The sequence below is a fragment of the Arcobacter siniprincipis (SeqCode) genome (assembly GCF_048571125.1).
GTDB classification, from domain to species: Bacteria; Campylobacterota; Campylobacteria; order Campylobacterales; family Arcobacteraceae; genus Arcobacter; species Arcobacter siniprincipis.
The window spans coordinates 2244337-2302007 of the sequence record NZ_CP182343.1; the positions used below are offsets into that span (position 1 = coordinate 2244337).

Sequence of the window (57671 nt, forward strand, 5' to 3'; positions counted from 1 at the left end):
ATGAAAGAATTATTTTCCAGTTTCCTTGGTATTGGTATAGTTCACCTGCAATGATAAAAGCATACCAAGATGAAGTATTAACTTATGGTTTTGCATATGGAAACCAAGGAGATAAACTTTTTGGAAAAAAATTTAAAATCGTAACTACAATTGGAGGTCCAGATTATTCATATCAAGAAGGTTCATGGAATAAAAAATCTATAAATGAACTTTTATCTCCTTTTCAAGTAATGGCAAGTCTCACGGGAATGACTTATACAAAAGCGTTTAAAGTACATGGTGTTGCTGCCATGGATGATGAGGAATTAGCTAGCAAAGTAAAAGAATACAAAGAAGAGTTACTCAATGAGTCTTGGGACAATGGATTAACTAAATACATAAGAAAAATAAATCAAGAAACAATAAAGGCAAAATAATGAAAGAATATATGGTTGAATTCACAATAATAGCAGATCCTAAATCAAAAGATTTTCAAGATTTACTCCCCGCAGAACAGCAAAGAACGAAGGAACTTTTAAATAGTGGAGAAATAAGACATATGTGGTTAAAAGAAGATAAAAGTGGCGGATATTTTGTAGCATTTACAAATAATGAAAAAGAAGTACAAGAGATCAATGATTCTTTACCTTTGAAAAAGTATCTTGCATTTAAAACTTATGCACTTAATATGAACTAACAAAAAACAAGAAAATAGGATTTTATAATAATTAGAATCCTATTTACATATCAAATCACTATTGTCCAGTTAATTAAAATTTTTCACCTTTTAACTTACATTATTAGTAATGTGTTTAGAACTACTCTATTAAAAAATCCTGCAAATTTGTTTTACCATAATTTATTTGTGCATTTGAATCTTTTATCTTTTTTGCAACTATTCCCATAAGTGTTTTAACACCTTTTGTTTTTTCAGGATCAGTAAGTGGGAAAAGTCTTACTGTTACTGCTTCACCTTTACTTGATAGTTGTATAAAAAAGTTTTGAGTTTTGCCATCTTCTATTGAAATACTCTCTATTAGTGCTGAGTTTTCTTTGTAATCTATATACTTATTTGTTATTTTAAGTATTCCTTTTTCAAGCTGTTGCATCATTGGCTCAATTGCATCGTAGCACTCTTTTACACTTTTTGCCTTTTCCAATACTATATGTGGCATATATATCTCCATAATTTAAATTTTATTATCATATATAAAATAACTAATCATTAGTACCTTATTTATGGCAATTAATAAACTTGATAAAAACAATACTATAATATACTATATCAAAAGAGAAAGGTTTTATGAATGAAAAACTATATAAAAAACAAAACTGCTCTTATCACAGGAGCCACATCTGGTATAGGTAAACAATTAGCCCTTGATTTATCAAAGATGAATTTAAATCTTATTTTAATTGGACGTGATTTAAAAAAACTTCAAAAACTTCAAAATAAGATTCTAGAAAAAAGTCAAAAAAAAGTTCTAATTGAAAGCATAGATATTACAAAAAAAGATGCTGTCAATAAAAAATTAAATAAAATTCTTGGAGAGATAAGTGTAGATATTCTTATTAATAGTGCAGGTTTAGCTCTAGGAACTGAAAAAATTGATGAGGGAGATATTGAGAATTGGGAGACAATGATTGATACAAATATCAAAGGATTACTTTATGTTAGTAAAGTAATTATTCCTCAAATGAGACAATTAGAAACAGCACATATACTTAATATAGGCTCTCAAGCTGGGAAATTAACCTATCCAGGTGGAAATGTCTATTGTGCTACAAAATCTGCTGTTAGAACGCTAAGTGAAGCTATGAATATAGATTTATTAGGAACAAATATTAAAGTGACAAATATTGCACCAGGAGCTACAAAAACTAATTTTTCAAATGTGCGTTTTAAAGGAAATAAAGAAAAAGCAGACTTAGTATATAAAGGTTATGAACCATTAAGTGCAAAAGATATTTCAAATACTATCATTCATGTACTCAATACACCTAAAAATGTGAATATTCAATACCTAGATATAACCCCTATTTCGCAAAGAAATTCATATTTAGTACATAGGGGAAATTAATAAAATGTAATTAATTCCTTTACTTACTTTCTTTAGGTTTATATTTTTTTAGTAAATAATTTTTGTATTCTTCAAAGCATTCTTTATTAGAATAAAAACCTATTGCAAGTTTATCTCCATATCCTTGACTTTTTCTAGTTGATTGAGTAATTCCATATACTTGTATTGTAGTTATTTTTTCTTTATTATCTATCTTTTCTACCTTTTTTTCTGTACATTCTCCAAAATAAACATTTGTTTTATATAGTTGTTTAGTACTACATCTATTACTATAATATGTTTTAATATCATCTAGCTTTGAATATATATAATACTTATCTCCTCTTGAGATATCTAGTCTAACAGTAATCTCTTTACATATTTCATTATCAAATTTGTATCTATCATTGTAATATGAAATATAATTAACAAACTGAAGATTTGATATTGGCTTAGTTTCTTTTCTCGTGTGATAAGTAACATTTCTTATTTTAAATCCATTAATATCTATAAGTTTATTTTCTTTATCATAATTTGGAACTTGTAGCGCAATTTCATTATTTCCACATCCAGTTAAAAGAGTAATAATTAATAAACTAATAAAAAGTAAAATAGTATTTTTCATTGTTATCTTCCTTCTAATAATCTTCACAATAATATAGTTTTCGTAAAATAATATCTTAATAGTAATAAAATACCAATTTTATATTAAAATTATTTTAATAAATGATATTTTAAGCAACTAAAAGAAGAAAGCTCTTATTAATGAAGGAGTTGCAGTTTAATAATGAATAGTAAAATAACATCTTAACTTATACTCTTTGTCTAAGCACTAATTTGATAAAATACAGCCCTAATAATAGTTTCACAATCAAAACAAAGTTTATTTAAAAGGTTTATTAATAATGAGTGAGCACAAAGATTTTTTACGAGTCAAAGTTGAAGAAGACTTAAAGTCAGGCAAATACAAAGAAGTAGTTACAAGATTTCCTCCGGAGCCAAATGGATTTCCACATATAGGACATGCTAAATCTATCTGTATAAATTTTGGTATTGCACGAGACTTTGGTGGACACTGCAACCTTAGAATGGATGATACAGATCCTACTAAAGAAGATACAAAATATGTTGAGGCTCTTAAAGATGCTGTAAAATGGCTTGGTTTTGAGTGGGGAGAAACAGAGTATTATACTTCTGATTATTTTTCTAAACTTTATGATTATGCTATTGAACTCATTAAAATGGGTAAAGCATATGTTGATAGTCTAGATGAAGAAGAGATAAGAGAATACAGAGGAACTGTTACACAAGCAGGGAAACGAAGTAAATATGCAAATCGTTCTATTGAAGAGAACTTAGACCTTTTTGAGAGAATGAAAAAGGGTGAGTTTAAAGATGGTGAACATATTTTAAGAGCTAAGATTGATATGTCGGCTTCTAACATGAAAATGAGAGACCCTCTTTTATACAGAATCAGACATGCTCACCATTATAGAGCAGGAGATGAGTGGTATGTTTATCCTATGTATGATTTTGCTCATTGTCTGTCAGATTATACAGAAGGTGTTACTCACTCTATTTGTACACTAGAATTTGAAAATAACCGTGAACTTTATGATTGGGTACTTGATACTCTTAAATTAACCCCACCAAGACCTTACCAACACGAGTTTGCAAGACTTGGTATCAACTATACAGTTATGAGTAAAAGAAAGCTTCTAGAGCTAGTAGAAGGTAAATATGTAAGTGGTTGGGATGACCCTCGTATGCCTACAATTGCTGGATACAAAAGAAGAGGATATACACCTGAGTCTATTTTAAACTTTTGTGACCAAATAGGAATTGCAAAAGCAAACTCTATGGTAGATGTATCTCAACTTGAATTTTGTATCAGAGATGATTTAAATACAAAAGTACCAAGAGTGATGTGTGTACTTGACCCAATAAAAGTTACCATTGAAAACTATGAAGGAAGTGAAAGCATTGAGGCTTCATACTATCCACATGATGTTCCAAAAGAGGGTTCAAGAAAAATACCTTTTTCAAAAGAACTTTATATCGAACGAGAAGATTTTTCTGAAAATCCACAAAAAGACTACAATCGTCTTACACTAGAACAACCAGTAAGATTAAGACATGCTTATATCATCACTTGTAAAGAAGTAATTAAAGATGCAAATGGAAATATTACAGAAATAAAAGCTGAGTATAATGCTGATTCTAAAAGTGGTTCAGATACAAGTGGTATCAAGGTTAAAAGTGCTATTCAATGGGTTGATGCAAAAGAGGCAAAAAAAATCGAAGTAAGACTTTATGACAGATTATACTCTTGCGAAGCTCCTGATGGATTAGAAGATTTAAACCCTGATTCTTTACATGTTATTAAAAATGCACTTATTGAGCCAGCTGTTATAACTGATAAAGCTGATGTTAGATTCCAATTCGAAAGACAAGGGTATTTTTATGCTGACCCAATTGATTACACAGATGAAAATCCAGTGTTTAATAAAATAGTAGGACTAAAAGACTCTTGGGCTAAAAAAACAAAAGTAGTTGAAGAGACAGTAAAAGCTGCGCCTAAACAAGAAATAAAAAATGCACAAGTGCATGGTGAAGCCCAAGCGTTAAATGAAAAAGAAAAAGCACTATTTGATAAATATACAACTGAACTTAAATTAAATAGTGAAGTTGCAAATATCTTAGCAAGAGATGAAAAGCTTTCATCATTTTATGAAGAGGCATTATCAGAGCTGAATAGCCCTGTTGCAATAGCAAATATAGTAGCAAATGATATAGCAAAAGAGCTAAAAGAAAAAGAAATAAATGAGTTGAAATTTACAGCAGTTCAAATAGCACAACTTATTAAAATGGTAGATGAAGAAACTATTTCAAGTAAAATTGCAAAACAAGTATTTGAAGAGATGTGTAAATCTGGGAATAATCCAACAAAAATAGTTGAAGCAAAAGGACTAGTACAAATAAGTGACCCATCAGTAATCTTACCAATTATCGATGAAATTATCTCAAAAAATCCAGACAATGTAGAGAAATTCAAAGCAGGTAATACAAAACTGTTAGGCTTCTTTGTAGGACAAGTTCTTAAAAATACTGGGGGAAAAGCAAATCCACAAGTTGTAAATGAACTTGTAGCACAGAAGTTGAAATAATATAAATACCTCATCATTTTTATATGAAGCTAATTAGAAGTAACTATTAAGTTACTTCTTTTACCAAAAAACCTCACACTCAAAATTGTTAAGAACATGTCAAGAACTATACCCTTTTTAACTTTGCAGAAATATACTAAAATTAAATTATAAGAAAATTATTAAAAAGGAACTATCATGGAATTCTTAAGAAACTTAATAATAGTAAATGTTGTAGTATTTTTAGGATTAGGATTTTTATCTAGTGCATTAGCTAGTTAAAATCTAAATTTTAAATATTATTTTAAATATATTATATGAGTCTTTATGGGTATACTTTAAATCAAATCCATGAAGCTCTAATATTTTATTTACAATATTTAGGCCCAAACCATGACCTTCTTCTTGGTTTGGCTCTCTTGTGAAAGGTTGGATGTAATATATTAAATCATTTGAAAGTTCATTTGCGATATTTTTTACATAAATTCCATCATCACAACTTTCTATTACTATGGGAAACTCTTTAGCATATTTCAGAGCATTGCTAATCAAGTTTTTAAGGGCAATAGTTAGATAATAAAAATCTGCTTCAATATTAAAATCATTTTTAATATTGACTGTTACATTTGACTCATTTTCAATAGAGAGTTTAGATAAAGATTCTAGTATTAAAGAACTCACTTTAAATTTACTTCTTTTTAAAACTGCAAAGTTTAGTTTTTCCCTCTGTAAAAGTTTACTTGTAAGCTTTTCAATATCATAAAAGATTGTATTTATATCTTTTAGTATTTGATTATCTTCTTTATTTTTGATTTTTCGAAGCATGAACTTTCCCTTCGTAATTGGGGTTTTTAATTCATGACTAATATTTCGTAAAAGCTCTTCTCTTGAATATATAATATTTGCTTGTTTTTCTAAATATGAGTTTAAATTTTCGGTTATCACACTAAGCTCATTATTGCGTCCAATGTCTACTTTTATAATTTTTTCATCATTTTTAAATAAATGTAAAACACCTTGATTTAATTTATCAAGCTTATCTTTTATCTCATTTATAATCTTTGAAGAGATGATAGAACTAAGTAAAAACAAGACAATAAATAAAATAACTAATTCAAGTTTTATAGTATCTAAAAAGTCATCTCTTTTATTTTGAGTTTGATTTAATTTTTCTTGTAAATATTTTATCTCTTCTTCAAGTAGTTTTTGACTATGCATATTTACTTGTTCAAACTTTTTATTAAAGGCAATAAAATCAGTATTTTTATTAAGCACTAAAGTATATAATTCTTCACTTATTGATTTTTGCATAGTCTCAAAATATGAAAAAATCAAAACTAAACTTCTTTCTTCTTCTTTTGATTCAGAATTATTTATGATTTTAGTTTTTTGAGTACTCAAATTTTCAAAGAGTACATTTGCTTTATTGATTCGATCCTTTACTATTTGTATCTTGTCAAAGTCCGTTATAATATCAAGCACTATCCATGAATAAGAGTTACTAAACTCTTTTAGCTTTTCCATTCTTATTAATTGATCATACCTATGTTTTTGTTGAGAATTGATGCTATTTAGATTATAAATTGTATAAAAAAACACTCCAATAATAAAAGCAACAAGCAATAAGATTAAGCAAAATGATATAAATAGTCGTTTTCTAATTGTCATAAAAAAACTTATACCCAATACCCCAAATAGATTTTATATATTTAGGTTCCTTGGAATTATCATCAATCTTAAATCTAATATTACTAATATGAGTATCTATTGTTCTGTTTTTTGTATCATCATTAAGTGAAGTCTCTTTTACTATATCTTCTCTTGATATGATTTTATTTAAATTATTTACAAATAATAAAAAAATCTCTTTTTCAACTTTAGTAAACTCTATTTCAACATCACTTAAAAAAACGCTTGAGCTATTTAAATCAATACTTAAGTCATGTATTTTAAGAAAATCTGCTTTATTGTATCTTTTTAAGATGGCTTCAACTCTAAGAATCAGTTCCCTAGGCTCATATGGTTTTGAAAGATAATCATCTGTCCCAAGTTCAAATCCATAGATTTTGTTACCTATATCATCCCTTGCTGTTGATATAAGAATAGGAATATTTTTTATCTCTTTTAATTTTTTAAACAAATCAAAACCATCCATAAGAGGAAGACCTAAATCAAGTATAGCGATAGTAAAATCATCTGGTTTTTTTTTAAATGACTCCAAGGCATCTATTGGATTTGAAAAGGCACTGCATAAATAATTATATTCTTCCAAATACTCATTTATCAAGTTTTGTAAAACTAAGTCATCTTCAACTAGTAATACTTTTTTCATATCTCACCTTTTCAATTATCATATCTTATTTGCAATATATTTTAACAAAAAAATCTAAATAATCCTCCTGTAGTTAATTCATTTTAGTCAAGTAGTTATTATATTATCAATTTGCAAAGTTACAAAGTGTATAGTTCTTGACAATTTCTTAACAATTTTAATAATAAATGTTATTACAAATACCATAATAAAGCATATAGCTACTTTTAGATAAGATTTCAAAAAAGGATTTAAAATGGAAATAGGATTATTTATAGGCTTTCTTGGCTTCTTTCTTACAGCTATTATTTTAGTGATTATTTTTCTTTATTTGTATGCAGTTGTTACACCTTATGATGATTATAAACTTATTTTTGAGGACAATAATCTAGCAGCAGCACTTGGTTTTGGTGGAGCTATTATTGGGGTTTCTATTCCTTTATATAGTGCCTTAGTTAACTCTATATCGTATATAGATTTTGCTATTTGGGGAACAGTTGCTATTTTGATTCAATTAATTTTTGCATTTATTGTAACAAGACTTGGGGGAAAATACTCTTTTAAAACAAAGATTTCTGATGGAATCATATCTGTGGGGATTTTAATGGCATTTTTATCAATCTCAATTGGACTTTTAAATGCAGGATCAATGAGTTACTAAAACTCATTGATTAACTACTCACCAAAAAGAATATTCTCTTTTTGGTGAATCATTCTTGAAGTAAAAAAGCTAACAATCAAGATGGTCAAAATTGGTATAAAGAAAAAGTACAACAATAAAACATCTGGTCTAAAATCCCAATAAGACTCAAAAAGTATGTTACTTATAATATATGAACCAATACTTCCTAAAACGATTCCCAAAGAACTTGCGCAAAATGAGATTACCCCAAATTCTATTAAAAAAGAGTTTCTGATGGTTTTATTTTTTACTCCAATCATTTTTAGTCTTAATATATTGTTTTTTTGTAAATTCATTTGATACTGAATAATAATAAAACTCATAAGAAGCCCAATAATTATGGAATAAAGACTCATATTATCAGTTATTTCTGTGACATTTTTTACAAGGTTTGAAAAAGTCTCAAATAAACTTTTTACATCAATAACAGTCAAACTCGGGAAAAGCTCAGTCAGCTTTATCAGCATAGCAGTTGCATCATAATTCCCTGAAGAAATAGTTGCTAGTATAGTTTTAGGAGCATCATCTAAAGCACCATCTTGCAAAATCAAAAAGAAGTTTGGTACAAATTCAGTCCACTTTACGGTTCTTATATTTACTACAACTGCTTTTAATTCAAGACCTAAGATATCAAAAACAAGACGGTCACCTAATTTTATTGCTCTTCTATTTGCATATCTTTTTTCAACACTTACCTCTATTGGTTTAGAAAAATCTTTTGAGTTGTATACTCCACTAAAGTCTCGCCCTTCAACAATTTGTTCACTTTTTTTGAGCCCACTTCTATATGAAAGATTTACTGCCCTATTTTTAAGTTCATTTTTCTCTTTTTTTAGTTCTTCGCTTCCACTTTTTTTAGAATGATTTGTAAAATCCACATCATTTACTTTTATTATTCTCCCTCGAATCATGGGTGAAATATTTTCTAATCGTGCTCCCATATTCTCAACTTGAGTTTTTATATCTTTTATTTGCTCCTCTTTTGCATCAATTACAAAAAACCTTGGTCTTTCATCAGCACTTTGGGTCAAAGCACTTGATAAAGATGAGCCAATCTGAGGAATAAGACTAAAAAAAGTCGTACACAAAAGTATTGCTGTAAACAAAGTCAGAGATGTCTTCTTTTGTCTAACAATATTTTTTAAAGCCAAGGATAAAGATAGATTTTCCAAATGCCCTGAAAAATCAAATTTTCTTAAAACTAAAGAGCCAATTGCAAAAAATAAGATGATAAGGATTAACATTGCTAAAGCAAAAAGAATACCTACATTTTTAGCAGGCGTTACAAAATGAGATATTATTAATAAAACTGTAATAAAAGGAATAAAACTAATAATTATCTTAGAAAATGATTGCTTTGTTCTTTGAAGGAAAGGCAAAATCAATGGTAATCCTATACTTAAACTCAAAAGTATTAATACAAGTGATGATTTTAAGAAAAAGTAATAGTCCAATGAAAAATCAAAATTGAAATCCACAAGTTTTTTGATAATAGGACCTATAAACTGTGCAGACAGACTCATAAGTGAAAAAACAATAACAGTAGATATTGTAATCAATACAAAGAGGTGCAAAATATATGTAATACCTAAACTTTTTTTACTAAGTCCCAAGTCGCTTAAAATAGTAATGTCTTTTTGATGCTTTCTTAAAAAACCAGAATATAGATAAATAAGTCCAACTAAACCCAAAAAGAAAGAAACAAGTGAAACCAAAGACAAGAAATCTGTAACGAATGTCAAAACACGAAGTAATCTGTCTTTTCCATCATTGGGAGAAAGAACTCTCAAGTTTTGATCGACACTTTTTTCTAACTGATTTTCGATTTTTTCTAATTTATCATTGTCTAAATTTTCTTTAAAAACATAGTTTAATTTGTATCTAGCAGTAGAGCCAAACTGTAAGAGTTTGGTTTTTTTTAGTCCCTCTTCACTTATATAAATCTTAGGCATAAAACCACTAAAGCTTACTGTTTTTAAGGAGTCTTCTTCAATGACTTTTTTTATAATAAAACTTTCTTGACCGATTTTTAAACTATCACCTTGTTTTAAACCAAGTAAATCTAAAACCTCCTGATAAACCCAAACTTCATTTGATTTTGGTTGGGCTTGTACTTTTGGATAAGTAGATTTATCTTTAAAAACCAATCCCCCATAATAAGGATAACCTTCATTTACCTTGACTATTTCCATTAGCCTAGCTCTTTTTTTAGAAGCTATCATACTAACAGTTGAAATACCTTCATTAAAATCTTTTATTGCAGGAAGTTTGTTTTTGATGTCTTGTTTTTCTTGGTCACTTATAGGAAACCTTGAAGATACAACAAGGTCAGAACCTAATAAAACCTTTGCTTTTGTATCTAGCGAGTGTTCTATACTTCCTTTAAAAAACTGTAAATATGAAAGTGAGGCAATAGCTAAACAAAAGTTTAATATAAATATCAAGCTAAAAGACTTTGAACGAGCCAAAGCCTTAAAAACAAGTTCTAATACTAACATTGAGTTAAACTTCCAGAAACTAACTCATAAGTCTTTTCACAACGAGCAGCAACATCTTTTGAGTGAGTCACTAAAATCAAAGTCATGTTGTTCTTTTTTATTAGTTCAAAAAGTATATCCATAACTGCATTGCCAGTCTCATCATCTAAATTTCCACTTGGTTCATCTGCTAAAATTATCTTGGGATTATGAATAAGTGCCCTTGCAATAGCAACCCGCTGTTTTTCACCACCACTTAGTTGTGAAGGAAGATGATCTAGTCTATGAGAAAGCCCTACACTTTTTAATAGTTCTATTGCTTTTTCTTTTGGCTTTGCAATATTACAAACTTTTGCAGGAAGCATCACATTTTCAAGGGCATTTAAATAAGAGACTAAATGAAAGTTTTGGAAAATAAACCCTATATTTGTAGCTCTAAAATCATTTAATTCACTCTCTTGTAAATCTTTATAAGAAGTAGAGTTTAAAGAAATATCACCAGAATTTGGTTTGATAATCCCTGAGATAAGAGAAAGTAGTGTTGATTTACCACTTCCAGATTTTCCCATAATAGCTACTCTTTCTTTCTCTTCCAAGTGAAAGTTTAGATTTTCAAATATCTCAATATTTTGTGAGCCTTGGAGATATGATTTTTTTAGTGTTTTTAATTCTAACATTAGAGGTCTTCCTTTATAAATTCAAAAACTTTTTTTGCAATATATTTATGACCCTCAACATTTGGATGAATGCCATCTCTTTGATTAAACTCTTTTTTTCCAGCAATCCCCTCTAATAAAAAAGGCATACTTCTTAACTTGTATTTATCTTTTATTTGTTGATACATTTTTTCAAAACGCTTTGTATATTCAGGTCCATAATTAGGAGGCATAAGCATGCCTGCTAATAAAACTTTTGCATTTGATTTTTGTGCATAGTTGATTATCTCTTCAAGATTTTTTTGACTTTGTTTCAGGTCTAAACCTCGAAGTCCATCATTTGCACCAAGAGCTAACAATATAAGAAATGGCTTCTTTTTCATATACCATTTAAGGCGAGAGAGACCATCACTTGTAGTTGAGCCACTAACTCCACCATTTATAACTGTAATATCTTTTTTGAGTTTAGAGTGAATCATATTTTCAACAAGACTAGGAAATGCATCTTCTTTATTGACACCAAGTCCTTCTGTTAAAGAATCTCCTAAAAAAAGAATCGTATCATCTTTAGCATTGACAATTTGAAGAGTGATTAAAAATAAGATTAAAATAGTTTTTTTCATAAGCAATACTATCTAAAATCAAAAACTTTTTTATTAAAAGCAAGAAGGTTTAATAAAAATTAACATAATTTTAAGACTTAGATTAATAACAATAAAAAATCTATAAATAAAACCTTACAAGTTGTAATATTTTTAAATATAATCATTTTTTACAGATACAATAACATAAGAAAAGAGACAAAAGGACAAAAAAATGGATGGCAAAATGATAGTAACTTATAAAATACTTTGCAAAAATGACTTCAACTTAGAACTCACCTTAGAAAAACTATTTTCAAATGAAAAGATATCAAAGATGATAAAAAGTGAATTTGCAAAAGGAATTAGAAATGTTGATATTATTACAAAAGAGAGTGATACAAAGATCAAGATAGAAACACAAAAAGAGTTATATCAATTTGAAGTAAACAAAGATGATTTTGCAGATTTAATATCACTTGCTGAAGAAGATGCAAAGACAAGAAAACTTACAAAAAAAGATTGTGCAGATATTGAACTTGTGAATATAGAAACTATAGATTAATCTTTATTTTTACTAATAAACTCTTCTAGGGCAGAACTTTTTATAGGTATTTTTTTTGTAAATTTAACTATATCTTTATCAATTGGCATACCGCCTATTTTACTTTGCATTAAATCTATGTATAAAAAGTCATTATTTAGAGAAAATCGCGCGTAGTTGTAATAGACTTTTGCTTCTTTATCTATCTCATCAAATTTTATTGTTTCTAATCTCAAAGAAGTATAATCAAGCTTCCCTTTTCCTTCTACCAAAGTAAATATAAAATAAGGAAATAGATTTGGATTTAGGTTCTCTTCACTTATTTTTATCTCAAATTCCTTAACAAACATATCATTTACAACTTTTGCAAAATAATCTGGATGAATTTGTCCTATTCCTTTTAATACTTCACTATTGATAAATTCATATATCAAAGATAAGTTTTCATTTATAAAATTTTTTAATTTATTATCTTGCATTTATTCTTCCTATATAATAAGTTCGTCATAATAATTAATTAAAACTTATATTAGAATAAGTAACTACAAAATCTAAAATTTATTTTTGACTTAATAAAAATTTCTAAATCTTATTGTTGTTATGTATTTCAAGTAGTTATGTTAAAAGTATTAATAAATAAAAATTAATGGACGAATATAAATATGAAAGAAAATTCTATAAAAAAAATAGATACATTTGATGAACTTGCAAAAGTAAGTGATTACTCTTTTGTAGAGAATCTTAATTGTGACCCTGATGCAAAATCCAATACAGATAATAAAACACCAAGAGAGGTTTTTAGTGGACACTATGTGCCAGTAGAGCCTACTGCTTTAAAAGAGCCTATATATATTTCTCACAGTACTAACTTTTTTAAAGAATTAGGCTTTACACAAAATCTAATAAAATCAAAAGAATTTATCAAAATGTTTTCTGGTGATATTTCAGATGTTCCTAGACCTATGAAAAATCTAGGATGGGCAACTGGATATGCCCTATCTATATATGGGAGTGAGTATTATGCACAGTGCCCTTTTCAAACAGGAAATGGCTATGGTGATGGTAGAGCTATTTCAGTTCTTGAAGCTGTTATAAATGGCAAAAGATGGGAATTTCAATTAAAAGGTGGTGGAAGAACACCTTATTGTAGAGGTGCTGATGGTCGGGCAGTTTTAAGATCAAGTGTTCGTGAGTTTTTAGCTCAAGAGCATATGCACTCTTTAGGTATTCATACATCAAGGTCTTTGACTCTATTTACCTCTAAGAAAGAACAGGTATCAAGACCTTGGTTTAGGGGAAATTCTTACTCAAAAGACCCTGAAGTTATGATTGAAGAAGATGTTGCAATAACAACTAGAGTAGCACCTTCATTTATCCGTGTGGGACAACTTGAACTTTTTGGAAGACGTGCTAGAAAAAATGAACACCCAAAAGCTTTAGAAGAGTTAGAAATGCTAGTTTTACATTTGATTGATAGAGAGTATAGTGAGGTAATCAACGAAAATTTAAAGTTAAAAGAAAAAATCATTTTATTAGCATCTGAGTTTAAAAATCGCCTTACTTCTTTAGTGGCTAACTGGATACGAGTGGGATATTGTCAAGGTAACTTCAACAGTGATAACTGTGCAGCAGGAGGCTTTACACTAGATTACGGACCATTTGGCTTCATTGATATGTTTGACCCTAAATATCAATCTTGGACAGGTGGAGGATTGCATTTTTCATTTTTCAATCAACCCCAAGCCGCCTATAAAAATTTTCAATCATTTTGTAGTGCTTTAAAACCGCTACTTAATTCATACCCTGATACTCTGAAAGAGCTTGAAAAGATTGAAAACAGTTTTCCTTTAGCTATGCAAGAAGAAATTGATAACATGTGGGCTAAAAAGCTAGGAATAAGTAAATTTGACTTGGAGTTATTTTCTGAACTTATTGATCTTATGTTAGAGACTAAAGTTGATTACACTATATTTTTTAGGGAACTTTCAAATATACCTGAGAATGTCAAAGCACTTAGAAAAAGTTTTTATAGTGCTGATTTTGAAAATGGAGATATTAACTCAAAATGGAATACGTGGTTAGAAAAATGGAAATCACATCTAGATATAAGTTCAAAAGAGTCTAAAGAAAAAGTTTCAAATCAAATGAAACTAACTAATCCAAAATATACTTTAAGAGAGTGGTATTTATTAGAAGCATATCAAGAGGCAGAAAAAGGGAACTATGACCTAATCCAAGAGTTACAAGAGATAATGACAAATCCATACACTGAACAAACTAGTGAAATAGAAGAAAAATATTATACAAAAAAACCTCTAGACTTCTTTGGAATAGCTGGGATATCTCATGTTAGTTGCTCTTCATAGATAAATATTAACTTTCTGATTTATAAATGTACAATGCAGACATAGAACTTATGAATATAGAAAATATAGATTAAACTATTTAAAGCTATTATTTGGTAATTAATTAAGATAAAGGTTATAGACTATGAGAATATTTCTAGCATTAGTATTTTTAGCTATTTTTGCATTTGGAGATTTTAAAGGAATTACTCCTAAAATGCTTCAAAATAAAATTGATAAAAATATTATACTTATTGATATCAGAACTCCTCCAGAATGGGAAGAGCTAGGAATTGTGCCAACAAGTAAGAAAATCATGTTCTTTGATGAAAAGGGAAAGTATGATGTTCAAAGTTGGCTTAATGAATTTTCAAAATATGTAAAAGATAAAAATCAACCTTTTGTTCTAATATGTAGGTCTGGAAATAGAACAAGTTTAGTTGGTGAATTTTTATCTAAACAAATGGGATATAAAAATGTCTTTCATTTAGAGCATGGTATTAAATCATGGATAAAAGAAAATAGAAAAATAGAAAAAAATTAAAATACTAATAAATTACATATAATTTGAGGAGATTTGCTTTTTGAAAGATATAAAAGTCCAAGGGATGATTCTTGCTGCATTAGGAGTATTTATCATAAGTTTTGATGCGCTTTTAGTAAGACTTGCTAATGTGGATGCATCTGTTATTTCCTTTTATAGAGGTCTTTTTATGGGAATAAGTATGCTAATTCTTTGGAGACGGAGTAGTAGTAAGTCCTGGATTCCTGTCAATAAAATAGAGTTTATGAATTTTTCTTTTTTGGTCATACTCTCTGCTTTGGGAACTTGTCTTTTTGTCTTTTCTGTAAAATATACAGCTGCTGCAAATACCGTCGTACTTTTAGCGACTTCCTCTTTCTTTGCAGCCATATTTAGTTATCTATTACTAAAAGAGAAAATCAAAAAGCAAACAGTTATTGCAATAGTAGTCTCTTTTGTAGGTGTATTTATTGTCTTTGGAAACTCCTTTACATTTACAGGAAACTATATAGGAGACCTGCTTGGTGTAGCTTTAGCTATAACTATGGGTATGGAGCTTACTTTATTTAGAAAGTATGGACATTTTCCTACAATGCTCGTCATCTCTCTTAGTGGTTTTCTTGTTGCTGCTGTTATGTTTGCTTTTAGTGATAAGCTTTTAGATATCTCTTTAGAATCACTATTTTGGTTAAGCATTATGGGTTTTATTCAAATTCCATTAGCCATGTATTTTATTTTTATCTCAACAAAATATATAACATCTGCAGAAGTAAGTCTTTTCACTACCATAGAAACAACAATGGCACCAATCTGGTTATGGCTTTTTCTTAATGAAATTCCACCCAAAATGACAATTATAGGTGGTGCCTTAGTGATATTTGCCATATTTATAAATGCACTGCCAAGTATAATTAAAAAAAGAAAATAAAACTCATTTTAAGCATATTTTCTCTTCATTTATTTTCTCATTAGTATTTAAAATAATTAGATATACTGTTGCAAAACTTTGATAATAAGGAATAAAATGAGAAAATATAATGTCTAGTGAAATGATAATTAGTTCCTTATCTCAAGTGTGGCACTTAATACCTATAGTGATTTTTATTTTTGTTTTTAAAAAATTCATGGGTAATAAAGGCAAAAAATACAAAATAAATATAAATGAAGAGTATGAAAAGAAAGGCCAAAGCTTAGAGTTCCGTACAATAGAAAAATACGAAAAACTAGGCTTTAACACAATACACAATCAAGCCCCAGAGATTGAAGAACAAGGTATAGATATAATTTGCACTAAAGATGAACAAACATACCTAATAAAATGCAATAACAACTCCAAATCAAAATCAATCACATCAGAAGATATAAAAACCTTTCATAAAAATGCAATAGAATATGTCAAAACAAATAATCTAGAAGAAAAAAATGTGAAATTTAGATATGTAATACACTATGAGGATGCATTAGATAAGTCTGCAAGGAACATACTAAAAGATGATACTTACAATTGTAAGTATGTGATTATATAAAAGTTAATTGCAATTAAAACTTGACATAAGTAAAAAACTTATACTATAATACTATAGTATTATAAGGAGTGAATTATGGTAGCAATTAGAGAAACAACTAGTATAAAATTAGATAAGCATACAAAAGAAGAAGCAAAAAAGGTTTTTGCACAACTAGGTATTAGCATGGGAGATGCTGTAAATATGTTTCTTACACAAGTAACATTAAATAATGGTATCCCTTTTGAAATTAAAATACCAAATAAAGAAACAAAATCTGTAATGAAAGATATTTTAGAGAATAAAAATATTGAAGAATTAGACTTAAATGAGTTAAAAAAATAATGACTCTTTTTCGTCATAAAAAATTTATCAATGACTTAAAAAAAGCCAACTTATCAAACTCTCAATTTGAAAAGATGATTAAATACTTTAATCTACTATTAGAAGAAAAAGAACTACCAACAGAAGCAATTGGCCATCCACTAAATGGGGAATGGAAAGATTTCAGAGAATTCCACTTAGGTGGAGATATGTTAGTAATCTATCATAGAAGCGAAGATAAAATAACCTTAGCAAGAATAGGAACACATAGTCAGCTTTTTAAATAAGCTTTCTCTTGAAAAGATTAAAGCTTTTCGCTCCATACTTTCTTTAATGTAAAGAAAGTAAGCAAAGAAAACTCAACGGCTTCGAAGCCAAAGGTTCCCTCACTTATTATTTTTACCTTTTCTGCTTGGCTTGTGCTTGCACGCTCTTTGAGAAAACTCGTTTATTAAAACTTCCATTTTATCCATTCTGGAATTTAGTCGTTTCACTCCAGCATGTAACTTTTAAACACTCAGACAGTTGCCAATCTTGTTTAGAAAAGAGAAAAACAAACATTCGGCTTCTGCAGATGTTGAAGGTGTAAGGAAAGATTATTTGTCCGCTAAAGCGGATAGACTAAGTAAGTAAACTGTCAGTAAATCTTTTTTTATACTTTTTAATTAATCTGTTCTTCTTCAAAATATTTACCTATTGCATTTTGTATTATATCTTCAAAAAAAGGTTTTAATTCGTCAAGCTTTTCCATACTATATGAATTATTATATGAAATATTTTGATTTAACATCAATTTTTTAGTATATGCTCTAGGGGAATTCCAATAGTGTATCACTTTTTTCCCATTTTCAACTTTTGGACCAAATTTTAATATTTCTGCATGAAATAAAAAAAGTCCATATTCGTCAATTTTCTGGTTTATCAAAGATTTATTTGCATAGATAGAAAGATTCTTTGTAACAAATATATTTTTATTCTCTCCAAATTTCATATTTTTTCCATTTACTGTTGGAAAATTTTCTATATAAAATAATACATCTAAGTTATTCTTTGTTACTATGTTTAATAATTCATTAAAATGTTCAATAAAATATAAATTTTTTCCTTGATTTTTTATTGAAATAAGTTTTTCTGTAGGATAAATCATCTCAATATTTTTATAACCTCTTTTTTCTAGTTGACTTTTATATTCACCTTCTATTAATTGATCAACATCCCAATTATTTATTGCAATAAATTTATGATCACCACTATAAGGTAACAGTGGATTATTGTTGTAAAAATATTCAAATATATTTCCTACATTAGATATAATCCCTATCTTAAAATTTTTATCAAACTCTTTATTTGCTGAACTCGATGGTTGAGGAGGTAGTGATTCTTGTTTTACGCAACCTGTAATTATAAGAAGTATACCTACTAATAAAATACTTTTAAATTTATTTTTTATCATTTTTGCACTCCATACCCTCAATATACCACTTGTCTAATTTTCCAATATTTAAAACCCCAAGAGTAACAGGTAGTTTTATTTGATTAATTTGAACTTTTACTTTTTCATCATTAAAAATAGTAAACATCCCCAAATATTTAGGGATACCATCCATTTGATTATCTATATATATCGTTAATCTTGAGTATTTTGGTCTTTGATAATCTTCTCTTACTATATACAGTCCTGATTGATAGCTAGATGCTTTTATAGAAAAACATTTTTTTAAATTTATTTCTATATCATCAACTAATTTATTATACTTCAAACTACTATTTTCTGAATATAATAATTCATTAGATATTGTCATACCACAACCTGACATAAAAATAAGTGTAAAAAATATGAAAATACCTTGTAAAATCTTACTCAAACTATATCCTTATATTATTATTTATTTATAACTATTATATCAATATATTATTATATTTAATTAAAAATATACTTTAGTTATTTATTATTAATTATATAACTTTTAAAATAGTTATAAAAATTAAATTTAATGAGACTAAAATTTCTAAAAATGTTTTCACTACTTAATGTATTTTTTAAGTAGTTTAAATGAAAACAAGAAGTTAAGTCTGATAACAATAACTATACTTCATAATCACATATAAAATCAAATCAATGAATATAATTTTTGAATAGTTCAATGAAAATTGAAAAAATATTATGGGAGTTAACGTCTGTTAATGACTATGATGTTTTTTTGATTTGAAGTAGAAATCTTTAAAAAGTATGTTTAGTGATTTGATTTATTTTCGGACGAAAATAAAAAGTGGCTCCGGCACCTGGGTTCGAACCAGGGACCAAATGATTAACAGTCATCTACTCTACCGCTGAGCTATGCCGGAACTTGTATAAAAGGTATTTAAAAAGAAGTTTGATGGCTCCGGCACCTGGGTTCGAACCAGGGACCAAATGATTAACAGTCATCTACTCTACCGCTGAGCTATGCCGGAATCTTTCTTCTCTTTAAATGGAGTGGAAGTATAGTAAAATTTGTTTTTATTGTCAAGGAATTTTGGGTAAAATTAGCAAATTTTATAGAAATTTAAGCCTGCGCTATCTACTAGTGAAATTTTTGACATTTCTATTAGCTTTTCTAACTCTTTTTTACTATTTTCATCAAACATATTATTGATATCTTCTAAGGTCAAAGGTCGTCTCTCTAACATAGATAATATCTCTTCGCTACTATATGAGTTTATCTGTTTTGGTCTATTTTTATATGCGATATTTACGTTTATATTTTCAAATCTTTTTGCTATACTTTCTAGTGTCTCAAAGCTTACTGGTTTGACTTCATAAGCTGGTGGTCTATCAATAGTACCAATATCAACTCTATGAGGATTTATCTTTTTAACAGCTTCATATAACAGTTCTATCTCTTCGTCTTTGTCATTTAGATTTTTTACAAAAAGTATCTCTAATACAAAGCTTTTGTTTGTCTTTTTTCTAAACTCTATCATTGATTCGATTATTTTTTCTATATCGATATTATTGTGAATTCTATCTAGTTTTTTAAAACACTTTTGACTTACACAATCAAGTGATAATTTCACTGTATCAAATTTCAATAAAGCATCAAAAATCTTTTTATCATATATAGTACCACCATTTGATAATATCAATGTCTTAGTATCATTTTTGATTTCATCTATTTTTGTAATTAGTTCATCAAGTTTAGGATAGAGTGTTGGCTCTCCATTTGCAGTGATTGTTATAACATCAATTTTTGGATGCTTCTCATAAGAGTCTTTAATAGCCTCTAAGACTTCATCTACACTTGGGTATGAATCCATCTTATCAACTGTTTTTGCAGGCTTTAATTCGCAGTATAAGCAGTCAAAATTACACTGTTTTGTATCAGGGGATAAATCTACTCCCAAAGAGATACCAAATCTTCTTGAGGGAATAGGACCAAAGATTATATTAGACACTATTTTTTACTAACTCTTTGGCACTCTTTTACAAAGTGAATAGCATTTTCAACTGGAACATCTGGCAAAATACCATGACCCAAGTTAAAAATATGTCCATCACCTTGCATAATATCTTGAATCGCTTCTACACATTTTGTAGTTGCTTCTTTTGAATATAATCTACAAGGTTCCATATTACCTTGTAAAACATACTTATCACCTAATTTTTCTTTAGCTAGTGCCATTGGCGTTCCCCAATCTACACCAAATACATCAAAGTTTCCATATACTTTATCTAAAAATGCAGGAACACCTTTTGGGAACATGATAATAGGAATATGTGGATATTTTTCTTTTAAATAATCAGCTATCTCTACCATATATTTCCAAGAAAATTCATCGTATTTTGCTGGCTCAATTGCCGCTGCCCATGAATCAAAGATTTGAACAACATCTGCCCCTGCTTTGATTTGGTTTTCCATATATAGTTTTACTACTTCAGTTACTTTTTTCAAAATCTTATGTAGAAGTTCTGAGTTTGAGTACATCATCTTTTTACAGATATTATACGTCTTAGTTCCTTGTCCTTCTATCATATAAGTTGCTAATGTCCAAGGAGCACCTGTAAATCCAATAAGAGCTTTATCTTCTGGTAGTTGTTGTTTTAATAACTTGATAGTTTCATATACATAAGTTAATTTATCAGCAGCTTCACTTCCACCAAGTAAAGCATCAACCTCAGCCTCTGTTTTAATTGGGTCTTTGAAGATTGGACCTTCACCTTTGATAAACTCTAAGTGCATACCCATTTCATTTGGAATAACTAAAATATCACTAAATAAAATAGCTGCATCAACACCAACTATATCAAGTGGTTGGATAGTAACTTCAGCTGCTAGTTTTGGATTGTGGCATAGATTTAAAAAGTTTCCAGCTTGTGCTCTTACTTTCATATACTCAGGTAGATATCTACCTGCTTGTCTCATCATCCATACAGGAGTATAAGGAGTTGGTTTTCTAAAACATGCGTCTACAAATATTTTTGACATCTATAATTTTCCTTTAGTATTCTTAGTGTTTTCCAACTTTTCCTAGAAAGAAAAGTCCAACTGCTAGTGCAGTAACAGCAAGGGCGAAATATAACATTTCTAATGCGCCATTGTATTGAGTATGTAAAACTCTTTGGAAGAAATTAACAACTAAAACCATAACAATAACTTTTGCTATTTTATCTTTTAGTTGATCTAATGTTGTGATTGATAGAATCTTTGAATCTTCTTTTGCATCTTCTGAATGATCAATTGGAGAGATAAAAAGTTCATATACACCAAATGAAAATATTAACATAACAACAGCAATAAGATATAAATCAACTGCTCCTATAATACCACCAACAATATCTTCATGAAAATCTTGAGGATGAGCGTGGGTAATTATAGTTTTAAAAGCATACTCTGCCATAGCATATATATCCATGCTAGCGATTACAAAAAGAACTAATGCACCGATTAGTCCAAAGATAACTGCAGAGAGGACAAGAAATCTTGTCTTCCACATGCAAGCTTCAAAAAGCTTTTCTATCATTAAATTTCGTTTTCCATTTCTATCCATTTAAGAGCTATTCTAACAGAGTTTGTCGCAGCCCCTACTCTTACTTGGTCAGCTACATTAAAATAATGAACAACATTAGAAGAATAGATATCTTTTCTAATTCTTCCTACAAATGTAGTATCAGTATCTGTTGAAACAATTGGCATTGGATAGGCATTATTTTCAAGATCATCTATTACTTCTACATTTTCAAATTTTGCTAAAGCTTCTCTTACTGCATTTACATCTACATCTACACCATCTTCAAATGTAACAGTGATAGATTCTGAGTGACTTCTTAAAACAGGAACTCTTACACAAGTAGCAGCTATTTGCATACTTTTGTGCATGATTTTCTGAGTCTCTTTTACCATTTTCATCTCTTCTTTAGTGAAACCATTAGGCTGTGCTACATCTATTTGAGGAATAACATTATTTACAATTCTATGTGCAAAAGCTTCAATTTTTGTATCATCTAATTTGAAACTTAACATATCTTGCATTTGTTTTATAAGTTCTTCCATACCTTTTTTACCAGCTCCTGAAACAGCTTGATAAGTAGATACATCAACTCTTTTTATTCCATAAAGTTCATCAAGTGGTTTTAAAGACAATACCATTTGAATAGTAGAACAATTTGGATTTGCAATAATTCCAGTCTCTTTCCATAAAGCTATATCTTGTGGATTTACTTCTGGTACAACTAAAGGTACATTTTCATCCATTCTAAAGTGACTTGTATTATCAATAACTACAGCACCAGCTTCAACTGCATATTTTGCAAATTTTTCAGAAATAGAACCACCTGCACTAAAAAATGCAATATCTACTTCATTTTCTTCAAAACAAGTTTCAGTTAACTCTAAAACTTTTATTTCTTTATTTTTATACTCAATAGTACTACCTAAACTTCTTGCACTTGCTAAGGGAACGATTTTATTAACAGGGAAGTCATATGCTTCCATAACTCTAAACAGTTCTTCACCAACTGCACCAGTAGCACCAACTACTGCTACATTAAATCTTCTCATTTTTAATCTTCTCCTAATATATTATCTTCATTTTTATTATTAGTATCGTTATTCTCTTCTTCAGGTTTATCTTTTAGATTAAACTCATCTAAATTGATACCATCCATAGTATCAGCATTTTCGATATCTAATTCATCATCATCTTCTTTTGGACATTTTGCAATAGATACAACTTTATCTTTTGCATCTACATTTACAATAATTACACCAGAAGTATTTCTTCCAGCTTTTCTTATTGTTTGCATATCCACTCTAATCATTTTACCAATAGAAGTTAAAATCATCAAGTCTTGTGCTTCATCAACTAATACAGCACCTACAACAGTACCTGTTTTAGCGCTTAGTTTCATAGAAATAACACCAGAACCTGCTCTATTTGTCTCTCTATATTCTTCTACCGTTGTTCGTTTTCCGATACCTTTTTGAGACACAGTTAATAACTCTTGCTCAATATTATCAACAACATTTGCATCAACTACAAAGTCACTATCATGTTTAAACTTGATACCTCTTACCCCTCTTGTACTTCTACCTTGTTCTCTTGTTTTTTCAACATCAAATCTGATACATTGACCTAAACTTGTGAAAATCATCAAGAATTGAGTACTAGGAGTTGTAATCTTAGCTGTTACAATCTCATCAGCATCATCAAGAACGATTGCTCTTACCCCATTACTTCTTATGTTACTAAATTCTGATAGTGATGTTCTTTTTACAACACCATTTCTTGTAAAGAAGGCTAAAGATTTAGACTCATCAAAGTCACTTGTTGGAATAATCTCCATAATCTTCTCATCAGGTCTTAAGTTGATAAGATTTACAACTGCTTTACCTTTAGCTGTTCTACTTCCTTCTGGGATTCTATAAACTTTCAACCAGTACAATTGCCCCATATTTGTAACAAACATCAAGGTATCATGGGTATTAGTTACAAAGAATCTTTCTATAAAGTCATCATCATGAGTGGTAACAGCAACTTTACCTTTACCACCTCTTCTTTGTTTTTCATAAGATTTGATTGGTACTCTTTTTACATAACCATTGTGAGTAATAGTAACTACCATTGGCTCATTTGGAATTAAATCTTCAATATCAATCTCATCATAAGAATCTTCAATATCAGTTAATCTTTTAGATGAATATTTCTCTCTAATTTCCGTTAATTCTTCTTTGATTATTTCAACTAATTTTTCTTCTGATTTTAGAATTGATTCAAGCTCTGCAATTAAAGTCATAAGTTCTTGATACTCAGCCTCTAATTTATCTCTTTGAAGACCTGTCAATCTTCCTAATCTCATATCTAAAATAGCTTGTGATTGGATTGCACTTAATCCAAATCTCAATTCTAATTTCTCTTTTGCATCGGCATCATTTGCACTTGCTCTGATGATTTTTACAACTTCATCAATATTATCAAGGGCAATTTTTAGACCTTCTAAAATATGAGCTCTTGCTTTTGCTTTTTCTAAATCAAATATTGTTCTTCTAATAATTACAGTTTTTCTATGTGAAATAAAAACATTTAATAACTCAGGTAAAGTAAATACTTTTGGCTCTTTATTATATACAGCTAAAAGAATAATTCCAAAAGTTGTCTCCATAGGAGTTGACTTATATAAGTTATTCATAACTATTTCACTCATGGCATCTTTTTTAAGTTCAATTACAACTCTAATACCATCTCTATCTGATTCATCTCTAACTTCTGAGATACCCTCTATTTGTTTATCTTTAGTAAGATTTGCAATAAGTTCAATAAGTCTTGCTTTATTTACTTGATAAGGCAATTCATCAAGTACAATAATCTCTTTTTTACCTCTTGTTTCAATATGGTGTTTAGCTCTGATTCTAACTCTTCCACGACCTGTATTATATGCATCAATAATACCTCTTCTTCCAAAGATAGTTCCACCTGTTGGGAAATCTGGTCCTTGAATAAATTCCATTAATTCATCAGCTGTTGCTTCTGGATTATCAAGAATATGGAAAGTGGCATCGAGTAACTCATTTAAATTATGAGGAGGAATCTTTGTAGCCATACCAACCGCAATACCCTCAGAACCATTCATAAGTAATGTAGGAACTCTTGTAGGTAAAACTGATGGCTCTTTTAATGTATCATCATAGTTCATTGTAAAGTTAACAGTATCTTTATCTATATCTTTTAAAATATCTTCTGAGATTTTAGTAAATCTTGATTCTGTATATCTCATCGCTGCTGCACTATCACCATCTACTGAACCGAAGTTTCCTTGTCCATCAATAAGTGGTTCTCTCATAGAGAAGCTTTGTGCCATTCTTACAAGTGCATCATAAACTGAAGTATCACCATGTGGATGGTACTTACCAATAACATCCCCCACGATTCTCGCAGATTTTTTATAAGGAGCTCGTGCACTCATATTTAAATCATGCATTGCAAATAGTATTCTTCTGTGTACTGGCTTCAATCCATCTTTAGCATCTGGTAAAGCTCGACCAATAATTACACTCATCGAGTAGTCTAAGTATGAAGACTTTACGGAATCTTCGATATTAATATCTATAATATCTTGATTTTCAAAAAGGTTTTCCATTGATATTGCCTTGTTATAAAATTTAGATATTTTATCCAAATTTTACTTAGTATTTGTGAATAAAAAAAGGGGAAAGCTTAAAACTTTCCCCCTTGTAAAAATTTAAGCTAACTTTTATAAATTATTTTCTTTTTTGTATTTAATAATAGCGTTAAAAACTTCATCTTTTAATTTTAGTTTCTCTTTTTTCTTTGCTTCAATAGTAAACTCATCTCCATGAGATTTTACTAGACTTTCAATCTCTTCATCTAACGCATTATGCTTTTCAAATAGATTGTGAAAATAGTTATCACTTGCCTTTAATTTTGTTATTTCTTCTCTATATTCATGAAACATCTTAAATCCTTTTGTTGAATTGTAGGTACATTATATCAGGTAAATTCTTAGACTTTTATGTTTTATAAATTAGATTTATTTTATATTTTAAAATATAGAAATTAGAATCTTTAATCTGAAATTATCTTTATATCTTTATAAGGGCAAAAGTGACAAGAAGTCACTTTTGAAATAATCTGTTACGATCTATAATCCGCATTTATTTTTACATACTCATAACCTAAGTCACAACCATAGGCTATGAAGCTTTCAGTTCCAAGTCCTATATCACAAACGATTTTGAACTCTTTATTTTGTAGAACTTTTCCAGCATCTTCTTCGCATTTTGCATCAAATACTATTTCACCTTTATTAAATACAACAACATCATTATAAGAAATAAGCAAAGTGTTTTCATCACATTGTATTCTACTAGCTCCTATAGTTGAAGCGATTCGTCCAAAGTTTGGGTCTTCTCCAAATAGTGCTGTTTTTACTAATAGTGAGTTTGATAAAGCTTTTGCTGCTTTCATTGCATCTTCTTTTGTTACTGCATTTATTACTTCAAAAGCAACAGACTTTTTAGCCCCTTCACCATCTGCAACCATTAACATAGCCATGTCATGCATCACAAGTCTTAAAGCTTCTTTAAAAGCCTCTTTATCATAAGCATTTGATTTTCCATTTGCCAATACTAAAACTGTATCATTAGTAGAAGTATCTCCATCAACTGAAATTGCATTAAAAGTTGTCTCTTTATTTTCATTTAATGCCTCTTCAATGTCTTTTTTAGAAACTTTTGCATCAGTACAAATAAAACATAACATAGTTGCAAGATTAGGGTTAATCATGCCTGCACCTTTTGCAACTGCTCCTATTTTAAAACTACTTCCATTTTCAAGTTTTACTTCATACAAACAAGTTTTTGGGTATGCATCTGTTGTCATAATTGCTTGACTTAAATTTTCACCATTTTTACTTGACAAATCAAAAGTATTTGCACCATCAACTATTTTTTGTAGAGGAAGTCTATTTCCAATAACACCAGTTGAACTCATAATAGGGTTTGTAATATCAAATTTCAATGAAGAAAATATTGTGTTAATATCTTCAATACCTTTTTCACCAGTAAGTGCATTTGCATTTTTTGAATTTATAAGTACAAAATTTGTTTTAAAATCATTTTCATATCTTTGATAATGTCTTAAAGGTGCTGCTTGAAATTTATTATTAGTAAGAACAGCTCCAACATCACACAAAGTATCACTATAAATAAAACCTATATCTTTTTTATTATTTGGTTTTAATCCAGCTGAAACTCCATCACAATAGAAACCATCAATTTGGTCTATAAAACCTTTTATTGGAAAAATTGAAAACATTATTTTGTACACTCCTCTGGCATATATTTTTGATTGACTAATATTTTAGCTTTTGCTATACCTTTTTGGTTCCCAACTAAAAGTAATTTGCAATTACCCTCTATAATAATAGTCCCCTTAGGCATTTGAATAAATCTTCCTCTTTTTTCTGTAATTCCTATTACTGAAACTTTATATCTATCCCTTAAATGAATATCTTTTAATTGTCTAGATACTAACCAAGAGTCTTCCCTTACAAGTACTTCTTCCATATCAATTGGAGTATCAGGCTTATATAAAAACTCTTCAAGTACATTTTCCATATCTGGACGAACAGCCATTGCTGAAACTCTTTTTGCCATCAAAGATGGAGAAGCAACAACTTTATCAGCTCCTAGTTTTTTTAGTCTCTCTTTATCATGTTGAGTCTCAGCATTTGAGATAATCAAAAATGGTTTATTTCGCCCTAACTCTTTTTCATAAAGTCTTACAGAAGCAATTAAAGTAATATTATCAGAAATATTTCTTGACAAAGTTATAACACCTTTTGCAGATGACAAATGAGATTTTAAAAATGCTTTTTCAGTAAATGATTCTTCACATACATAATATGGATAATGATACTCTTTTGCTATTTCTTCCATATCTTCTCGTGGATCAACAACTACAAAAGGTACATGATTTTCTCTAAATTGTCTTGCTAATTGAATTGTATATTCATTATGATGAAATATTACAAAATGTCTACGAAGTCTTGCAATTTTATAAAGCATATTTCTTTCCTTATATAGTTCAATTAGGTTACCTTTTATAATTGCTTCTATAAGTACAGCAATTGAAAGGGTAAATAAAGCGAACCCGATAATAATAAGTGTGACGGTAAAAAATCTACCTGCATCTGAGATGGGAGCAACTTCTCCAAAACCAACAGTAGTAAAGGTTATACCTGTTTGATAAATGGCATCTAAAATAGGGAAACCATCAATAAGAACATATCCAACTGTTCCAATCATCATTAACAGTTGTACAAGTACCAAAGGTACTCTAAAAGGTTTTAGTTGTGAGTATATTAGAGGATTAAGGTCGTATTCAGGCTTAGAAGATCTAAGTTCCCAACCCAGCGACTTTTTTAATTTATGAAAGATGCTCATAGAAGCACTTTATTTTAGTGCCTCTATTATGAGTTTTTCTTAAGAGTTCTTAACTCTTTTGCCGATATTTTAATCTTTTGTGTAGTACCATCATCTAAAGTAACTCTTACAGTTCTTAAGTTAGGTAAAAATCTTCTTTTTGTTCTGTTTTTAGCATGACTTACGTTGTTTCCAGACATAGGCCCTTTTCCAGATATTGCACATCTTCTTGACATTATTTTTCCTTCTATTTTCAAAATATCTGCGAATTATATCTTTTTTATCTTAAGTTTAATTTAAATATTTAATACTATCTCTTTTAATCTTTGAAATTGAATATCAAATAAGAACTCAGAAGAACTCTCTTTATTGCTTTTTTTGATATTTTTTAGTTCATCTTTATTTGATAACAAAGCTTCAACTTTAAACTGCATTGATCTATCAGTGGGAGAATCCATAGTTGAAAATATATCAATAACTTCTTTAGAAGCACTATTTGCACTTACAAAAACAGCTGTTTTGAAAAACATGGCTCTTAAAACATTTGAGGAAAAGGCTTTTACATATGTGGGTAAAATAAAAATATCAGCAACACTATATAATAAATCAATATTTTTATAATCTTCTATAAATATAACCTTATCGTCTAAATTGTACTTTGTAAATTTAAACTTTAAAGAATAGATTTGATTTTTATTCCCTGCAATTATTGCCTTGTAATTGTCATTGCTCAAAGAAGCCAAAATATCAAGGAATTCTAAAACACCATTTTTTAATAAGTTTTTAGAATGAAAAAGAATAATTTTATCATTTTTTTCAAAATTAAACTCTTGAGAAAGAATCTCTTTTGAATCTTTTTGTTTAAGATAAGTAGATGTAATAGTTGGATAGATAACCTCTACTTTGTCATTTGTAATATTGCAAGTTTTTATTATCTCTTGCTTCATAGTATATGAGTTAGCTATCGTTTTCTTAGCATTTTCAATCATCTCAATAGATTCTTCATCTAAAGTACCATTATGAAAATAAACATCAGGAAAAGTTTTAGCCTTGAAAGTAAGCTTTTGGAAAATAGATTGTTTTTTATATAGACTTATATTTTTATCTTTTAGAAGTTCTTCAATAAGTACATTATTTAATTTATAATAAATAGATAATTTTTTATTCATTTATCACCTTTAATACATCTTCTGCTTTAATTAGTTTCATACAATCATGATGACCTAATGGACATACCCTTTTCATACAAGGGGCACAATCTAAGTTTTTAGTAATGATATGCTCATTTGGATTATTCCATTGATTTGTCTCTTTGTATCTTGTAGGTCCAAAGATACTATATGTTTGTACTTTGAAAGCTGCTGCAATATGCATAGGTCCAGAATCATTTGTAATAAAGATATTTAATCCTGCAATCTTTTCAATTAATTCAGAAACTGTAGTTTTACCAGCTAAATTTTGATAGTTAGATATTTCTGCACTTTTCAAAGACTCTTCAATATCTCCAGCAATATCAACTTCACCAGGACCTCCGAAAATAACAATATCATATTTTGAAGCTAACTTTATAGCCACCTTTGCAAACTCTTCAGGATACCATCTCTTTGCACTTCCATAAGTTGCACCTGGGTTTATTCCTAAAGTTAGTTTTTTATATTCAAATGGCTTATAATAAAGTTTTAAATCCCCTACTTCATTTTGTAAATTTAATACATGATTCACAAAATCGTTATATCTTATAACTTGATGTATCTGATTTTTTTTCAATCTTCTGTAATTGAATTTTTTAATAGCTTTTATAAAAAATAATAAAAGTTTTGAAGAAATACTTCGCCTAAAAGAAATAGCAAAATCAACTTTTCCAATTTTTTTTGACAATTTATAAAGGTTTACATATCTATTACCTTTCTTTTTTGTATCATCAACTATAACTTTTTCTATATTTTTATAATTTGCAAAAGCTTGTATAGATACATACGAACCTAGTAAGGTAATCTTTGCATTGGGGTATGTTTTTATTATATTTTCAATAGCTGGCGTTGCCATAATTGCATCGCCTAGCCAAGTAGGGATTTCTATAAATATTTTTTTAATCTTCATTTAATAACTCTTTAAATTTATAAAATTGTGGTAACTTCAATATCTTGCCATCTCTATTATCAACTAACCCATAACCTGGGGCTATTAACTGATGCCAATAAACTCTTTGTATCTTTTTAGTATTCCTTGTAATTTTAATATATTCTGTCATAAATTTTGTATATGCCTCATTACTTACACACTCTTTTTCACTTGTTGGAGAATATGGAGCAGTATTTGAAATAGGCCAATTAACTTCAGTTATATATATTTCATCACTTGATTTTGGTGATAATTTGCACATTGAATATAATAAATCAATTTTATTTTTTGTGTCAAAAATTCCATACTGACTATTTAAAGGAGACCCCCGTCTGTCTACATAAAGCAAAGCGCTAACTTTGTCATAATTTATATCATATAAATTAAACATAGCTCTTGAATTGTAATAGTACTCAAAATCAATCATACTAGGCCCCAAAAGTTTTAACTCTTGATATTTCTCATCCCTTATATCTTGGGCTACTTTATAAAATTTCAAATACTCTTCTACCGCAAAAAATCCCCATTTTATTCTATTTATAGTACTGCCTATTTGATACTCTTTTGATATATGTTTAAATTTTGAAAAAATTGTATTTAAATCTTTTTTGAGTAGTTCTTCATTTTCTATATGTTCTCTATCTTGTATTATATTTAATAAAATATTTTTTTCTGAACTTTTATTAAAACTATTTGCAAAATCCACATAAAGATCGATATTTTTAATATCATGAAGAGGTATTCTTATGATTAAATTTTTTACACCGAGTTCTTCTATTAATTCTTGTTGTGAATTCCCTTTATCTAAATTTACTCCTATTCCTATAAACTCTTTATTTGTAAATACTTCTTTGCCACGAAAAAACTTCATTGTTAAAAAGGAAATTGGCAAAACAAAAAGAGAAATAAAGAATAACTTTAGATAATCAAGTATGTATTTCTTCCTCATACTTCTTTTATAAAGTTTATCTTTTATAACATATGGTTGATCTGAATATTTATCCCAAGAAAAAGGTGTTTTATTCATGTTATAATCTTGTAAATGGACGTACAGCAAGCTCTGCTCTTTTTACATCCTTTTTATACATCTCCAAAAATTTTTCCCATTGCCTTTTTATTTTATATTTAGTATAAAATTTTGAATTTCTATATAACCAAAACTTCAATCCCATTCTTTTTGCACCTAATCCATCCACAATTATAATTTTATATTTATCTTTTTGGATTTGAGGACAAAAAAGATTTGTTAAACTTGTATCAACAAAAAGTATTTGATTTTCTTGCAAATAATTTTTTAATTCATCTAATAAAATTTTTTGTTCATCCAGTGACAAGATTTTATTTGCAACCATATAACGAAAAGATTTAGCAGGAGTATTATCATAATTCAAAATTCTATCAAAAACTAATCCTTCTCCTTTATTTGTCTTAATGTAACCATAACAATTAGCAATATGAAATAAATCTTTTTTCTTATTTTTTAAATAATTCATATAGATGTACTCTAATTTATTCTGATTATTATGTGAACCTTGTATAAATAAACTTTTTACCACTTTTGTATTATCATCAGGATGTAAATAACAGGCTCGTTCACCACCTTTTGCAATTAATAAATCATCATTTAGTTGATGAGAGAAATCATTTGAAAGAAATAGCCCTATTCTTTTTGATACCTTTAATAAAATATCTTGACAAAAAGACAATTCTAGTCCTGTATTTATATAAGTGTAAACTATAGAAGGTTTTTGCAAATATATTTTAAAATTTGCTTTTCTATACTTTTTAATATCTCTTTTTTTTAATTCATCTTTTCTTTCTAAGATTATTTTAGCTTTAGCATCTAAATGAATCATCCAATAAACAGTAGGAATATATTTTAAAATATTTTTCCATCTATCTCTTAATTTAGTTTTTTTATCTAAAAAAGATATATTTTCTAATAAATAATCATTAAAAAATCTATCAATAAATATTACTTTATTTTTAACAAGTGAATTAAACAGTAAATAAGGATAATACAATAATCCAGCAAGAATAATTACTATATAATGAATATCATCATGTTGATCTTTTTCTGGTTTTTGTCCTAGTTTTTTCTTTAATAAATATTTATTTATAGGATATGTTATATTATAAATAAAAGATCTTCTTACAATTTTTTTAAATCTTTTATATATCAAACTTTTATCTTTTGAATCAAAGGTATTTGAAAAAAGTGTTGTTTTCCCAACACCATCAGGACCAATAATGGGATAGATTTTATATCTTTTATATTTCAATACTTTTTTTCTATAATCTAAAATTATCTTTTTTTCAATATTTTCTAATAATATTTTAATTTTTTTATCTTCATCTATAGAATATATTACAATTTCTATTTCATCATACTCTTCTCTAATAACAGAAAAACAAAATGATTCTTTGGAGCACAATTTGAAAATAACATTTAACAAATTATTTAATCTATCTTCATTTATAGAAAATAAGGTAATATTATTTTCATGTTTAAATATAGGAAAATTTTTTTTTATAAGTTTACTTAAAACTTTTTGCATCATTTCTTCAATATTAATCATTTAAAATCTCTTCTAATTTATTTTCTATTTCTAAATATTGTTCTTTTGAATAATTTTCAGAAACTGTAAAGTTATGTTGATTTTTTTCATCACTTACAGTTGACCATCTTTTATAACTAGCAAATAAATTATTCCCAAAAAATGAAATTGTTTTTGTATTAACTGCACCTGCTAAATGCATAGGTCCAGTTGAAGTACTTACAAATAAATAACATGAACTTAATAAAGAAGTAAACTCAAATAAAGACATTTTTGAATCAATTAATTTAGCATCAAAATCTAAATGCTTAGATATATACTCTTTTGATTTAGAATCATCAGGTCCAAAAGTAAAAATTATTTCATAGTCACTAGTAGAAATACTTTTTGCTAATTTTATATAATCGTCAAGGGATAAGTTTCCATCACTACTTCCACCAAATCCAGGATGAAATACAACTTTCTTTTCTTTTTTAGTTTGTAAGTTCAATAAAGGTCTTGAAAAGTCTAATTTTAAAGTTGGAAAAAGCTTCAATGCCAAATCCAAATTATATTGCCATTCTGTTTTTTCAACTTTACTTCTTCTTTGTTTAACAGTTTTATTGAAAAATATTTGAGCAATTTTTGTAGCAGGAGCTACTCTTTTTTTTATACCACTTTTAAAAAGTAATTTACCCAATGTCATATCAATATAGGCACTAATACTTGCATCAAATTTTTTTGTTTTTATTTGTTCTAGTGTGATATTTAAATTTTCTTTATCATATAAAATCACATCATCTATAAAATCAATCTGTTTTGCAAAATCAAAATTTATTTTACTTACAAGTGCTGTTATATTTGTCTTTGGAAATTGTTCTTTTATCGCTTTAAAAAGAGGTAATGTAACTACAAAATCACCAATCTTATCATGTCTAGAAATAAGAAGATTCACTATTTTTTACCCCTAATTTTTCTTTTAAACTCTACAAAGTTTTTTAACTTTTTATCACAATCTTTTAAAATACCAATTGCTTTATCTTCATCAACAGCTGTTAATTTTGCATATTCTTTTGCAATAATTTGTAAACTATCTTCGTCTAACCATAGTTTTGCAAAATTATCTAAACCAAGTTCTAGACTAATTTGTTTAAATTGCATTCTATTTATATCTACTACAAAGAACTCATAATCATCATCTTTTTTTCGTACTAAAATATTTCCAGCAGAGTAATCTTTATGATAAACACCATTTTTATGTAGATTATAAGTAAATTGAACAAACTTTTTTATTATTAATTCTCTATTCTCGAGATTTTCATTTCTTAAAGGTTCTCTAATAGTAAATTCATAATCTAATTTTTCACTTATAAAAAAACTCTCTTTAAATAAAAAATTTCTAAAAAACTCAATATATCCAATAGGGCTTGGAGTGTTTATATTTAGACTTTGCAATTTTATAGCATTTTGGTACGATTTTTTTGCTTTTGAATCTCTAAAATATGCATAAACAATTTGATTTAATACATTTGGAACTTTGAATGCTTTTACAACAGTTCTTATCCCATTATACTCAATAACTTTTAATTCATTTCTAGCTTTGTGAATAGTATTTGCATTCTGTTTAAAAAAATCTTTTATATTTAGTAAAAAATCTTTTGTATTTTTATAATTATTATTTAGTTTATATTTTATATTCAATTTTTCCCTTGATATACATAGTAAAGAATATTTTATCAAAAAACTTCCAATCTTTTTATTAAACTAGATATTGGCATTTATCTAAAGGTGAAAAGAAATTGGATTGAAATTTTATTTTGACAATTAAATATAAATGCTTATTATTTTAGATATTTAAGATACTGTGGATTTTCTTTAATTACACTTTTCTTTACAATTGACTTTATGAAATTATTCCAACTTTCATTTATTTTTTTTAAAATTAATAAATCAATCCTATAAAAGAATGGGTTATAATTACTATGTGCTAAGCCATCAATAATTACTAACCTTTCATTGTTATCTTTATTTTTTTGATACATTATATTTACTGTATTCAAATCTTTTACATATATTCTATTTTCATAAATGTATTTTTTTAATAAGGGAATATTTTTTAATATTTTTTCAAGCTCTTCGACTTTATTATTTGAATCATTTAAATATTTATCTACTTCTTGTGAAATTTTTCCATCATAGTCTCGTATTAATTCAAAAACTTCTGCCTTACCATAATTTGTTTCTACAGTACCATAATACTTAGAAAGCATTTTAAATGAAATATTGTTTTTTTCAAGCCTTTTATAATATTTTAATTCTCTTTTTGTTTCTTTATTTTCTCTTATATCAATTTTTAAACATTTTGAAGAGTCTGTTGGGTCCTTATAACAGATTCTATTTGTACCTTTATTTACAAACAACTCTTCATTCAAAAAATACATTAAAACTCCTAATTATATAAAGTTGGCATTTTATCATAATAAAATTTAAGGATATAAACAGAATTTTTTAAATAAAATTTGGAATATTCGAGGAAAGACTGTTTTAACATAATGAATCTTAAGCAAAAAATCAAAAATTTTTTATTTAAAAAAATTGTACAAAAAAAATATAATGAAAAATTATCTGATATCAAAATCAATAGCATATTAATAATTAGAGATGGAGGAATTGGTGATGCAATTTGTAGTTACCCTTTACTTCGTGAATTAAAAAACTCTTTTCCTTCATCAAGAATTGATGTATATGCAAGTTTAAACAATCATTTTATGTATAAATATGTGCCATGGGTTGATAAAGTATTTATAAAATATAAAAAAAGACATTGGTTCAAAACATGGATTGAGTTATTTAAAATGAGAAATAATAACTATGATTTAGCTATTGATGATACAGTAATAAGATTTCATAGAAGTATTTATACTATGCTAATAAATCCAAGGTTTGCATTATCTTCAATTGGTAAAAAACAAAGATATGGATTTGATAGAAGTGAACTTAGCTTTTATTTTAAAGTTTATGAAATACCAAAAAAAATAATTCATATAGTTGATGAAAGATTAAAAGTTTTAGAATTTTTAGAAATAAATAATCCTAATTCTCAAATGATATTTCCTTTACCTAAAGAAAAGAATAAAGAAATAAAAGAGTATTTAGAAAAATTAAAAAATTATAAACTGATTGGTTTAAATACTGATGCTTCACATAAAGCAAGGACCCTAAATACCGAACAGATCATTAAATTATGCAAACTTTTAAATGATAAAAACATTAAAGTGATTCCTTTTTGTGTACCAAATAAATTTAACTACTTTAAAAACCTTATTGAAAGTAACAACTTAAATAATGTAGAATTACCATTTAAAACAAAAAATATATATCAAGCTGGTGAGATTTTAAGTGAACTTGATTTATTAATAACTCCAGATACAAGTTTTGTCCATATTGCATCAGGGTTAAATATCCCTACAATTGGCCTTTTTTGGAATGATCCTACTAAATATATTTTATGTGCACCCAAAAGTGACATTTCAGTAGCATTAACACCAAAAGGAACAGAATCAAGTTTAGAGAATATTAATTTAATTGAAATTCAAAAAAATGCTTTTAGAATTCTAGACATTAAAAAGTAGTATCTTACTTTTTAATATATTTATTTATAAACTTATCCCATCTTCGTGTTATTCTTCTTCTAGCAAAATATGGGATTTTGTTTGGTAGCGTAAAGTGAGAAACATCACCTAATCCATCAATTAATACTAATTCTGTTTTTTCTTTACTTCTTTTTCTTAAAAGAATATTTTTAGGCATCATTCCATAATTAAAAATGATTCTATTTCTTAAAAAATAATCTTTAAATTCTTCTATTTCTTTTTTATGAAAATCAACACCATTTTCTTTTATATAGTGTGCAAAAGTTTTTGAAACCTCACCATCATAATCACGAATAACTTCAATTATAAAACCTTCACCTTGATTTGTCTCAACTTCACCATAAAATCTAGGAAGATGTTGCCAATCATTCATTTCTCTTTTAATTAGTTCTTTATAATATTTAATCTCTTTTTGAGATTGTTTATTCTTTTCTCTTTTATTATTTTTATAAGTTACTTTTACTGCTTTATTTTTATCATTAGGATGTAAATAGCAAGCTCTCTCACTACCTTTTCCTATAAAATCTTCTTCTTTTAAAATAAGCACTTATTCTCCTATTTCATTTAATTTTTCAATCAATTTTTCAAATTGTTTCTTATTATTAAACTCTTCATTTACTTTAATCTTAGCATTATTTATAAGAGTATTTAATAACTTACTATCATTATATAATTCTTCAATCTTTAAAGCTAAATCATGAAAATTCTGATTTTCAAATAATAGTCCATTTTTTCTATCATCAATGATTTCTAATACTCCACCCGAGTTTGAAGCAATTACTGCTGTGTTATTTTTCATAGCTTCTATTATAACCAAGCCAAAGGTTTCATTTTTAGAAGTCATTAAAACTACATCACATGCTTGCATGAATTTATGAGGTTCTTTTGTAAAACCAAGAAACTTCACTAAATCTTGTAGATTATTTTCAATTACTTTTTCTTTTAATTTTTCTAAGTATTCTTTGCTCATTGCATGACCAACAATATATGACTTAATATCTAATTTTTTTGCTTTTAACTCTTTCATTGCATCAATTAAAAGATGTTGTCCTTTAAATTCATTTATTCTTCCAACTAAACCTATCATAAATGAATTTTTAACATCTAAATTCTGCTTAAAATTAATAATATCTTCTTCTTTTAAAAAGTCAACCTCATCTACACCTAAATATATTAACTTTGTTTTAGGTCTAATATCACTAGGAATAAACTTATTTATTTGTTCTTCTAAAGCTTTAGTGACACAAATTATTGTATCAATATTTTTGTATAAAAACTTATGATAAAAATCACTTTTAAATCTAGTCATAGTCATGTGTCTTGTTTGAACTATTTTGGGTTTTCTTTTAGAAAATAATTTAGCTAAAACAACTATTGGAATATCTTTTGTCCAATGAATATGAATGATATCGATTTTTTTCTTGTCAATAATTTTCGATACTCTAAAAGAATTAAATAAAGAAAAACTACTATTTCTTTTTAATTCATACTTTTCTAAATTATTTATATAAGTTTTTAATTTTGAATTACTAGCAACTACACATGAAATATCAAACTCATTTGATAAAGCATTTGAACAATTAGCCATATAAAGTTCTAATCCACCTAAATCAGGGGAAAGACATACTTCTAAGATATTCTTATTTTTCATTTTTTTGTAACTCAAGCATTAAAGCATATTTCATGTATGAACTAAATGCTGAAATAACAGCTACATTCCAACCATGAATTCCATGAAAAGCACCACCTTTTAAAACTAATGCCTTAAATAAAGCTCCAACACCATGGATAAAAGGGTCAAATGATGAAGCTCTTTTTCCAGCATCATAAGAAATTTGGGCACCACGTTTTATAAACTTTTCTGTAGTTCTTATCATATGAACATAATCTGTATAAGAATAATGAAGCATATCAGCTTCTAAATCACATATATTTTTAGCTTCAACTTTTGCATGACCTTTTACTTTTGAGTATGCACATTTATTTTTATTATACAATCTTGTAACTCTATCTGGATACCAAAGTTTTATAAAGTTATCACCAACATAAGTCTTTCTTGCAAAAGAGAATCCATCATAAGGTGTATTTTCTAAATCAATCTTTTTAATCTCTTCAATTGCATTTAAATCAAGTCTTTCATCAGCATCTATACTAAGTATCCAATTATTTTTTGCAAAAGGTTCTCCAAAAGCTTTTTGAGGACCATCACCCAAATATTCTTGTTTTATAACTTTTGCACCAAGTTTTTCTGCAATTTCACATGTTTTATCTGTACTTAAAGAATCAACTACTAAAACTTCATCACAAACTTTTTGAACTGATTTTATAACAGCTTCAATGTTTTTTTCTTCATTAAGTGTTATTATATTTGCTGTAATTTTCAAAATAAAAAACCTTCAATTTTAAATTAAACATATTATATAATATGTTTAATTTAAATTCGATATAATGGTACTTTTTAAAGGCTTTTAATGAAACAAAAAACTGCAATTATATGTTTATCAAGAGTAAATGGTGGTATGGAATTAGCCTCTGTAAAACTTGCAAGATTATTAAGTACAGAAGTTGAAACATATTTTATCGCAAAAAAAGATAGTTACATAATAAATAAAAAAGAACATTTTAATAATTGTAATATTAAAGTACACGAAGTTAGTTTTTCAAGTAATTTAAGTTTATCTCTTATAAAAGATATAAGAAAGATATTAATAAAAAATGATATAAAAAATATAATCTTTTTAGGTGCTTCAGAAATGAAATCACTATACTTTGCAACACTTGGATTAGACATTAACTTTATTATACGACAAGGCTCAAAAAAAACCACTTCTAAAAAAGATATATTTCATAAATTTTTTTATTCTAATGTTAATTATTTTGTTGGCAATTGTGAATATATGAAAAAAAACATTATTGATATCTTACCAATACCTAAAAAAGCTAAAGTAATTAGAATATATTCATCATTAAAATTTGATGACAATATTAATTTTAATATATTTAATGGAACCATAAAAATTATTCATGTTGGAAGGGTACATCCTGGTAAAGGACAACTTGAAGCGATTAAAACATGTGAAGTACTATATAAAAATAATATTCCTTTTAATATTAAATTTCTAGGAGATATTCAAGATAAAAATTATTATAATACAATTAGAAAATTTTTAGAAAAAAGTCAATTCAAACCAAATATAGAATTTTTAGGTTATACAAGTGAAGTAAAAAGACATCTTCAAGAAAGTGATATTTTTCTTTTTCCTAGTTTAGGAGAAGGAATGAGTAATGCAATCATTGAGTCACTTGGGTTTGGACTAATTCCCATTATTTATAACGATACTTCGTCTCCAGAATTTAAAGATTTAGGTTTTCATATTCACTTAACATCTAACAATAATGTCGAAGAATTAAAAGAAGTTATTTTAAATGTTTCAAAAAATATAAAAAAAGAAAAAGAAAATTCAAAAAGTAACCATGAAAAAGCTTTGGAAATTTTTGCTTTAAAAAGAGAGCAAAATCAATATTTAAAAATATTAATTTAACATAAGTATAAATTGGAATAAAATTATGATAATTATTTTAACTTTATCCATGAATAATTAAAAATAGAATTTAAACTAATATTATTATTAAATTTAATTAAATCTATCTTATTGACTATTTTTTTAATTTATATTATCAATATCTTTGTTAAACATAAAAAATAAAATTTTTTTACATCTTGCTTTATAAGTAAAATTATCTTTACAATGCAAAAAAGCAGATTCACCAAGTTTTTTCCTTTTTTCAGGTGAGTTAATTAAATCTCTCAATGCTTTTATCCAAGCTTTTATATCTTTATTATCAACTAATATTGCATGTTCTTCGCTTATAGACTCTCTAATAGCAGGCAGATCTGAACATATAATTGCTTTTTTTGAAGCCATATATTCAAAAACTTTTATAGGTGACATATATTCACTATTTCTATTTCCTTCTTCATTAGTTTGATAAGGTGCAATTAATATATCACACATGTTTCTATATTGATATGTTTTTTCAGGTTCTATAAATCCATGAAAAATTAAATTTTTTGTATTTTTAGAAGAATTTAACCAATATTCAATATCATTTTTTTTTCCACCTATTACATGAAAATTAATTTCTGGAAATTCTAATGATAGTTTAATTATTATTTCAATTCCTCTTCCTTTAAAAAGACTTCCAATATAACCTACATTTAACATTGATTTAAATTTTTCACATCCTTTTGGAATAGTGTTTATATCATTATTAAGAATTGTTGCACTTTGAATTACTAAGATTAAATTTAAAGGAATATTATATTTCTCACTATAAATATATTTTAATTTATCTGAAATTGTTGCAATTTTATTATTGTTTTTTTTATTATTGATAAACTTTTTAAATATTTTATGTTGAAAATCATTTTTATAAAATGGTTCATGTTGTTCAAATAATACTCTGAATCCATTTATTTGAGAAAGAAAGAAAGTAAACATATCATCTCTTCCATATACTAAATCAGGATTTATTTTACGAATTTCAAATAAACTTCTTATAGAATAAATTCTTTTTTTTAAATATTTAATATTTGGAGAATAAAGTTTTTTTAATTCAAAGTTTTTTGAAACTCCATAATAATCAAAATAATCATTGACACCTTTTTCTTCAAGCTTTTTTGTCCAAGGAGCTAAAAGTGTAACTTCATGGCCCAAAGAAGCAAATGCTTCACACATTCTCATAACATTAATACTATTTGCTGTTCGAGAAGGAATTATTGACCTTGATACATATACTATTTTCATATTATGTCCTTATCTTGTTATTCCAATTATTAAAAATAAAATAATAAATCCTAAGTAAAAATAAAAAGTTTTATAAGTAAAGGGTTTATACTTTATTTCATAAGTTTTATTACATATTAATGCTGAAGTAAAAGACACAAACAAAGGTAATGAAAATGTTTCAAAAAGTTTACTCGGTATCATATAAAATAGTATTGATATGGCTAAAATTATCAATAAATCCTTATTATATTTACTTATTTCTTTATATGTAAATATTCTGTAAAATAAGAAAATCATCGCAAAATAACCCAATAATCCAAGTTGCATTAAAATTTGTATATGTGTATTATGTGGATTTCCAATTATAGCTTTATCTTTAAGATATTGATATTTATCAGGAATAATAGATCTTACTTTATCCATAAAATCTCCAACTCCAACTCCTAAAAACACATTTTCTTTAAAAACATCAAAACCAAATTTTGTAAGTCCAACTCGTTGACCAACAGAACTACTAAAGTCTTCATTTTTAACTATATTATTTATACTTGTAATAGTTTGATTTACTCTACTATTTACAGTTGGTGAATAAGTATAAGCTAAAAAGCATATCGTAGTTGCTAATAAAATTGATATTGAAAATGCTTTCATTACTTTTTGTCTGTAAGTCAATAATAACACAACAAATATAGAAATTAAAAATATTATATAACCAGTTCGACCAGCTACAAAAGACATATTTAAAGTTGCCGTTGTCATGAAAAGTATACTAAAAATTTTAATTTTTAAAGAAATTGTTTCTTTATTTAATAGTTGATATAAAAGATACGAAACAACAATTGCTAATCCATAATTATGCCTAATATGATTATAAAATGGAGCAGGGCTAAAAATAGTAGTTTTATAAATTTCATAATCATAAATATAAAAGACAGGAGAAATAATAGAAAAACTTATTAAATAAGAAGTTATTTCAGCAAAAAACATACCAAATATAAAAGCACTAATAACTCTAAAAGCAAATCGTTTATCTAAAAAAGACAAAAACATTAAAGGAAAAAGTAAATACTTTGCTTTGTCCATATGCGATTTACCAAATGCAATATTATCGGTATATAACATTCCAAAAGCATTAATAAAATAAAAAATTAAAAAAGCTTGTACAATTTTATTAGAAAAAGCTTCTTTTAAATAGACTTTGTAATCTCTTCTATATAAAAATAAAACCAACATAACTGAAAACATAGAGCTTTTTGCATTATTGTTAATTGGAATTAAAAATGTGTACAAAACTAATAAATGATTTAACCATAAAGTAATTTTATTCTTTATTTCTAATGATGGAGCATTAAAAATTTTGATCATAGATATTGCCTTTTATAAATTTTTTAAGATTTTAAATAGTTTAAAAAAACTTTTTACATCTCTACCTAATATATTATTGATAACCTTTTTATCACTTAAATATATTAAAAATGAGATTTTAGAAGCAAGTTTATTCAGTTTGTTTTTAAAAGTATAGTTTTTCGTTAAAAATATGTACTTTTCAATAATATAATTATAATCAAGTTCAAAACTTGCTCTAGTTTTTGTTAAAGATAATAAGAAAAGTAAAAAATCTCTAAATTGAAGAAGTTTTATATCTATAGATTTATCAAAGCTATCTTCCAAATCAATTGTATTAATTTCATTATCTTTATATGTAAAATTTCTTGCTTGTGCTCCACCATGAAACTCACCATTATTATGTATCTTTGACAAATGCAAAATTACTTTATCAATAAAATAATACATTTTTTCTTTTTTTATATCTCTTTTTCTAATGTATGAATTTATATTTTTACCTGTATCTTCTAGTATAAAAAATTCTTCATTTTTAAAAATAATAGTTGGAACTTCTATTCCTAAATTTTTAAATTTAATTAATTTATTAGTTTCAAACACTAACGCATCTTTTGCAGTTTTTTCTTCAACAGGAACAATTAATTCTAATTTAAAAAATTTATAATAAATTTTATGGGACAAAGAAGATTTTGTTGCTCTGGCTTTTTTTAGCCAATATTTTTTGTCATTATAAAAAAAAGAAGTAATTTCAGAAGAACTTTTTTTATACTCATTTAAAATGATTTCATTAAAATTTTGATACATCTTTTAATACCTATAACCCATAAATAAAATATTAAATAATAAAAAAGTTAGAACTATAAATTTAAAGGAATCACATACTTCAAAAATATCTTTTAATCCACTTAATATATATTTATTATTCATTATTTATTTCTATCATATAAATTTTTATAATATTTTTTCCATCTTTTATGTTGCCAAAACCATAAATGTGGATATTCATATATTTGTTTTTCAATTAAATCTGATTGCATTTGAGTTAATTCTTTAATTTTATCATCAGTTTTAAAGTCAATCTTTTTGCAATCAATTGCATCACCAAATTTTAAAGTATAATCTCTAAAATCATTCATTACACAAAATATTGGTATGATAATTGCATCAAATTTTAAAGCCATCCTTGCAGTTGAATCTGTTGCCATTACTTTTTTACCAAAAAAGTCAATTTCAATGCCATCTTTCATGTGTTGATCGATTACAAGTGCAATTGATTTTTTTTCCTTAAATGCTTTTAACATTCCTTTGGCTGCAACTTTTTTTTCCAACATTGTAATATTATTTCTATCCCTTGCTTCTTCATACATCTTATTCATATAAGGATTATCCATTTTTCTATTCACTACAGCTAATTTTCCATATTTTAAAGCAACATAAGGTAATGCTATTTCCCATCCTCCATAATGAGCAGTTATATATATAATCTTTCTATTATCTTTAATCGCATCTAGTATTACTTCATCATTATTAACACTTGCTTTTTTTAAAAGTTTTTCTTTTGATATTACTTGATTCTCAACAAATTCATACATATTGAAAAGTAAAGATTTATATGATGTAAAAATAATCTCTTCTTTCTTCTCTTTTGAAATAGATTCACCATAAACTAAATCCAAATTTACTTTTGCAATATTTATATGTTCTTTATTAAATTTATATGCAAATTTTGCAATTAGTATTAATATTATTTTTGTTAAAAATTTTGGAGTATATAACATAATGAATTTAAAAATATTATACAAAACATATCTATAATAATCTTTAATCTTTCTCTTCATAAAGAATTTCCTTTGCTACTTTAACAATATATTTCTCATCTACATCTTTAATTGAGAAATCACTTTTATCTAATTTATGAGGGTTAACTTTTGAGTTTGACTCAAGAATTTTATTTATTTTTGTTTCATATGTATTTCTATACCCAGGTGTATTACCAAATAAGGTAATTGAAGGTACATTTAAGGCCCATGCCATGTGTGTAGGTCCTGTATCATTCCCTATGATTAGATGAGAATGACTAAATAATGCTTTTAAAGTATTCAAATCAAGCTTTGGCATTATTTGAGCACATGAATGCCTTTCAATATATTCTGCAATCTTTTTTTCTTCTTCACTTCCCCAAACAATTAAACAATTCTCATTTATATTATTAGCAATTTTAGCGAATTTTTCTTTAGAATACATCTTACTTTTCCAACTAGCACCAATGATAAAAAGAATATTCTTTTTATCATTACTTAAATAGTCATAGATTATTTTATTTTCATCCTCATAAAATAAAAAAGGGTCTTTTTCTAATATCATTTTAGAAGTAATATCAAAACCTAAAGGATTTGATATTACTTTTGCATTTCTATCAATTGTATTTTTTTCATAAGCTATAGATACTTTTTTATTATAAAAATACGAAGCACTTTTTTCTCTAATTGATTCTTTATCAAATCCAGCAACATCTTTTGATAATAACCTTGATACTATTGCTGATTTAATCAACCCTTGTGCATCTATAACTAAATCATAATTATTTTTAGAATAACTTTTTATTAATTTTATTTGATTAAATATTTCTAGTTTATTCTTTTTGATTGATTTTAAATTTAGTTTATAAATATTATCTATGTGTGGGTTGTTGTCTAAAACTTGAGAAAAACTCTCTTCTACAAACCAATCAATTAAAATATTTGGATAATTCTTTTTTATATATTGTAAAGCAACCATGGCATGAATAATATCACCCATTGCAGATAGCTTTACAATTGCAAGCTTCTTAATTTGATTCATAAACTACTTTATTTTAATTTTTATGCCCTTTGGCATTTGTAATTTATCTATTTCACTTTTGACTAGATAAATATCACTTTCCATATCAATACATAGTTTACTATCTTTTAAGTTATACTCTACTTTTGGTGCTGATAGGTCGTTATTAATTAGAAGATTCAAAGATATCATAAAAGATAGCCATTGCATGGTTTCCAAAGGAGGTAGAAGCATTTTATGTCTGATTATATCTCTTTGCATTGGTAATGATTTTTTTGAGAATTTTATAATATGAGCAACTGTAACTCTAGAACTATGTAGAAAATCATAATTCAAGCCATTTAATATAAAATCAGCTGTACTATCATTCCCTTTATAAAAATTCAGACTATTTCCAATAGAGTGCAGTTTTGAGGCAATTACTAACAGAGTTCTATATTTATCATCTAGTTGATGAATTGGTTTTAACACATCAAATATTTTTCTTGCATTTGCACCATTATACGCACTTGTTTTTTCATCAACTTGAAATCTATCAAGCAGACTTCGAACACTTACATTAAAATTATTTGGGAATTTACAATTAGAGTTTCTTAATAAATCAGTTAAATAAACGCCTTCTCTAACACCTGCTCCAGATGTTATAACTTCTTGTATATTTAACTCATTTAAAATAGTAGAGAAGATAAAAGTTCCCTCTTTTATTGTGTCATATCTATCTTTTTTTATACCTAAGAGTTTCAAAGTATTATTATTTTTTGAGTTAAATATAGCTTCAAATAAATCTATATTTGAATTTACATTATATTTAAAGCCATGAAGAACATCTAAAGGATAATAATTTTTTTTCATAATAACTTTACTCAAAGCTCTTATACTTCCACCAATACCTATTACAGTACTTGGTATTTCATATCCACAAGATTTGAGTTCTTCTAGTTTATTTAAAATATATTTTTTAGCACCTTCCATATCTCCTTTAGAAAAAAACAGTTCCCCTAACCTAACTGTTCCAATATCTAAAGATAAAACATGCTCTATATTTTTATTTTTAACTATTGCAAATTCGGTCGATCCCCCACCAATATCCACAGTTACAAAATCATCTGCTTTTATTAAATTTAAAGCAGCAACTCCACCAAAATATGCTTCTTTTGTACCATCAATTACTTTAATATCTAGGCCTAATTCATTTTTTACTCTATTTACAAAGATTTTTGAATTGGGAGCATCTCTCATAGCAGAAGTTGCTACACAAAAGATTTTTCTAGATTTTAAAGATTTTGAGATATTTAAGAAGGATTTTAAAGAGTTAAAAGCTCTTTCCATGGGAATTTCTTGTAAATTCCCACCATTTTCATACGAGCCTTCAGAGATTTTAACTCTTGCTTTTGTTTCGTTTACAAGATGAAAAGCGAAACGGCTACTTTTTTGCATCACAACCATACGCATTGAGTTAGACCCAATGTCTATAACAGTTGTAATCTTAGCCATTTGTTATACCTCTTCTTCCTGTAGTTGATTATACTTAAATCTCAATTCTTCCATAGTTTCTTGGTTATCTGGGTCAACTATAATACAGTCAACAGGACAAACTTCAACACACGCAGGCTCTTCATAATGACCTACACATTCAGTACATCTGTCAGAATCTATTATATAAATTGGATCACCCTCTTCAATTGCCATGTTAGGACATTCTTCTCTACATGCATCGCAAGCGATACATTCATCTGTGATTATTAAAGACATACTTAAATTCCTATTTTTTAAAATTAAATTATGGAGTTATAACCTAATATTTATTAAAAATTTCTTTATTCAGACTAACTTTTATAACAGTTTTGCTAAAAATAAGAAATTTAACGATATTTAAAGGTATAAATTTTATTTTTATTAAAAAGAAGAGTATAAAATACTCTTCTTTTTATAAAAGCTTAGAAAGAATTATTTTTGCAGCTTCTCTTCCATCAAGTGAGGCAGTTACAGCTAAGTGAGCTCCTCGTTGACAATCTCCACCGGCATAAACTTTTTTATTAGAAGTGATATAGTTATCTGTTTCTACTCCACCCCATGAATTAGTTTTTATTTTTAAATCTTTCAAGAATGTTGGAACTTCTGGCTTGAATCCTAAAGCTAAAATTATAACATCAGCCTCTTCAAAATATTCACTTCCTTCATTAATTACAACTTTTTGTCTTCCTGAGCCATCTGGTTCACTCATAGAAGTAGTTAATAATTCAATTTTAACAGCATTCCCATCTTCCACAACAAAAGATTTAGGAGAAACATTAAATACATATTCTACACCCTCTTCTTTTGCATTTACAACTTCTTTTTTAGAACCAGGCATATTTGCTTCATCTCTTCTGTAAAGACACTTAACTGTTCTTGCACCTTCTCTTACAGAAGTTCGTACACAGTCCATAGCAGTATCACCACCACCAATTACAATTACATCTTTCCCACTTACATCAATAAAGTTTTCAGTTGTCTTCCCAAAATTTCTTTTTTGAACAGCTGTTAAGAATTCCATTGCTAAATGTACATTTGAAGATTTTTCACCATCAATACCAGTATAGTTACCTAAAGTTGAACCAATTCCAAGATAAATTGCATCAAATTCTTCTTCTAAATCTTTTGCAGATTTATCTTTTCCTATTTCACAATTTAAATGTAATTTCATTCCAGCTTTTATTAACCATTCAACTCTTCTTTGAACTACAGTTTTATCAAGTTTAAATCCTGGAATTCCATAAGTTAAAAGTCCACCTGCTCTATCAGATCTCTCAAAAAGCTCAACTTGAATACCTCGTCTTAGTAAAAAAGTAGCTGCTGATAAACCACTTGGTCCTGAACCAATAATTGCAACTTTTTTATCACTATTTATTCCTGGATATTTTGGTTCCATCCCTTTCTCAAAAGCTTTTTCACTAATATGAGTTTCAATAGCTCCTATTGAAATAGCTCCATGTCCAGTATTTAAAGAACAGGCACCTTCACATAAAACATCTTGAGGACAGATTCTTCCTAAAATTTCAGGGAAAGGAGATGTTTCATTAGATAAAGCAAATGCTAAATCTAAATTTTTATTTGCTGTTTGTTTTAACCATGCAGGAATATAGTTTCCTAAAGGACATCCAGTATGACAATACGGGTCACCACATTGCATACATCTATCAGCTTGTTCTTTTGCTCTTCCATTACTAAAAACTTCATATATCTCACCAAAATCTTTTAATCTTTGTAGAACATCTCTTTTTTCAGGACTTATTCTTTCAAATTTAGTAAAGTTTAACATCTTAATCTCCCTTATCCGGATCTAATGGTAGAACTGTCATATTTTTTGGTTTTACCATCCAAAAGTTTCTTATTTGTGGTCTAAAATTATCTAATATTAAAGCTGCTCTTTCTGATTCTGTTTCATTAAAATAATCCATTAATAATCTTTTTAAATATAGTCTTTCTCTCTCCGTATCATCTGTATCAATTCTAACAGCTTCTATTAATTCTTGATTCATTTTATCAATAAAAGATTTTTCAGGGTCATAAATAAAAGACAATCCACCAGTCATACCAGCTCCAAAATTAATACCTGTATCACCTAAAATTACAACAATACCACCAGTCATATATTCACAAGCATTATCTCCAGTTCCTTCAACAACTGCAATTGCACCTGAATTTCTAACAGCAAATCGTTCACCAACTGCTGCTCTTACATAAAGTTTTCCACCAGTTGCCCCATATAGACATGTATTACCTGCACCTGCGAATTCTGGACCTTGGTGAGGAGTATTTACAATGATTTTACCACCATTCATACCTTTACCAACATAATCATTTGCTGCACCATAAAGACTTAAATTCATTCCTTTTGATAATAATGCTCCAAAAGATTGTCCTGCTATTCCATTTAACTCAAAATTTATAGAGTTATCGGGTAGACCTTTATCTCCATAATATTTTGCAATTTCACCAGAAATTAAAGTACCAAATGATCTATTTAAGTTACAAATAGTCTCTTTAACCTTAATTGGCATTTTAGGGTTTTCTATTGTTCTATGAACTTTTTTTAATAATGCTTTTTCAAACTCATTTTTATCATATGGTTCATTTCTCAACTTTTGACAGGTATCAATTCCATCTATTCTTCTTAATACATTTTGGAAATCAAATTTTTGGGCAAACTCATCATCAATTACTTTTAATAAGTCACTTCTTCCAACAATCTCTTCGATAGTTTTGTATCCCAACGATGCAAGTATCTTTCTAACATCTTCACCAATAAATGTAAAGTAAGAGATAAGTCTATCAACTGTACCCGTAAAAAATTCTCTTAAATCTTCATCTTGAGTAGCAACTCCAACAGAACATTTATTTGTATGACAAATTCTTAAAATCTTACAACCTAAAAGTGTAAGTGCAGCTGTTCCAAAGGCATAAGATTCAGCACCAAGCATTGCAGCTTTTACAACATCAAGTCCTGTTTTTAAGCCACCATCAGTTTGTACATGTACAAATTCTCTTAAATGATTTGCTTTTAAGGCATTGTGAGCTTCTGAAAGACCCATTTCCCAAGGATTACCTGTGTGCTTAATAGATGTTAAAGGAGCAGCTCCTGTACCACCATCTGCACCTGAGATAACAATTCTATCAGCATATGCTTTTGCAACACCTGCTGCAATTGTTCCAACACCAATAGTTGATACTAACTTAACTGTGATTTTTGCTTCTGGATTGATTTGTTTTAAATCAAAAATTAATTGAGCTAAATCTTCAATAGAATAAATATCATGATGTGGTGGTGGAGAAATAAGTGTAACACCCTCAACCGTATGTCTTAAACTTGCAATCAGGGGAGTAACTTTGTGACCAGGTAACTGTCCACCTTCACCTGGTTTTGCTCCTTGTGCAACTTTGATTTGAATCTCTTGGGCACTTCTTAGATAACCTGGTGTTACACCAAATCTTCCAGAAGCAACTTGTTTGATTTTAGAGTTTTTGATTGTTCCAAATCTTTTTTGGTCTTCACCACCCTCACCTGAGTTACTCATACCACCAATAGTATTCATAGCTGTTGCCATTGCTTCGTGAGCTTCAGGAGAAATAGAACCCAAAGACATAGCAGCTGTTGCAAATCTTTTGAAAATATCTTCTAAAGATTCAACTTCACTAATATCAATTGCTTTTCTATCTGAATTAAATTCAAAAAAATCTCTAATGAATTTTTTATCTCTTGTTTCTACAAGAGTTCTTAAAGTGTCAAAATCTGTAATATCTTCTTTATCTTTTGCTTTTTTATTATGCATAGCATTTGTAGTTGCTGGACCATAATCATGATATTCACCACCATTAATATACTTATAAAATCCACCTAGATTTAATGGGAACATATAAGTATCATCACAGTATGCATTAAAATGAATTTTTTCAATTCTTTCTTCAATATCGGCATAACCTAAACCTGCTAAATCAGAATGACTCCCATGAAAACAATCATTAATAATCTCATCACTTAGTCCAATTACATCAAATAGCGTTGAGTTTCTATATGAAGCTACTGTACAAATACCCATTTTAGACATGATTTTTAGTAATCCAGCATTTATTGATTTTAGAGTATTTTTAAGTAAAGCTTGCATTTCATATTTTGAAATTTCATTTCTACTAAATAACGAAACAACTGAACCGTACATCATATATGGGTAAATAGCTGTAACACCATAAGCTAAAAGAACAGCTGCCATATGAGGATCATAAACTTCACCAGTTACTGCTACTAATGATACTTGATGTCTAATACCAACTTCTAAAAGTTTTTTATTTAAGTATCCCACAACCATAGCAGCAGGCATAATTTTATTGTCTTTAGAACCTTTTCTATCATCTAAAATTATTACTGTTATATTATCTTCGTTAACTGATTTAATAACTTTTTGTGATAAAGCTTCTAATGAGGCTTTTAAATCAGTTTTAAAAGTAGTTGAGAAAACTTTATTTTTATATTGTGAATTATATCTTGGATTTGTACTATCTCCAAAAGATCTTAATACATCATATTTTTCTTTCATTAAAATAGGACTTACAACTTTTAATCTTTTTGCGTACTCAGGTTTTTCATCTAAGATGTTATAAATAGGTCCAAATCCTGTTTCTAATGACATCACAACTTTTTCTCTATATGGGTCAATTGGAGGGTTTGTAACTTGTGCAAATTTTTGTCTAAAATAATCCGTGAAATTTCTATTTACCTTTGAAAAACATGCCATTGGCGTATCATCACCCATAGATCCAACTGGTTCTTTACCCTCTTTTGCCATAGGTTCAAGAACTTGGTCTAATACTTCATATGTAATATTAAAATATTTTTGTTTTGTCTCGATATCTTTAACTTTATAATCGCTAGTATCTAAAAAAGACTCATCAATATACTCTTGAAGATATTCCATATCTTTTGTTAACCATTGTACATAATTTTGAGAAGATTTTAAATAATTATTTATGTCTTCTTCTTTTAGTATCTTCCCATGGTTAAGGTCTAATCCAATCATTTGACCTGACTGTAATCTACCTCGTTCTAAAATATTGTTTTCATCAATTTCTAAAGTACCATATTCTGATGTAATATAAATCTTATGGTTTTTTGTAATTACATATTTTGCTGGTCTTAATCCATTTCTATCTATCAAACAACCAATATGTCTACCATCTGTTAAAGATATTGCAGCTGGACCATCCCAAGCTTCCATTGAAGTAGATCTGTATTCATAAAATGCTCTTAAATCAGAATCCATTTGTGGTGCATTTTGCCAAGGAGCAGGTACTAAACTTCTTGCAGCTTTGAAAAAATCTACTCCATTAGCAATCAAAAATTCGAACATATTATCTAAAGATGCGGAGTCAGATGATCCTGTTTGTAAAATAGGTAAGATTCTTTGTATTTCCTCATCACTAAATATTTCTGATTTTACTAATTCTGATTTTACTTCTACATTAAATCTATTTGCTTCTACAGAGTTAATTTCACCATTATGAGCTATTGCTCTAAAGGGTTGAGCTAACTTCCATTTTGGAAGAGTATTTGTTGAAAATCGTTGATGAAATAAGGCAAATGAAATTTGAAAATCTTCATCTCTTAAATCAATATAAAAATGCTTAATATGAGTAGGCATAATAAGCCCTTTATAAGCAATTACTTTTGATGAAAATGTTGGAATATAAAAATCTTTATTATCTTTTAATTTATGTTCACACTCTTTTCTAGTAAGGTATAACATTGCCTCAAATCTTTTTGATGACATTAAACTATTTGGTCTAACAAATACTTGTACAATATTTGGTAAACTTAATAAAGCTTGTTCTCCAAGGGCTTCAGTATCAACAGGAACTTTTCTAGTCAATAATACTTTTAAATCATTTTTTTCACAAAATTCTATAAATGTTTCTAATTCTGAATCTTCACTTGTAAATATCATAGCTACAGCATATGTTTCAGGTAAATCTATTCCTTCGTGAAAGGCAATTTTTCTCATAAATTTGTCAGGCATTGATAATAATAAACCAGATCCATCTCCAGTTTTACCATCAGCTGCCACTGCACCTCTGTGCATCATTCGCTCTAGTGAATGAATAGCATCTTCTAAGTTACTATGACTTGGTCTTTTTTTTAAATCCGCTAATAGACCAAAACCACAGTTATCTTTAAAAGATGTAAGTAAATCTAAATTACAACCCATTAACTGTCCTTTTAAAATTTTTTATTTATATTCCATAAAAGAGAGGGAGTATACCTTGTCTTTATTTAAAAAAGGGTTAATATATTAGCTTGTTTTTAGCACTACTTAAGGTAGTACGAATTAGATATTTGAAATTATTTATTACAATTACAAAAAAGCAAAATGCTATTTTAATGCTACGCAAGCTTAAAATTTCTTTAATTTTTGCATAAAAGTACATAACTTTGACATAATATTTAATTATACTTTTTTTAACACATAACTAAGGAGATAAAATGATGAAAAGCAATGGAATCCTGTTTACAGGTAAAAAATTTGTAATGGGAGCAGTAGCAAGTGCTTTATTAATGACTTCAGGTATGGCAGCAGACTATACACTTAAATTTTCACATGTTGTAAGTGCAAATACACCAAAAGGAAAAGCGGCCGATTTTTTTGAAAAAAGATTAGAAGAACTTTCTGGTGGTAAAATTGATGTTCAAGTTTATCCTTCTTCTCAACTTTACAATGATAGTGCTGTTCTTAAAGCCTTAACTTTAGACTCTGTTCAAATGGCAGCACCATCTTTTTCTAAGTTTGGTAAAATTGTTCCTCAACTAGCACTATTTGATTTACCATTTTTATTTAATGACATTGATCAATTACATAGAGTTCAAGATGGACCAGTTGGTGAAAAATTAAAAGGATTAGTAACTGCAAAAGGTTTCGTAGCTTTAAACTTTTGGGATAATGGATTCAAACAATTATCTTCATCTGAAAAACCACTTATTATGCCAAAAGATGCAGAAGGTCAAAAATTTAGAATCATGTCTTCTAAAGTTTTAGAAGCACAATTTAAAGCAGTTGGTGCAAATCCACAAATGATGCCTTTCTCTGAAGTTTATTCTGGTTTACAACAAGGTGTTATTGATGGTGCTGAAAATCCATTTTCAAACATTTGGACTAAAAAATTCCATGAAGTACAAAAATATCTAACTGTTTCAAACCATGGGTACCTAGGTTATTTAGTTGTAATGTCTAAAAAATTCTGGAAATCATTACCTGAAGATTTACAAAAAAATGTTGTTCAAGCAATGAATGAAGCTACGCAAAAAGAAAGAGAGTATGCTCAAGAATTAAATGATTCTCAATTTGAAAAAATTAAAGAATATGCAAAAACAACTGGAAAACTTGAAATTTATGAATTAACTCCTGAACAAAGAGCTGCTTGGAAAAAAGCTGTTAGTAAAATCTACCCTGAATTTTATGATAAAAATTTAATTGGTAAAGATTTAATTGAAGGTGCTCTTAACACTAAATAATTTTTATCTTCAACACTTTTATATCGTCGGTTTTACCGATGATATAGACACCTCAAAATTCAAAATAATATTCAAAAAATTTATAAATTTATACACGAAAAGACATAAGATATACATAATATTTTATTATAATTAATGATAATCACAAAAGGAGAAATATATGAAAATCACTATAAAAAGTTTAATAATTAGTGCAACTCTTGGTTCACTATTATTTACTGGTTGTGGAGATACAAAAGTAGAAGATAAAAAGCCTTCTTCAAAAACTGAAAATGCTGGACCTGAATATACACTTAAATTTTCACATGTTGTAAGTGCGAATACACCAAAAGGAAAAGCGGCCGATTTTTTTGAAAAAAGACTAGAAGAGCTTTCTGGTGGTAAAATTGATGTTCAAGTTTATCCCTCTTCTCAACTTTATAAAGATAATGCAGTTCTAAAAGCTTTAACTTTAAATTCTGTTCAAATGGCAGCACCATCTTTTTCTAAGTTTGGTAAAATTGTTCCTCAACTAGCACTATTTGATTTACCATTTTTATTTAATGATATTGACCAATTACATAGAGTTCAAGACGGAAGTGTAGGTCAAAAATTAAAACAAATGATTGATGATAAAGGCTACATTGCATTAAACTTTTGGGATAATGGATTTAAACAATTTTCTTCATCAAAAGTACCAATAATCATGCCAAAAGATGCAGAAGGTCAAAAATTTAGAATCATGTCTTCTAAAGTTTTAGAAGCACAATTTAAAGCAGTTGGTGCAAATCCACAAATGATGCCTTTCTCTGAAGTTTATTCTGGTTTACAACAAGGTGTTATTGATGGTGCTGAAAATCCATTTTCAAACATTTGGACTAAAAAATTCCATGAAGTACAAAAATATCTAACTGTTTCAAATCATGGGTACCTAGGTTATTTAGTTGTAATGTCTAAAAAGTTCTGGGAATCATTACCTGAAGATTTACAAAAAAATGTTGTTCAAGCTATGAATGAGGCTACAATTAAAGAAAGAGAATATGCTCAAGAATTAAATAATTCTCAATTTGAAAAAATTAAAGAGTATGCAAAAACGACTGGAAAACTTGAAATATTCGAATTAAGTCCTGAACAAAGAGCTGCTTGGAAAGAAGCTGTTAGTAAAATCTACCCTGAATTTTATGATAAAGATTTAATAGGTGAAGATTTAATTAATGATGCTCTTAATACAAAATAAAATGGAGATATTATGATAATAAGACTTCTAAGTAAAGCAATAGGTCACATTAACCAAAAAATAGCTGTATTTGGTATGATTATTGGAGTTTCTATTGCATTTGTTAATGTTGTAGCAAGATATGTTTTTGATGCATCATTAACTTGGGCAACAGAATTAAGTGTCGATTTATTATTATGGAGTGCTTTTTTTGGAGCAGCTTATTGCTTTAAAAAAGATGCACATATTGCAGTTACTATTCTTTTAGATAGTATGCCTTCAAAAGTTGCAAAAGGAATGCTACTTATTTCTCATCTAGTTACATTAGTATTTTTAATTGCTGTTTCTTATTATGGACTTCAATACATAACTCAAGTAGTTTATCCTTTAGATGAAAGATCAATTGATTTATGGAATCTTCCTATGTGGATAGTTTATTTAGTTATTCCAGTTTCATTTCTTTTTGGAGCTTTTAGAGTTGCAGAAAGAATTCACGCAATTTTATCAACAAATCATGAAAATATATTAAAAGAGAGTGAAGCTGAACAAGTTTTAGCAGGTATGGGAATGGGTGCTAAAGAGCATAAAGATAATGAAAATGTTAAACATCTAAATGAGATGGTTAAAGAAGTTGAAAAGAAAACAGGAGGAATGCTATGAGTATAGCTGTATTATTTGGAATATTTTTCTTTTTAGTACTTATTGGAGCTCCAATTGCTATTTGTTTAGGGGCTGCTACATTTACTACAATGATGTTATTTACTCCAATATCACCTATTGAAGTTTCTTCAATGATGTTCGAGAAAGTTGATCATTATTCACTTATGGCAATTCCAATGTTTATTCTAGCTGGTAACTTACTGAGTAAGGGAAGTGCCGCGCAGAGAATTATTGAATTTGCTAAGTCAATTGTAGGGCACTTACCAGGTGGATTACCTATTTCAGCTATTTTCGCATCTATAATTTTTGCTGCTGTTTCTGGTTCTTCTCCTGCAACTGTTGTTGCTATTGGTTCTATTATGTTTGGTGCTATTATGCAAGCTGGTTACCCTAAAAAGTATGCTGTTGGTACTATTGCAACTGCTGGAAGTTTAGGTATTTTAATTCCACCTTCAATTGTATTAATCGTATATGGTGTTACAGCTGAAGTTTCAATTGGAAGACTTTTTATGGCAGGTGTTGTTCCCGGTATTCTATTAGGAATCATGCTTATGGTTGTTACATATATAGGAGCTGTTAGATTAGGATTTCAAAGAGAAGAACCTCAGCCTTTTAAAGTAAGACTTGCAAAAATGAAAGATGCATCATGGGGACTTATGACAATTGTTATTGTAATAGGTGGTATCTATGGTGGTATTTTTACTCCAACTGAAGCTGCTGCTGTTGCTGCTGTTTGGGCATTCTTTATTTCTGTATTTATTTATAAAGATATTAAATTATCTGAATTTTATACAACAACACTAGAATCAGCTAAAACAACTGCAATGATTATGTTTATTATTGCAAATGCAATGTTATTTGCTCACTTCTTAACTATTGAGAATATTCCACAAATGATTACAAATGCATTAGTTGAAGCAAATGTTGATAAATATATGTTCTTACTTATGGTGAATGT

General features: G+C 27.7%; 56 protein-coding genes and 2 tRNA genes (2 of these 58 only partly in view). 18 read left to right on the plus strand and 40 right to left on the minus strand.

Annotated features, from left to right (window positions below):
• Together ACNI3D_RS11350 and ACNI3D_RS11355 are read left to right on the plus strand one after the other, a co-directional pair.
• Window positions 1–416, plus strand: partial view of an NAD(P)H-dependent oxidoreductase gene (locus ACNI3D_RS11350; RefSeq protein ID WP_419767084.1) — the 3' portion only. 184 nt of this gene lie to the left of the window's left edge; the window shows 416 of its 600 coding nt (coding positions 185–600); its start codon lies off the left edge, out of view; the stop codon is at window positions 414–416.
• Complete coding sequence (locus ACNI3D_RS11355; RefSeq protein ID WP_419767085.1) at window positions 416–676, plus strand: muconolactone Delta-isomerase family protein; 261 nt, start codon at window positions 416–418, stop codon at window positions 674–676. The genes ACNI3D_RS11350 and ACNI3D_RS11355 overlap by 1 nt, the downstream gene beginning before the upstream one ends.
• A gap of 121 nt (window positions 677–797) precedes the next feature.
• Here the strand turns inward: ACNI3D_RS11355 and ACNI3D_RS11360 are convergent, their stop codons facing one another.
• Window positions 798–1154, minus strand: a complete 357-nt coding sequence (locus ACNI3D_RS11360) for a hypothetical protein (protein WP_419767086.1) — start codon at window positions 1152–1154, stop codon at window positions 798–800.
• A 132-nt stretch (window positions 1155–1286) separates the two neighbouring features.
• Between ACNI3D_RS11360 and ACNI3D_RS11365 the strand changes: the two genes are divergently transcribed.
• Complete coding sequence (locus ACNI3D_RS11365; protein WP_419767087.1) at window positions 1287–2060, plus strand: SDR family NAD(P)-dependent oxidoreductase; 774 nt, start codon at window positions 1287–1289, stop codon at window positions 2058–2060.
• 19 nt (window positions 2061–2079) lie between these two features.
• Here the strand turns inward: ACNI3D_RS11365 and ACNI3D_RS11370 are convergent, their stop codons facing one another.
• Window positions 2080–2664, minus strand: a complete 585-nt coding sequence (locus tag ACNI3D_RS11370; RefSeq protein WP_419767088.1) for a hypothetical protein — start codon at window positions 2662–2664, stop codon at window positions 2080–2082.
• Window positions 2665–2944: 280 nt separating this feature from the next.
• On the opposite strand from ACNI3D_RS11370, the gene ACNI3D_RS11375 reads away from it, so the two are divergent.
• Window positions 2945–5206, plus strand: coding sequence for a glutamine--tRNA ligase/YqeY domain fusion protein (locus ACNI3D_RS11375; RefSeq protein WP_419767089.1), 2262 nt, complete (start codon window positions 2945–2947; stop codon window positions 5204–5206).
• A 264-nt stretch (window positions 5207–5470) separates the two neighbouring features.
• Here ACNI3D_RS11375 and ACNI3D_RS11380 read toward each other — a convergent pair whose 3' ends face one another.
• Both ACNI3D_RS11380 and ACNI3D_RS11385 read right to left on the minus strand, forming a co-directional pair.
• Window positions 5471–6853 carry an ATP-binding protein gene (locus tag ACNI3D_RS11380; RefSeq protein WP_419767090.1) on the minus strand — a complete coding sequence of 461 codons (1383 nt, stop codon included), beginning with the start codon at window positions 6851–6853 and terminating at the stop codon, window positions 5471–5473.
• Window positions 6843–7517 (minus strand): response regulator transcription factor, encoded by a 675-nt coding sequence (locus tag ACNI3D_RS11385; protein ID WP_375724233.1) that lies wholly within the window; start codon window positions 7515–7517, stop codon window positions 6843–6845. The genes ACNI3D_RS11380 and ACNI3D_RS11385 overlap by 11 nt, the downstream gene beginning before the upstream one ends.
• 235 nt (window positions 7518–7752) lie before the next feature.
• Between ACNI3D_RS11385 and ACNI3D_RS11390 the strand changes: the two genes are divergently transcribed.
• Entirely contained in the window at window positions 7753–8157 is a 405-nt protein-coding gene (locus tag ACNI3D_RS11390) for a DUF350 domain-containing protein (protein WP_375724234.1), read from the plus strand.
• A 14-nt stretch (window positions 8158–8171) separates the two neighbouring features.
• On the opposite strand, the gene ACNI3D_RS11395 is transcribed toward ACNI3D_RS11390, so the two are convergent.
• From ACNI3D_RS11395 to ACNI3D_RS11405, 3 genes are read right to left on the minus strand one after another with little or no spacing between them, the layout of a single operon-like run.
• Entirely contained in the window at window positions 8172–10676 is a 2505-nt protein-coding gene (locus ACNI3D_RS11395; RefSeq protein WP_419767091.1) for an ABC transporter permease, read from the minus strand.
• Window positions 10670–11332 (minus strand): ABC transporter ATP-binding protein, encoded by a 663-nt coding sequence (locus ACNI3D_RS11400; protein WP_419767092.1) that lies wholly within the window; start codon window positions 11330–11332, stop codon window positions 10670–10672. Before ACNI3D_RS11400 ends, ACNI3D_RS11395 begins: the two co-directional genes overlap by 7 nt.
• Window positions 11332–11934, minus strand: coding sequence for an arylesterase (locus ACNI3D_RS11405; protein ID WP_419767093.1), 603 nt, complete (start codon window positions 11932–11934; stop codon window positions 11332–11334). The genes ACNI3D_RS11400 and ACNI3D_RS11405 overlap by 1 nt, the downstream gene beginning before the upstream one ends.
• A gap of 193 nt (window positions 11935–12127) precedes the next feature.
• Here ACNI3D_RS11405 and ACNI3D_RS11410 point away from each other — a divergent pair, with 193 nt between their 5' ends.
• A complete protein-coding gene (locus ACNI3D_RS11410) occupies window positions 12128–12457 on the plus strand; it encodes a hypothetical protein (RefSeq protein ID WP_419767094.1) in 330 nt (109 codons plus the stop codon).
• On the opposite strand, the gene ACNI3D_RS11415 is transcribed toward ACNI3D_RS11410, so the two are convergent.
• The gene (locus tag ACNI3D_RS11415; RefSeq protein WP_419767095.1) at window positions 12454–12915 is read right to left on the minus strand and encodes a hypothetical protein; all 462 of its coding nucleotides are present in this window, start codon (window positions 12913–12915) and stop codon (window positions 12454–12456) included. The two genes, ACNI3D_RS11410 and ACNI3D_RS11415, sit on opposite strands and share 4 nt — an antisense overlap.
• Before the next feature lie 183 nt (window positions 12916–13098).
• Here ACNI3D_RS11415 and ACNI3D_RS11420 point away from each other — a divergent pair, with 183 nt between their 5' ends.
• From ACNI3D_RS11420 to ACNI3D_RS11445, 6 genes are all read left to right on the plus strand, one after another.
• The gene (locus tag ACNI3D_RS11420; protein ID WP_419767096.1) at window positions 13099–14802 is read left to right on the plus strand and encodes a protein adenylyltransferase SelO; all 1704 of its coding nucleotides are present in this window, start codon (window positions 13099–13101) and stop codon (window positions 14800–14802) included.
• Window positions 14803–14926: 124 nt separating this feature from the next.
• On the plus strand, window positions 14927–15325 hold the full coding sequence (locus ACNI3D_RS11425) for a rhodanese-like domain-containing protein (protein WP_419767097.1): 399 nt from the start codon (window positions 14927–14929) through the stop codon (window positions 15323–15325).
• A gap of 40 nt (window positions 15326–15365) precedes the next feature.
• Window positions 15366–16232, plus strand: coding sequence for a DMT family transporter (locus ACNI3D_RS11430; protein WP_419767098.1), 867 nt, complete (start codon window positions 15366–15368; stop codon window positions 16230–16232).
• Window positions 16233–16341: 109 nt separating this feature from the next.
• Complete coding sequence (locus ACNI3D_RS11435; RefSeq protein WP_419767099.1) at window positions 16342–16830, plus strand: hypothetical protein; 489 nt, start codon at window positions 16342–16344, stop codon at window positions 16828–16830.
• 75 nt (window positions 16831–16905) lie between these two features.
• Window positions 16906–17154 carry a type II toxin-antitoxin system RelB/DinJ family antitoxin gene (locus ACNI3D_RS11440; RefSeq protein ID WP_419767100.1) on the plus strand — a complete coding sequence of 83 codons (249 nt, stop codon included), beginning with the start codon at window positions 16906–16908 and terminating at the stop codon, window positions 17152–17154.
• Entirely contained in the window at window positions 17154–17420 is a 267-nt protein-coding gene (locus tag ACNI3D_RS11445) for a type II toxin-antitoxin system RelE/ParE family toxin (RefSeq protein WP_419767101.1), read from the plus strand. The genes ACNI3D_RS11440 and ACNI3D_RS11445 overlap by 1 nt, the downstream gene beginning before the upstream one ends.
• 374 nt (window positions 17421–17794) lie before the next feature.
• Here ACNI3D_RS11445 and ACNI3D_RS11450 read toward each other — a convergent pair whose 3' ends face one another.
• The 20 genes from ACNI3D_RS11450 to ACNI3D_RS11545 all read right to left on the minus strand — a co-directional run bounded on the left by ACNI3D_RS11450 (window position 17795) and on the right by ACNI3D_RS11545 (window position 35652).
• Window positions 17795–18586, minus strand: a complete 792-nt coding sequence (locus ACNI3D_RS11450; protein WP_419767102.1) for a hypothetical protein — start codon at window positions 18584–18586, stop codon at window positions 17795–17797.
• Window positions 18573–18998, minus strand: coding sequence for a hypothetical protein (locus ACNI3D_RS11455; protein WP_419767103.1), 426 nt, complete (start codon window positions 18996–18998; stop codon window positions 18573–18575). The genes ACNI3D_RS11450 and ACNI3D_RS11455 overlap by 14 nt, the downstream gene beginning before the upstream one ends.
• A 406-nt stretch (window positions 18999–19404) precedes the next feature.
• Window positions 19405–19479, minus strand: a tRNA-Asn gene (locus ACNI3D_RS11460).
• A gap of 33 nt (window positions 19480–19512) precedes the next feature.
• Window positions 19513–19587 (minus strand) — tRNA-Asn (locus tag ACNI3D_RS11465).
• 72 nt (window positions 19588–19659) lie between these two features.
• Window positions 19660–20568: a radical SAM protein gene (locus ACNI3D_RS11470; RefSeq protein ID WP_419767104.1), complete on the minus strand. Its 909-nt coding sequence runs from the start codon at window positions 20566–20568 to the stop codon at window positions 19660–19662.
• Complete coding sequence (gene hemE / locus ACNI3D_RS11475; protein ID WP_419767105.1) at window positions 20568–21599, minus strand: uroporphyrinogen decarboxylase; 1032 nt, start codon at window positions 21597–21599, stop codon at window positions 20568–20570. Before hemE ends, ACNI3D_RS11470 begins: the two co-directional genes overlap by 1 nt.
• A gap of 22 nt (window positions 21600–21621) precedes the next feature.
• Window positions 21622–22134 carry a YqhA family protein gene (locus ACNI3D_RS11480; protein ID WP_190271951.1) on the minus strand — a complete coding sequence of 171 codons (513 nt, stop codon included), beginning with the start codon at window positions 22132–22134 and terminating at the stop codon, window positions 21622–21624.
• On the minus strand, window positions 22134–23171 hold the full coding sequence (locus tag ACNI3D_RS11485) for an aspartate-semialdehyde dehydrogenase (protein WP_419767106.1): 1038 nt from the start codon (window positions 23169–23171) through the stop codon (window positions 22134–22136). Before ACNI3D_RS11485 ends, ACNI3D_RS11480 begins: the two co-directional genes overlap by 1 nt.
• 2 nt (window positions 23172–23173) lie before the next feature.
• The gene (gyrA, locus tag ACNI3D_RS11490) at window positions 23174–25747 is read right to left on the minus strand and encodes a DNA gyrase subunit A (RefSeq protein ID WP_129100667.1); all 2574 of its coding nucleotides are present in this window, start codon (window positions 25745–25747) and stop codon (window positions 23174–23176) included.
• A 114-nt stretch (window positions 25748–25861) separates the two neighbouring features.
• Window positions 25862–26083 (minus strand): HP1242/YdcH family protein, encoded by a 222-nt coding sequence (locus tag ACNI3D_RS11495; RefSeq protein WP_013136031.1) that lies wholly within the window; start codon window positions 26081–26083, stop codon window positions 25862–25864.
• Between the two features lie 179 nt (window positions 26084–26262).
• Entirely contained in the window at window positions 26263–27444 is a 1182-nt protein-coding gene (gene argJ / locus ACNI3D_RS11500; RefSeq protein ID WP_419767107.1) for a bifunctional glutamate N-acetyltransferase/amino-acid acetyltransferase ArgJ, read from the minus strand.
• Window positions 27444–28574: a potassium channel family protein gene (locus ACNI3D_RS11505; RefSeq protein WP_419767108.1), complete on the minus strand. Its 1131-nt coding sequence runs from the start codon at window positions 28572–28574 to the stop codon at window positions 27444–27446. The genes argJ and ACNI3D_RS11505 overlap by 1 nt, the downstream gene beginning before the upstream one ends.
• A 26-nt stretch (window positions 28575–28600) precedes the next feature.
• Window positions 28601–28789, minus strand: a complete 189-nt coding sequence (rpmB, locus tag ACNI3D_RS11510; RefSeq protein WP_013136034.1) for a 50S ribosomal protein L28 — start codon at window positions 28787–28789, stop codon at window positions 28601–28603.
• Window positions 28790–28849: 60 nt separating this feature from the next.
• Window positions 28850–29722, minus strand: a complete 873-nt coding sequence (locus ACNI3D_RS11515) for a glycosyltransferase (RefSeq protein WP_419767109.1) — start codon at window positions 29720–29722, stop codon at window positions 28850–28852.
• Complete coding sequence (locus ACNI3D_RS11520; RefSeq protein ID WP_419767110.1) at window positions 29715–30653, minus strand: glycosyltransferase family 9 protein; 939 nt, start codon at window positions 30651–30653, stop codon at window positions 29715–29717. The genes ACNI3D_RS11515 and ACNI3D_RS11520 overlap by 8 nt, the downstream gene beginning before the upstream one ends.
• Window positions 30643–31701, minus strand: a complete 1059-nt coding sequence (locus ACNI3D_RS11525; RefSeq protein WP_419767111.1) for a hypothetical protein — start codon at window positions 31699–31701, stop codon at window positions 30643–30645. The genes ACNI3D_RS11520 and ACNI3D_RS11525 overlap by 11 nt, the downstream gene beginning before the upstream one ends.
• A gap of 1 nt (window position 31702) precedes the next feature.
• Entirely contained in the window at window positions 31703–33253 is a 1551-nt protein-coding gene (locus tag ACNI3D_RS11530) for a YrbL family protein (protein ID WP_419767112.1), read from the minus strand.
• The gene (locus ACNI3D_RS11535) at window positions 33246–34166 is read right to left on the minus strand and encodes a glycosyltransferase family 9 protein (protein WP_419767113.1); all 921 of its coding nucleotides are present in this window, start codon (window positions 34164–34166) and stop codon (window positions 33246–33248) included. The genes ACNI3D_RS11530 and ACNI3D_RS11535 overlap by 8 nt, the downstream gene beginning before the upstream one ends.
• Complete coding sequence (locus ACNI3D_RS11540; protein ID WP_419767114.1) at window positions 34166–34912, minus strand: lipopolysaccharide kinase InaA family protein; 747 nt, start codon at window positions 34910–34912, stop codon at window positions 34166–34168. The genes ACNI3D_RS11535 and ACNI3D_RS11540 overlap by 1 nt, the downstream gene beginning before the upstream one ends.
• Window positions 34913–35052: 140 nt before the next feature.
• Entirely contained in the window at window positions 35053–35652 is a 600-nt protein-coding gene (locus ACNI3D_RS11545; protein WP_419767115.1) for a YrbL family protein, read from the minus strand.
• A 111-nt stretch (window positions 35653–35763) separates the two neighbouring features.
• On the opposite strand from ACNI3D_RS11545, the gene ACNI3D_RS11550 reads away from it, so the two are divergent.
• Window positions 35764–36843, plus strand: a complete 1080-nt coding sequence (locus ACNI3D_RS11550; RefSeq protein ID WP_419767116.1) for a glycosyltransferase family 9 protein — start codon at window positions 35764–35766, stop codon at window positions 36841–36843.
• Between the two features lie 4 nt (window positions 36844–36847).
• On the opposite strand, the gene ACNI3D_RS11555 is transcribed toward ACNI3D_RS11550, so the two are convergent.
• Genes ACNI3D_RS11555 through ACNI3D_RS11565 form a run of 3 tightly spaced genes read right to left on the minus strand, consistent with a single transcriptional unit; the run spans window position 36848 to window position 39248 of the window.
• On the minus strand, window positions 36848–37411 hold the full coding sequence (locus ACNI3D_RS11555) for a YrbL family protein (RefSeq protein WP_419767117.1): 564 nt from the start codon (window positions 37409–37411) through the stop codon (window positions 36848–36850).
• On the minus strand, window positions 37412–38515 hold the full coding sequence (locus ACNI3D_RS11560; RefSeq protein WP_419767118.1) for a glycosyltransferase family 4 protein: 1104 nt from the start codon (window positions 38513–38515) through the stop codon (window positions 37412–37414).
• The gene (locus tag ACNI3D_RS11565; RefSeq protein WP_419767119.1) at window positions 38505–39248 is read right to left on the minus strand and encodes a glycosyltransferase family 2 protein; all 744 of its coding nucleotides are present in this window, start codon (window positions 39246–39248) and stop codon (window positions 38505–38507) included. The genes ACNI3D_RS11560 and ACNI3D_RS11565 overlap by 11 nt, the downstream gene beginning before the upstream one ends.
• 87 nt (window positions 39249–39335) lie before the next feature.
• Between ACNI3D_RS11565 and ACNI3D_RS11570 the strand changes: the two genes are divergently transcribed.
• Window positions 39336–40406, plus strand: coding sequence for a glycosyltransferase (locus ACNI3D_RS11570; protein WP_419767120.1), 1071 nt, complete (start codon window positions 39336–39338; stop codon window positions 40404–40406).
• Window positions 40407–40529: 123 nt separating this feature from the next.
• Here the strand turns inward: ACNI3D_RS11570 and ACNI3D_RS11575 are convergent, their stop codons facing one another.
• The 9 genes from ACNI3D_RS11575 to gltB all read right to left on the minus strand — a co-directional run bounded on the left by ACNI3D_RS11575 (window position 40530) and on the right by gltB (window position 53557).
• Window positions 40530–41672, minus strand: coding sequence for a glycosyltransferase family 4 protein (locus ACNI3D_RS11575; protein WP_419767121.1), 1143 nt, complete (start codon window positions 41670–41672; stop codon window positions 40530–40532).
• A 9-nt stretch (window positions 41673–41681) separates the two neighbouring features.
• Complete coding sequence (locus ACNI3D_RS11580; protein WP_419767122.1) at window positions 41682–43019, minus strand: O-antigen ligase family protein; 1338 nt, start codon at window positions 43017–43019, stop codon at window positions 41682–41684.
• Between the two features lie 12 nt (window positions 43020–43031).
• The gene (locus ACNI3D_RS11585) at window positions 43032–43802 is read right to left on the minus strand and encodes a BUD32 family EKC/KEOPS complex subunit (RefSeq protein ID WP_419767123.1); all 771 of its coding nucleotides are present in this window, start codon (window positions 43800–43802) and stop codon (window positions 43032–43034) included.
• A 122-nt stretch (window positions 43803–43924) separates the two neighbouring features.
• Entirely contained in the window at window positions 43925–44836 is a 912-nt protein-coding gene (locus tag ACNI3D_RS11590; RefSeq protein ID WP_419767124.1) for a lipid A biosynthesis lauroyl acyltransferase, read from the minus strand.
• Window positions 44820–45839, minus strand: a complete 1020-nt coding sequence (waaC, locus tag ACNI3D_RS11595) for a lipopolysaccharide heptosyltransferase I (RefSeq protein ID WP_419767125.1) — start codon at window positions 45837–45839, stop codon at window positions 44820–44822. Before waaC ends, ACNI3D_RS11590 begins: the two co-directional genes overlap by 17 nt.
• Window positions 45840–45842: 3 nt before the next feature.
• A complete protein-coding gene (locus ACNI3D_RS11600) occupies window positions 45843–47312 on the minus strand; it encodes a Ppx/GppA phosphatase family protein (protein ID WP_419767126.1) in 1470 nt (489 codons plus the stop codon).
• Between the two features lie 3 nt (window positions 47313–47315).
• Window positions 47316–47570 (minus strand): YfhL family 4Fe-4S dicluster ferredoxin, encoded by a 255-nt coding sequence (locus ACNI3D_RS11605; RefSeq protein ID WP_013136050.1) that lies wholly within the window; start codon window positions 47568–47570, stop codon window positions 47316–47318.
• Between the two features lie 175 nt (window positions 47571–47745).
• Window positions 47746–49119, minus strand: coding sequence for a glutamate synthase subunit beta (locus ACNI3D_RS11610; protein WP_419767127.1), 1374 nt, complete (start codon window positions 49117–49119; stop codon window positions 47746–47748).
• A gap of 1 nt (window position 49120) precedes the next feature.
• A complete protein-coding gene (gene gltB / locus ACNI3D_RS11615) occupies window positions 49121–53557 on the minus strand; it encodes a glutamate synthase large subunit (RefSeq protein ID WP_419767128.1) in 4437 nt (1478 codons plus the stop codon).
• A 275-nt stretch (window positions 53558–53832) separates the two neighbouring features.
• Between gltB and ACNI3D_RS11620 the strand changes: the two genes are divergently transcribed.
• From ACNI3D_RS11620 to ACNI3D_RS11635, 4 genes are all read left to right on the plus strand, one after another.
• Window positions 53833–54858 (plus strand): TRAP transporter substrate-binding protein, encoded by a 1026-nt coding sequence (locus ACNI3D_RS11620; RefSeq protein ID WP_419767129.1) that lies wholly within the window; start codon window positions 53833–53835, stop codon window positions 54856–54858.
• A gap of 160 nt (window positions 54859–55018) precedes the next feature.
• Complete coding sequence (locus tag ACNI3D_RS11625) at window positions 55019–56074, plus strand: TRAP transporter substrate-binding protein (RefSeq protein WP_129100693.1); 1056 nt, start codon at window positions 55019–55021, stop codon at window positions 56072–56074.
• A 12-nt stretch (window positions 56075–56086) separates the two neighbouring features.
• On the plus strand, window positions 56087–56713 hold the full coding sequence (locus ACNI3D_RS11630) for a TRAP transporter small permease (RefSeq protein WP_419767130.1): 627 nt from the start codon (window positions 56087–56089) through the stop codon (window positions 56711–56713).
• Window positions 56710–57671 carry the 5' portion of a TRAP transporter large permease gene (locus ACNI3D_RS11635; RefSeq protein WP_129100695.1) on the plus strand. Its footprint extends 322 nt past the window's final position, so 962 of the gene's 1284 nt are visible here — the first part of the coding sequence; it begins with the start codon at window positions 56710–56712; its stop codon lies off the right edge, out of view. Before ACNI3D_RS11630 ends, ACNI3D_RS11635 begins: the two co-directional genes overlap by 4 nt.

What these genes read in the sequence shown, in the direction of transcription:
- ACNI3D_RS11365 (WP_419767087.1), top strand. Translation starts at nt 1,287, where the DNA reads ATGAAAAACTATATAAAAAACAAAACTGCTCTTATCACAGGAGCCACA.
- ACNI3D_RS11480 (WP_190271951.1), bottom strand. Translation starts at nt 22,134, where the DNA reads ATGATAGAAAAGCTTTTTGAAGCTTGCATGTGGAAGACAAGATTTCTT.
- ACNI3D_RS11415 (WP_419767095.1), bottom strand. Translation starts at nt 12,915, where the DNA reads ATGCAAGATAATAAATTAAAAAATTTTATAAATGAAAACTTATCTTTG.
- ACNI3D_RS11440 (WP_419767100.1), top strand. Translation starts at nt 16,906, where the DNA reads ATGGTAGCAATTAGAGAAACAACTAGTATAAAATTAGATAAGCATACA.
- ACNI3D_RS11550 (WP_419767116.1), top strand. Translation starts at nt 35,764, where the DNA reads ATGAATCTTAAGCAAAAAATCAAAAATTTTTTATTTAAAAAAATTGTA.
- ACNI3D_RS11385 (WP_375724233.1), bottom strand. Translation starts at nt 7,517, where the DNA reads ATGAAAAAAGTATTACTAGTTGAAGATGACTTAGTTTTACAAAACTTG.
- ACNI3D_RS11410 (WP_419767094.1), top strand. Translation starts at nt 12,128, where the DNA reads ATGGATGGCAAAATGATAGTAACTTATAAAATACTTTGCAAAAATGAC.
- hemE (WP_419767105.1), bottom strand. Translation starts at nt 21,599, where the DNA reads ATGTCAAAAATATTTGTAGACGCATGTTTTAGAAAACCAACTCCTTAT.
- ACNI3D_RS11525 (WP_419767111.1), bottom strand. Translation starts at nt 31,701, where the DNA reads ATGAATAAAACACCTTTTTCTTGGGATAAATATTCAGATCAACCATAT.
- ACNI3D_RS11355 (WP_419767085.1), top strand. Translation starts at nt 416, where the DNA reads ATGAAAGAATATATGGTTGAATTCACAATAATAGCAGATCCTAAATCA.
- ACNI3D_RS11390 (WP_375724234.1), top strand. Translation starts at nt 7,753, where the DNA reads ATGGAAATAGGATTATTTATAGGCTTTCTTGGCTTCTTTCTTACAGCT.
- ACNI3D_RS11445 (WP_419767101.1), top strand. Translation starts at nt 17,154, where the DNA reads ATGACTCTTTTTCGTCATAAAAAATTTATCAATGACTTAAAAAAAGCC.
- ACNI3D_RS11435 (WP_419767099.1), top strand. Translation starts at nt 16,342, where the DNA reads ATGTCTAGTGAAATGATAATTAGTTCCTTATCTCAAGTGTGGCACTTA.
- ACNI3D_RS11515 (WP_419767109.1), bottom strand. Translation starts at nt 29,722, where the DNA reads ATGAATAAAAAATTATCTATTTATTATAAATTAAATAATGTACTTATT.
- gltB (WP_419767128.1), bottom strand. Translation starts at nt 53,557, where the DNA reads ATGGGTTGTAATTTAGATTTACTTACATCTTTTAAAGATAACTGTGGT.
- ACNI3D_RS11375 (WP_419767089.1), top strand. Translation starts at nt 2,945, where the DNA reads ATGAGTGAGCACAAAGATTTTTTACGAGTCAAAGTTGAAGAAGACTTA.
- ACNI3D_RS11380 (WP_419767090.1), bottom strand. Translation starts at nt 6,853, where the DNA reads ATGACAATTAGAAAACGACTATTTATATCATTTTGCTTAATCTTATTG.
- ACNI3D_RS11450 (WP_419767102.1), bottom strand. Translation starts at nt 18,586, where the DNA reads ATGATAAAAAATAAATTTAAAAGTATTTTATTAGTAGGTATACTTCTT.
- waaC (WP_419767125.1), bottom strand. Translation starts at nt 45,839, where the DNA reads ATGAATCAAATTAAGAAGCTTGCAATTGTAAAGCTATCTGCAATGGGT.
- ACNI3D_RS11620 (WP_419767129.1), top strand. Translation starts at nt 53,833, where the DNA reads ATGATGAAAAGCAATGGAATCCTGTTTACAGGTAAAAAATTTGTAATG.
- ACNI3D_RS11395 (WP_419767091.1), bottom strand. Translation starts at nt 10,676, where the DNA reads ATGTTAGTATTAGAACTTGTTTTTAAGGCTTTGGCTCGTTCAAAGTCT.
- ACNI3D_RS11520 (WP_419767110.1), bottom strand. Translation starts at nt 30,653, where the DNA reads ATGAAGATTAAAAAAATATTTATAGAAATCCCTACTTGGCTAGGCGAT.
- ACNI3D_RS11485 (WP_419767106.1), bottom strand. Translation starts at nt 23,171, where the DNA reads ATGAGAAGATTTAATGTAGCAGTAGTTGGTGCTACTGGTGCAGTTGGT.
- ACNI3D_RS11505 (WP_419767108.1), bottom strand. Translation starts at nt 28,574, where the DNA reads ATGAGCATCTTTCATAAATTAAAAAAGTCGCTGGGTTGGGAACTTAGA.
- ACNI3D_RS11590 (WP_419767124.1), bottom strand. Translation starts at nt 44,836, where the DNA reads ATGAAGAGAAAGATTAAAGATTATTATAGATATGTTTTGTATAATATT.
- ACNI3D_RS11610 (WP_419767127.1), bottom strand. Translation starts at nt 49,119, where the DNA reads ATGTTAAACTTTACTAAATTTGAAAGAATAAGTCCTGAAAAAAGAGAT.
- ACNI3D_RS11425 (WP_419767097.1), top strand. Translation starts at nt 14,927, where the DNA reads ATGAGAATATTTCTAGCATTAGTATTTTTAGCTATTTTTGCATTTGGA.
- ACNI3D_RS11605 (WP_013136050.1), bottom strand. Translation starts at nt 47,570, where the DNA reads ATGTCTTTAATAATCACAGATGAATGTATCGCTTGCGATGCATGTAGA.
- ACNI3D_RS11585 (WP_419767123.1), bottom strand. Translation starts at nt 43,802, where the DNA reads ATGTATCAAAATTTTAATGAAATCATTTTAAATGAGTATAAAAAAAGT.
- ACNI3D_RS11570 (WP_419767120.1), top strand. Translation starts at nt 39,336, where the DNA reads ATGAAACAAAAAACTGCAATTATATGTTTATCAAGAGTAAATGGTGGT.
- ACNI3D_RS11370 (WP_419767088.1), bottom strand. Translation starts at nt 2,664, where the DNA reads ATGAAAAATACTATTTTACTTTTTATTAGTTTATTAATTATTACTCTT.
- rpmB (WP_013136034.1), bottom strand. Translation starts at nt 28,789, where the DNA reads ATGTCAAGAAGATGTGCAATATCTGGAAAAGGGCCTATGTCTGGAAAC.
- ACNI3D_RS11545 (WP_419767115.1), bottom strand. Translation starts at nt 35,652, where the DNA reads ATGTATTTTTTGAATGAAGAGTTGTTTGTAAATAAAGGTACAAATAGA.
- ACNI3D_RS11630 (WP_419767130.1), top strand. Translation starts at nt 56,087, where the DNA reads ATGATAATAAGACTTCTAAGTAAAGCAATAGGTCACATTAACCAAAAA.
- ACNI3D_RS11575 (WP_419767121.1), bottom strand. Translation starts at nt 41,672, where the DNA reads ATGAAAATAGTATATGTATCAAGGTCAATAATTCCTTCTCGAACAGCA.
- ACNI3D_RS11560 (WP_419767118.1), bottom strand. Translation starts at nt 38,515, where the DNA reads ATGAAAAATAAGAATATCTTAGAAGTATGTCTTTCCCCTGATTTAGGT.
- ACNI3D_RS11625 (WP_129100693.1), top strand. Translation starts at nt 55,019, where the DNA reads ATGAAAATCACTATAAAAAGTTTAATAATTAGTGCAACTCTTGGTTCA.
- ACNI3D_RS11600 (WP_419767126.1), bottom strand. Translation starts at nt 47,312, where the DNA reads ATGGCTAAGATTACAACTGTTATAGACATTGGGTCTAACTCAATGCGT.
- ACNI3D_RS11495 (WP_013136031.1), bottom strand. Translation starts at nt 26,083, where the DNA reads ATGTTTCATGAATATAGAGAAGAAATAACAAAATTAAAGGCAAGTGAT.
- argJ (WP_419767107.1), bottom strand. Translation starts at nt 27,444, where the DNA reads ATGTTTTCAATTTTTCCAATAAAAGGTTTTATAGACCAAATTGATGGT.
- ACNI3D_RS11580 (WP_419767122.1), bottom strand. Translation starts at nt 43,019, where the DNA reads ATGATCAAAATTTTTAATGCTCCATCATTAGAAATAAAGAATAAAATT.
- gyrA (WP_129100667.1), bottom strand. Translation starts at nt 25,747, where the DNA reads ATGGAAAACCTTTTTGAAAATCAAGATATTATAGATATTAATATCGAA.
- ACNI3D_RS11530 (WP_419767112.1), bottom strand. Translation starts at nt 33,253, where the DNA reads ATGATTAATATTGAAGAAATGATGCAAAAAGTTTTAAGTAAACTTATA.
- ACNI3D_RS11420 (WP_419767096.1), top strand. Translation starts at nt 13,099, where the DNA reads ATGAAAGAAAATTCTATAAAAAAAATAGATACATTTGATGAACTTGCA.
- ACNI3D_RS11360 (WP_419767086.1), bottom strand. Translation starts at nt 1,154, where the DNA reads ATGCCACATATAGTATTGGAAAAGGCAAAAAGTGTAAAAGAGTGCTAC.
- ACNI3D_RS11400 (WP_419767092.1), bottom strand. Translation starts at nt 11,332, where the DNA reads ATGTTAGAATTAAAAACACTAAAAAAATCATATCTCCAAGGCTCACAA.
- ACNI3D_RS11405 (WP_419767093.1), bottom strand. Translation starts at nt 11,934, where the DNA reads ATGAAAAAAACTATTTTAATCTTATTTTTAATCACTCTTCAAATTGTC.